The sequence below is a fragment of the Achromobacter sp. DH1f genome, from assembly GCF_000633435.1.
GTDB classification, from domain to species: Bacteria; Pseudomonadota; Gammaproteobacteria; order Burkholderiales; family Burkholderiaceae_B; genus Achromobacter; species Achromobacter deleyi.
The window spans coordinates 1-57,671 of the sequence record NZ_AYMF01000038.1 but is presented as its reverse complement, the minus strand read 5'-3'; the positions used below and the strand labels follow the sequence as shown (position 1 = coordinate 57,671).

General features: G+C 69.1%; 46 protein-coding genes and 1 pseudogene (1 of these 47 running past the window's edge). 31 read left to right on the top strand and 16 right to left on the bottom strand.

Annotation, left to right across the window (positions count from 1 at the left end):
- Positions 1–2,221 carry the 5' end (the start) of an autotransporter-associated beta strand repeat-containing protein gene (locus U858_RS35455; protein ID WP_025140759.1) on the bottom strand. 10,700 nt of this gene lie to the left of the window's left edge, so the window shows 2,221 of its 12,921 coding nt (coding positions 1–2,221); its start codon is at positions 2,219–2,221; its stop codon lies beyond the left edge, outside the window.
- Between the two features lie 713 nt (positions 2,222–2,934).
- Positions 2,935–4,251 (bottom strand): ATP-binding protein, encoded by a 1,317-nt coding sequence (locus U858_RS0129745; RefSeq protein ID WP_025140758.1) that lies wholly within the window; start codon positions 4,249–4,251, stop codon positions 2,935–2,937.
- Positions 4,252–4,515: 264 nt separating this feature from the next.
- Here U858_RS0129745 and chrA point away from each other — a divergent pair, with 264 nt between their 5' ends.
- Complete coding sequence (chrA, locus tag U858_RS0129740) at positions 4,516–5,775, top strand: chromate efflux transporter (protein WP_025140757.1); 1,260 nt, start codon at positions 4,516–4,518, stop codon at positions 5,773–5,775.
- Between the two features lie 24 nt (positions 5,776–5,799).
- On the opposite strand, the gene U858_RS0129735 is transcribed toward chrA, so the two are convergent.
- Positions 5,800–6,606, bottom strand: coding sequence for an enoyl-CoA hydratase (locus U858_RS0129735; protein ID WP_025140756.1), 807 nt, complete (start codon positions 6,604–6,606; stop codon positions 5,800–5,802).
- 142 nt (positions 6,607–6,748) lie between these two features.
- Positions 6,749–7,672 (bottom strand): LysR family transcriptional regulator, encoded by a 924-nt coding sequence (locus tag U858_RS0129730; RefSeq protein WP_025140755.1) that lies wholly within the window; start codon positions 7,670–7,672, stop codon positions 6,749–6,751.
- A gap of 132 nt (positions 7,673–7,804) precedes the next feature.
- On the opposite strand from U858_RS0129730, the gene U858_RS0129725 reads away from it, so the two are divergent.
- Complete coding sequence (locus U858_RS0129725) at positions 7,805–8,749, top strand: aldo/keto reductase (protein ID WP_304413273.1); 945 nt, start codon at positions 7,805–7,807, stop codon at positions 8,747–8,749.
- 53 nt (positions 8,750–8,802) lie between these two features.
- On the opposite strand, the gene U858_RS0129720 is transcribed toward U858_RS0129725, so the two are convergent.
- The gene (locus U858_RS0129720) at positions 8,803–9,723 is read right to left on the bottom strand and encodes a LysR family transcriptional regulator (protein ID WP_029954514.1); all 921 of its coding nucleotides are present in this window, start codon (positions 9,721–9,723) and stop codon (positions 8,803–8,805) included.
- 92 nt (positions 9,724–9,815) lie between these two features.
- Here U858_RS0129720 and U858_RS0129715 point away from each other — a divergent pair, with 92 nt between their 5' ends.
- A complete protein-coding gene (locus U858_RS0129715) occupies positions 9,816–10,289 on the top strand; it encodes a DMT family transporter (protein WP_025140752.1) in 474 nt (157 codons plus the stop codon).
- Between the two features lie 86 nt (positions 10,290–10,375).
- On the opposite strand, the gene U858_RS0129710 is transcribed toward U858_RS0129715, so the two are convergent.
- Entirely contained in the window at positions 10,376–11,590 is a 1,215-nt protein-coding gene (locus tag U858_RS0129710) for a multidrug effflux MFS transporter (protein WP_025140751.1), read from the bottom strand.
- Positions 11,591–11,679: 89 nt separating this feature from the next.
- Here U858_RS0129710 and U858_RS0129705 point away from each other — a divergent pair, with 89 nt between their 5' ends.
- Positions 11,680–12,003 carry a SelT/SelW/SelH family protein gene (locus tag U858_RS0129705; RefSeq protein WP_025140750.1) on the top strand — a complete coding sequence of 108 codons (324 nt, stop codon included), beginning with the start codon at positions 11,680–11,682 and terminating at the stop codon, positions 12,001–12,003.
- A gap of 45 nt (positions 12,004–12,048) precedes the next feature.
- Here the strand turns inward: U858_RS0129705 and U858_RS0129700 are convergent, their stop codons facing one another.
- From U858_RS0129700 to U858_RS0129690, 3 genes are all read right to left on the bottom strand, one after another.
- Entirely contained in the window at positions 12,049–13,578 is a 1,530-nt protein-coding gene (locus U858_RS0129700; protein WP_025140749.1) for a tripartite tricarboxylate transporter permease, read from the bottom strand.
- 3 nt (positions 13,579–13,581) lie between these two features.
- Entirely contained in the window at positions 13,582–14,052 is a 471-nt protein-coding gene (locus tag U858_RS0129695) for a tripartite tricarboxylate transporter TctB family protein (protein WP_025140748.1), read from the bottom strand.
- Between the two features lie 188 nt (positions 14,053–14,240).
- Positions 14,241–15,407 (bottom strand): MFS transporter, encoded by a 1,167-nt coding sequence (locus U858_RS0129690; protein ID WP_369797754.1) that lies wholly within the window; start codon positions 15,405–15,407, stop codon positions 14,241–14,243.
- Positions 15,408–15,523: 116 nt separating this feature from the next.
- Here U858_RS0129690 and U858_RS0129685 point away from each other — a divergent pair, with 116 nt between their 5' ends.
- The 20 genes from U858_RS0129685 (at position 15,524) to U858_RS34480 (ending at position 44,140) form a co-directional block, all read left to right on the top strand.
- Positions 15,524–16,018, top strand: a complete 495-nt coding sequence (locus tag U858_RS0129685; RefSeq protein WP_025140746.1) for a MarR family winged helix-turn-helix transcriptional regulator — start codon at positions 15,524–15,526, stop codon at positions 16,016–16,018.
- Between the two features lie 195 nt (positions 16,019–16,213).
- Entirely contained in the window at positions 16,214–16,675 is a 462-nt protein-coding gene (gene gspG / locus U858_RS0129680) for a type II secretion system major pseudopilin GspG (protein ID WP_025140745.1), read from the top strand.
- Positions 16,647–17,630: a type II secretion system minor pseudopilin GspK gene (gene gspK / locus U858_RS0129675; protein ID WP_029954513.1), complete on the top strand. Its 984-nt coding sequence runs from the start codon at positions 16,647–16,649 to the stop codon at positions 17,628–17,630. Before gspG ends, gspK begins: the two co-directional genes overlap by 29 nt.
- Complete coding sequence (gspL, locus tag U858_RS0129670) at positions 17,630–18,844, top strand: type II secretion system protein GspL (protein ID WP_025140743.1); 1,215 nt, start codon at positions 17,630–17,632, stop codon at positions 18,842–18,844. The genes gspK and gspL overlap by 1 nt, the downstream gene beginning before the upstream one ends.
- Positions 18,841–19,530 (top strand): type II secretion system protein GspM, encoded by a 690-nt coding sequence (gspM, locus tag U858_RS0129665; protein ID WP_157838875.1) that lies wholly within the window; start codon positions 18,841–18,843, stop codon positions 19,528–19,530. Before gspL ends, gspM begins: the two co-directional genes overlap by 4 nt.
- A complete protein-coding gene (gspE, locus tag U858_RS0129660) occupies positions 19,527–20,975 on the top strand; it encodes a type II secretion system ATPase GspE (RefSeq protein WP_025140741.1) in 1,449 nt (482 codons plus the stop codon). Before gspM ends, gspE begins: the two co-directional genes overlap by 4 nt.
- Positions 20,976–20,983: 8 nt before the next feature.
- Positions 20,984–22,192 (top strand): type II secretion system inner membrane protein GspF, encoded by a 1,209-nt coding sequence (gene gspF, locus U858_RS0129655; RefSeq protein ID WP_025140740.1) that lies wholly within the window; start codon positions 20,984–20,986, stop codon positions 22,190–22,192.
- Positions 22,193–22,382: 190 nt separating this feature from the next.
- Entirely contained in the window at positions 22,383–23,609 is a 1,227-nt protein-coding gene (locus U858_RS0129650) for a substrate-binding domain-containing protein (protein ID WP_025140739.1), read from the top strand.
- A 131-nt stretch (positions 23,610–23,740) separates the two neighbouring features.
- A complete protein-coding gene (locus tag U858_RS0129645) occupies positions 23,741–24,958 on the top strand; it encodes a PstS family phosphate ABC transporter substrate-binding protein (RefSeq protein WP_025140738.1) in 1,218 nt (405 codons plus the stop codon).
- 190 nt (positions 24,959–25,148) lie between these two features.
- Entirely contained in the window at positions 25,149–37,382 is a 12,234-nt protein-coding gene (locus U858_RS0129640; protein WP_051593715.1) for a filamentous haemagglutinin family protein, read from the top strand.
- A gap of 176 nt (positions 37,383–37,558) precedes the next feature.
- Entirely contained in the window at positions 37,559–38,296 is a 738-nt protein-coding gene (locus U858_RS34000; protein WP_025140736.1) for a secretin and TonB N-terminal domain-containing protein, read from the top strand.
- A 37-nt stretch (positions 38,297–38,333) separates the two neighbouring features.
- Positions 38,334–38,849, top strand: coding sequence for an RNA polymerase sigma factor (locus U858_RS0129630; RefSeq protein WP_025140735.1), 516 nt, complete (start codon positions 38,334–38,336; stop codon positions 38,847–38,849).
- A 100-nt stretch (positions 38,850–38,949) separates the two neighbouring features.
- On the top strand, positions 38,950–39,948 hold the full coding sequence (locus U858_RS0129625; protein WP_025140734.1) for a FecR domain-containing protein: 999 nt from the start codon (positions 38,950–38,952) through the stop codon (positions 39,946–39,948).
- A gap of 210 nt (positions 39,949–40,158) precedes the next feature.
- On the top strand, positions 40,159–40,746 hold the full coding sequence (locus tag U858_RS0129620) for a transposase (protein ID WP_025140733.1): 588 nt from the start codon (positions 40,159–40,161) through the stop codon (positions 40,744–40,746).
- Between the two features lie 176 nt (positions 40,747–40,922).
- Positions 40,923–41,546: a transposase gene (locus tag U858_RS34485; protein ID WP_025140732.1), complete on the top strand. Its 624-nt coding sequence runs from the start codon at positions 40,923–40,925 to the stop codon at positions 41,544–41,546.
- On the top strand, positions 41,530–42,117 hold the full coding sequence (locus U858_RS0129610) for an RNA polymerase sigma factor (protein WP_081821767.1): 588 nt from the start codon (positions 41,530–41,532) through the stop codon (positions 42,115–42,117). The genes U858_RS34485 and U858_RS0129610 overlap by 17 nt, the downstream gene beginning before the upstream one ends.
- Entirely contained in the window at positions 42,114–42,596 is a 483-nt protein-coding gene (gene gspH / locus U858_RS0129605; protein ID WP_025140730.1) for a type II secretion system minor pseudopilin GspH, read from the top strand. Before U858_RS0129610 ends, gspH begins: the two co-directional genes overlap by 4 nt.
- A 7-nt stretch (positions 42,597–42,603) precedes the next feature.
- On the top strand, positions 42,604–42,969 hold the full coding sequence (gene gspI / locus U858_RS0129600) for a type II secretion system minor pseudopilin GspI (RefSeq protein ID WP_029954508.1): 366 nt from the start codon (positions 42,604–42,606) through the stop codon (positions 42,967–42,969).
- 11 nt (positions 42,970–42,980) lie between these two features.
- Positions 42,981–43,667, top strand: coding sequence for a type II secretion system protein J (locus U858_RS0129595; RefSeq protein WP_025140729.1), 687 nt, complete (start codon positions 42,981–42,983; stop codon positions 43,665–43,667).
- A 14-nt stretch (positions 43,668–43,681) separates the two neighbouring features.
- Entirely contained in the window at positions 43,682–44,140 is a 459-nt protein-coding gene (locus U858_RS34480) for a hypothetical protein (RefSeq protein ID WP_025140728.1), read from the top strand.
- Between the two features lie 17 nt (positions 44,141–44,157).
- Here the strand turns inward: U858_RS34480 and U858_RS0129585 are convergent, their stop codons facing one another.
- The 3 genes from U858_RS0129585 to U858_RS0129575 form a co-directional block, all read right to left on the bottom strand.
- On the bottom strand, positions 44,158–44,637 hold the full coding sequence (locus U858_RS0129585) for a nuclear transport factor 2 family protein (RefSeq protein ID WP_025140727.1): 480 nt from the start codon (positions 44,635–44,637) through the stop codon (positions 44,158–44,160).
- A 53-nt stretch (positions 44,638–44,690) separates the two neighbouring features.
- Positions 44,691–45,338, bottom strand: a complete 648-nt coding sequence (locus U858_RS0129580; RefSeq protein ID WP_025140726.1) for a TetR/AcrR family transcriptional regulator — start codon at positions 45,336–45,338, stop codon at positions 44,691–44,693.
- 68 nt (positions 45,339–45,406) lie between these two features.
- Positions 45,407–45,847 carry a lysozyme inhibitor LprI family protein gene (locus U858_RS0129575; RefSeq protein ID WP_029954503.1) on the bottom strand — a complete coding sequence of 147 codons (441 nt, stop codon included), beginning with the start codon at positions 45,845–45,847 and terminating at the stop codon, positions 45,407–45,409.
- Between the two features lie 438 nt (positions 45,848–46,285).
- Here U858_RS0129575 and U858_RS36030 point away from each other — a divergent pair, with 438 nt between their 5' ends.
- Positions 46,286–46,435: a hypothetical protein gene (locus tag U858_RS36030; protein ID WP_175193042.1), complete on the top strand. Its 150-nt coding sequence runs from the start codon at positions 46,286–46,288 to the stop codon at positions 46,433–46,435.
- A gap of 119 nt (positions 46,436–46,554) precedes the next feature.
- On the opposite strand, the gene U858_RS0129565 is transcribed toward U858_RS36030, so the two are convergent.
- From U858_RS0129565 to soxR, 3 genes are all read right to left on the bottom strand, one after another.
- Complete coding sequence (locus tag U858_RS0129565) at positions 46,555–47,595, bottom strand: porin (protein ID WP_025140724.1); 1,041 nt, start codon at positions 47,593–47,595, stop codon at positions 46,555–46,557.
- A gap of 225 nt (positions 47,596–47,820) precedes the next feature.
- Positions 47,821–49,584 carry a diguanylate cyclase gene (locus U858_RS0129560; protein WP_025140723.1) on the bottom strand — a complete coding sequence of 588 codons (1,764 nt, stop codon included), beginning with the start codon at positions 49,582–49,584 and terminating at the stop codon, positions 47,821–47,823.
- Positions 49,585–49,812: 228 nt separating this feature from the next.
- A complete protein-coding gene (gene soxR / locus U858_RS0129555; RefSeq protein ID WP_025140722.1) occupies positions 49,813–50,277 on the bottom strand; it encodes a redox-sensitive transcriptional activator SoxR in 465 nt (154 codons plus the stop codon).
- Between the two features lie 108 nt (positions 50,278–50,385).
- On the opposite strand from soxR, the gene U858_RS0129550 reads away from it, so the two are divergent.
- A complete protein-coding gene (locus U858_RS0129550) occupies positions 50,386–50,817 on the top strand; it encodes a DoxX family protein (protein WP_042885780.1) in 432 nt (143 codons plus the stop codon).
- A gap of 91 nt (positions 50,818–50,908) precedes the next feature.
- On the opposite strand, the gene U858_RS0129545 is transcribed toward U858_RS0129550, so the two are convergent.
- Positions 50,909–52,462, bottom strand: coding sequence for a diguanylate cyclase (locus tag U858_RS0129545; protein WP_025140720.1), 1,554 nt, complete (start codon positions 52,460–52,462; stop codon positions 50,909–50,911).
- 312 nt (positions 52,463–52,774) lie between these two features.
- Between U858_RS0129545 and U858_RS0129540 the strand changes: the two genes are divergently transcribed.
- The 5 genes and pseudogenes from U858_RS0129540 to U858_RS0129520 form a co-directional block, all read left to right on the top strand.
- A complete protein-coding gene (locus tag U858_RS0129540) occupies positions 52,775–54,112 on the top strand; it encodes a MotA/TolQ/ExbB proton channel family protein (RefSeq protein WP_025140719.1) in 1,338 nt (445 codons plus the stop codon).
- A gap of 4 nt (positions 54,113–54,116) precedes the next feature.
- A complete protein-coding gene (locus tag U858_RS0129535) occupies positions 54,117–55,562 on the top strand; it encodes a TolC family protein (protein ID WP_025140718.1) in 1,446 nt (481 codons plus the stop codon).
- Positions 55,559–56,050: a hypothetical protein gene (locus U858_RS0129530; RefSeq protein WP_025140717.1), complete on the top strand. Its 492-nt coding sequence runs from the start codon at positions 55,559–55,561 to the stop codon at positions 56,048–56,050. Before U858_RS0129535 ends, U858_RS0129530 begins: the two co-directional genes overlap by 4 nt.
- Complete coding sequence (locus tag U858_RS0129525; protein ID WP_025140716.1) at positions 56,047–57,387, top strand: HlyD family type I secretion periplasmic adaptor subunit; 1,341 nt, start codon at positions 56,047–56,049, stop codon at positions 57,385–57,387. The genes U858_RS0129530 and U858_RS0129525 overlap by 4 nt, the downstream gene beginning before the upstream one ends.
- Before the next feature lie 36 nt (positions 57,388–57,423).
- Positions 57,424–57,671, top strand: a pseudogene (locus tag U858_RS0129520) (hypothetical protein); the annotation flags it as partial.

Here is a 57,671-nt window from a genome sequence, read left to right as displayed (position 1 = left end):
CCAGCGTCAGGGCCTGGGTGCCCAGCACCGACAGGCTGTTGTTCAGCACGAACTGGTTGGCCAGGCTGACGGCCGCGCCGGCGTCCAGCGCGGTGGCGCCTTGCACGGTGACCGAGCCGGTGCCCAGGGCGTTGTTGGCGCCCGCGACCACGGTGCCGCCGTTCAGCGTGGCGCCGCCCATCGAGTTGGTGGCGTTCAGCGTCAGGGTGCCCGTGCCGGTCTTGACCAGCGTGCCGCCCGCGCCCGACAGCGCGCCGTTCAGTGTCAGGTTGCTGGCCCCGCCCACCGTCAGCGCGTTGCTCAGCGCAAAGGCGTTGGACAGCGCCACGTTGTTCGACAGGCTGGCCAGGGTGACCGCGCCGTTCACGGTCACGTTGCCCGTGCCCAGCGCGGTATTGCTGCCCACGTTGACCGTGCCGCCGCTGAGCGTGGCGCCGCCGCCGAAGGTATTGGCGCCGGTCAGCGTCAGCGCGCCCGCGCCGCTCTTGACCAGCGTGCCGGTCGCGCCGCTCAGGGTGCCGTTCAGGGTCAGGTCGTTGGCGCCGTTCAGCGTCAGCGCGTTGTTCAGGACGATGGCGTTCTGCAGCGCCACGGCGCTGGACGAGGCCAGCGTGGCCGCGCCATTCACCGTCAACGCGCCATTGCCCAGCGCGTTGTTGTTGCCCACGATCAGGCCGCCAGCGCTGATCTGCGTGGCGGCGTGGGTGTTGGCGCCGTTCAGGGTCAGGATGCCCGCGCCGGACTTGGACAGCGTGCCGGCGCCCGACAGCACGCCGCCCAGCGTCAACGAACCGCTGTTGCCCAACGCCAGGTTGGCGTTCAGCGTGATGTTGTTGGCCACGTTGGTGGCCGCGGTGGCCTGCAGCGTGGCTGCGCCGTAGACCACCAGGTCGCCCAGGCCCAGCGCGGTGTTGGTGCCCAGCGCCAGCGTGCCGTTGCCCAGCCGCACACCGCCGGTGTGGGTGTTGGCGCCGTTCAGCGCCAGGGTGCCGCTGCCGGACATGTCCAGGGCGCCGGCCCCGCTCACCACGCCGCCCAGCGTGAGGCCGTTCGTGCCTTGCACCGACAGGCCGCCCGCGCCCAGCGACACGGCGTTGTTCACGGTCAGGCTGCTGGCGGTGCTGAGCGCGCCGCCATTGGCGGTCAGCGTGCCCGAGCCGAAGGCCGCGCCATTGTCGATGTTGACCAGGCCGCCGTTCAACGACGCCTGTGCGCTGACGAGCGCGCCGTTGACGGTCCAGCTGCCGCTGTTGATGACCAGGTTGTTGAAGTTGATGTAGGTGGCCGAACTGGCGATGTCCTTGCCGTTGGGACCGATGGCGCCCGCGCTTTGCAGCACCAGGGTGTTGTTGCCTCCCTGGCCGCCGTCGACCACGCCCAGCGTGGAGAAGTTGAGCGCGATGCTGGCGTTCAGGCCGTCCAGCCCGATGCTCACGCCCAGGTCCGTAGCGCCGCCGTTGGTGACGCTGGACCCCGTGACGGCGGTGAACGTATTGGTGCTGTTCACCCCCATGTTGACGCCGCCGTTGATCGTGCCGGCGTTGATGAAGGTGTTGCCGGTGGCGGACCGGCCCAGGCCGACGCGGCCGTTGATGACGCCGCCGGCAGCGTTGGTGACGGCAATGGGGGCGCCGCCGTAGGCCGCGATGGCGGGGGTGCTGTAGATCGCGGTCGGGCCGCTCAGCAGGCCGGGGCGGATGCCGATGGTGCCGGTGTTGTTGACAGTGATGCTGCCGTTCGCATCGCCCTGCAGAATCAGCGAGGCGCCGTTGAGCGTGGACAACAATGGCAGGCCCAGCACGGACAGGCCCGTGCCCAGCAGCGTGCCGCTGTTGGTGACCGAGACGGTGCCGCTGTTGGTCAGGTTGCCCATCGCTGCGCCGGTGGCGCCCAGGCTGACAAGCGCGCCCAGGCCGAGGCCGGGATCGACGGTGCCCTGGTTGGTCAGGCTGGTGTTGCGGCCGGTGAGGGTGATGGACGGGCCTACCAAGGCGGACGAGGACTGGCCCGAACTGGTCACCAGCACCGACACGCCATTGGCGTTGCTGGTGACGGTGTTGGTATGCGGTGGCAAGAGCGTCACCGCGTCATTGCACAGGATCGAGGAACCGCTGGTGGTGCAGGCCAGCGCTGCGGGCACGGGCGCCATCAGCAGAATCAGGACGCGCCAGATGTAATTGAGGGGGATTGGGGTATTGCCGTGCCGGCGGCCAGGGTTCATCTCAGCTCCAAAGTCAGAAAGAGCTTTTCCCCAGCCTGGCCATCGATCATCCGGAACCGGAAAAAAGCGATTGCTGCAAATCAGGAAGCGCGCACGGCACCGTATGGTTTTTATGTCTGCCGTTTAAACCTGGAGTCAGTTTGAAAGGAACGTGGCGGCATATCCATCAAGAGTTTTGCGTAAATAGTAACTAGTAGTTTCTGATATGACAGCAATGCTCTCACATTGCAACGTTCAAATGGATACTAAAGTTACTATTAGATATATATTTTGAGCAACAGTGGGAAAGGAAGCGAATGCAGGGGTTTTGGTGGGGTTCTGAAAAATATCCGAGGGTCGACTCTGATCGGAATTTATTGTCTAACTATTTGATAATCAACAATAAAAAACGATATTCACGCGGCATTCAAACGATGTTTTTACGATGATAAGAATTATCGTTTGAGTGAATTCACGGCAAACGGGAATGATTTTTGCTGATTAATTATTCGCGAGTAGGGTGGAGTGGCGGGAAAAATTCTTAAATATGCGAATAATCGACCCTATATTGGGGTCGGATACAGGACGGGCCGGCGGGCGCAATAAAGCGACAGCAATGCAACTATTGCATCGCAACATGAAAGCAGCCGTAAATACCCCGGCAGCATGCCGGCATGCGGCGTTGAGATAACCGGAGAATCAGGGGCGCCGTGGATTGGCGGGCAAGACGCGAATTATTCCGCGACGCCGTTCGGCGACATCCAGCGCAGCACGAAACGCGCACCGCCCAAGGGGCTTTCGCGCACTTCGATGGTTCCCTTGTGGCTGGCCGCCACGCGCTTGACGATGGCCAGCCCCAGGCCGGCGCCGCCCGTGCCGCGGTCGCGGCTTTCATCCAGGCGGATGAAGGGTTCGAAGATGCGTTCGCGGTCGGCCGGCGCCACGCCGGGGCCGTCGTCGTCGACGATCAGCTCGAAGCCGCCGGCCGGGCAGCCGGCCAGCGAGATCTCGATGCGCGCGTTGGCGTAGCGCACGGCGTTCTGCACCAGGTTGAGCAGGGCCCGGCTCATGTAGCGCGGGTGCAGCTGCACGTGGGCCGGCAGGCCGTCGTCGCGCACGTGGCAACGCACGCCGCGCGAGTCGGCCTGGTGCGCCACCTGCGCCAGCGCTTCGCCCAGCCAGTCGCGCACGTCCACCGTTTCCTGCTTGACGATGTCTTCGGTCGGGCGTTCCAGGCGTGCGTACACCAGCAGTTCACCGACCATGGTTTCCAGTTCGGCGATGTCGGTGCGCATGTCATGCAGGATCTGGTCGCGCCTGGCCTGGAATTTTTCCTGGCCCAGCATGTCGACCTCGAACGACAGGCGGGCCAGCGGCGTGCGCAGTTCGTGCGACACGGCGTTGGTCAGGCTGCGCTGGTTCTCAACCAGCGCGGCGATGCGTTCGGCCATCTGGTTGAAGCTTTCGCCCACGTAGCGGATGCCGGAAAAATGCGACAGCCGGGCGCGCACGCCCAGGTCGCCCTGGCCCATGCGCAGGGTGGCGTTGCGCAGCGAATCCAGGTCGCGCCAGACCGGCAGCGCCCACAGCAGCAACAGCACGGCGGCCAGCACCACGCTGAGCGCCAGCCAGGCGCCCCAGGTGATCCATTTTTCCAGCGTGGGTTCGCCGGGCAGGCGCATTTCCAGCCATTGGCGCGGCTCGCCGGGCAGGGGCGCCAGGTAGGTGTTGTATTCGTCGCGCATGATGAAGCCGCGCGTGGCCAGGTCGTGCTTTTCCTGTTCGGTGGCTTCGACCCGCTCGGGCGTGACCAGCTTGAGTTCCAGCCCATAGTGGGGCCGCAGGGTATCGCGGATGAAGGCGGCGCGGGATTCCGGCTCGATGGGGTCCAGTTCCTTGTGCAGCGCGTACATCTGGCCGCGCACGGCCTGGTACGAAAGATCCGCGCTGACCGAATCCAGCAGGTACCCCAGGCTGCGGTTCACTAACTGCGACGCAGCGATGTAGGCAATGGCGGCGACCACGAAGATGCGGATCGTGAACTTGAGCATGGTGTGTCAGAACTCCTGTGGGCGCCGCGGCCGCGCGTCATCCTTTTCGGACGCGTCAATGGTCGCGGGCTGCGGAATGGTACAGGGTCGCGGCAGGGTAATCCGCCGCCGTTTGTGTGGGAATTGTGAATATTCATGAAGTCATTTGCCCGGGCGTGCGGCAACACCCATGGCAATGGCGGATTGAAACGGCGGCGCGGGCCGGCTATAAGCAGGGTTCAGGGGGCCGCAACCCGGGGCCCGCCGTGCAGAGGGCAACGACCCATGTCGCCGCAGCCGCCTTTCCACGATGAACGCGTCGCCAGCAAACCGGCGGCGCGCGAGGCCACGCCGGCCGAATCGGGTTCCTGTATTGAAGTCTTCCTGGCGTTCCTGCGGCTGGGCCTGACCGCCTTTGGCGGGCCGGTAGCCCACCTGGCTTACTTTCGCGAAGAATTCGTCGACCGACGCCGTTGGCTGGACGACTACGCCTTTTCAGACCTGGTGGCGCTGTGCCAATTCCTGCCGGGCCCGGCCAGCAGCCAGGTCGGCATGGCGCTGGGCCTGAAGCGGGCGGGGTGGGCCGGCATGCTGGCCGCCTGGCTGGCGTTCACGCTGCCGGCGGCGCTGGCCATGCTGGGGTTGGGACTGGGGCTGACGCGGATCGGCGGTGTTTCCGGCATGGCGGTGGTGCATGGCCTGAAGGTGGCGGCCGTGGCCGTCGTGGCGCAGGCGGTGTGGGGCATGGGGCGCTCGCTTTGCCCGGACCGCCCGCGCGCCGGCCTGGCGGTGGGCGCAGCGTTGATTGCGGTGGTCTTGCCGACCACACTGGGACAAGTCGGCGCGATCGTGCTGGGCGCGGTGGCAGGTGCAGTGCTGCTGCAGGCGCCGCCCCGACCCATCCTGGCCAGTCGCACGCAGGGTGTATCGCGGCGGGCGGGGTACGTGTGCCTGGCGGTGTTCGTGGGGCTGCTGGCCGCCTTGCCGGCATGGGCGGCCTGGTCGGACGCGCCGCTGGCCGCGCAACTGGCCGGCTTTTACCGGGCGGGCGCGCTGGTCTTCGGCGGCGGCCACGTGGTGCTGCCTTTGCTGGAAACGGCGGCCGTCGGCGGCGGCATGGTGTCCAACGCGGATTTCCTGGCGGGCTACGGCATGGCGCAGGCCATGCCGGGGCCGTTGTTCACGTTTGCCGCGTTTCTGGGCGCGGCGTCTTCGGGGCCGCTGTCCGGTTGGCTGGGCGGGGCGCTGTTGCTGGTGACGATATTCCTGCCCGGCGCGCTGATCCTGGCGGCGGCGCTGCCGTTCTGGGAAAGCCTGCGCCGCCGTCCGGGCGTGCGCAACATGGTGGCGGGCGTGAATGCCGCAGTGGTGGGCATCCTGCTGGCGGCCCTGTATGACCCGGTGTGGCTGGGCGCCATCCTGACCAAGGCCGACTTCGGCCTGGCGCTGTCGCTGTTTGGCCTGCTGGTCTATGCGCGCTGGTCGCCCGTGTGGGTGGTGCTGGCGGCCGCGGCGGGCGGTTGGGCGCTGGCCTGGCTGGCGTAGCGCGCCGGGTGGGGGTGCCCGGCGTCAGCCGCGCCATTGCGGCGCGCGTTTCTGCAGAAAGGCGTCGATGCCTTCGGCCGCGTCTTCTTCCATCATGTTGCGCGCCATGACCTCGGCGGCGTAGTCGTAGGCTTCGGCCTGCGGCATCTGGCGCTGCGCGTAGAACATGCGCTTGCCGTAGCGGATCGCGCTGGGGCTCTTGGCGGCAATGACGTCGGCCAGGGCCTGCACCCGCGCATCCAGGTCGGCATCAGGCGCGACATCGTTCAAGAGGCCCCAATCGCAGGCCTGGGCGGCGCTGATGAAGCGGGCGGTGACCAGCATTTCGAAGGCGCGCTTGGTGGACACGTTGCGGCTGAGCGCCACGGCCGGCGTCGAGCAGAACAGGCCGGCGTTGATGCCGGACACGGCAAAGGTGGCCGTGTCGGCCGCCACGGCCAGGTCGCAGCTGGCCACCAGCTGGCAGCCCGCGGCGGTGGCGATGCCGCGCACCTTGGCAATGACGGGCACCGGCAGCGCCTGCAGGCCCTGCATGACGCGGCTGCATTGGCGAAACAGCGCCAGGTAGTAGTCGAACGACGGCTGGCTGCGCATTTCGCGCAGGTCGTGGCCGGCGCAGAAGGCGCGGCCGACCGATTCCAGCACCACGCAGCGCAGCGCGGGGTCGCGCGCCAGGGCGTCGAGTTCCACGCGCAGCGCCTCTAGCAACCCTTCGGACAGCGCATTGAATTGCGCCGGCCGGTTCAGCTGCAAGGTGGCGATGCCGTCTTGCGTCGTGCGCAGCAGCAGCGGGGCGGGGGCGTCGGTGCGGGTCGGGGAATCGGGGGCCATGATGTCTCCAGGAATCGGGCGGCGCCTGTGATCGGCGCCTGCCATCGTTGCCTGCCATAGTAGGCCAGTTGCGGGCGCTGTTCGCAGGCCCGCCGCTGTCGCCATGCCTCTGGGCCCGTCAACGCGGCAAGGTGCTTGAGCCCTAGCCGCCGATCGCGTCCGGCAGCCCGTTGGCCGCGCGGATGGCCTGGATCAGGCGACTGAGCGCGGGCGCCAGTTGCCGTCGGCTGGGGTAGTACATGACCAGCGGCGCGCCGGCCGGCGCCCAGTCGTCCAGCACGCGGCGCAGGCGGCCGGCGCGCAGGTGCGGTTCGGCGTAGCGTTCCAGGCAATAGGCCAGGCCCAGCCCGTCCAGCGCAGCGTCCACGGCCATGTCGGTGTCGTTCACGATGAGGGCGCCCGGCACGTCGATTTCGCAGGCGCGCGGGCCCTGGCCCAGCTCCCACCGGTACAGGGTCTGGTCACCCAGGCGCAGGCGGATGCAGGCGTGGCGCAGCAGGTCGTCGGGCGTCTTGGGCGTGCCGTGGCGGCCCAGGTAGGCGGGCGCGGCCACCACCACCCACCTGAGCGGCGGCGTCAGCGGCATGCAGACCATGTCCTGCGGCACCGTGTCGCCAAAGCGGATGCCGGCGTCAAAGCCCGTCTTGACGATGTCGACCATATTGTTGTCGACCACCACTTCGATCTTCACGCCGGGGTAGTCGTGCAGGTAGCGCGCCAGCACGGGGCTGAGCAGCAGGCGTGCGGCATCGCGCGGCACGTTGATGCGCAGGCCACCCAGCGGCCCGGCGCGGTATTGGCCGAGTTCGGACAGGGCTTCGCCGATTTCGCCGAAGCTTTGGTCCAGTTGCGCGGCCAGCTTGCTGCCGGCTTCGGTGGGGGCGACCGACCGGGTGGTGCGGTTGAGCAGCTTGACGCCCAGTCGGCCTTCCAGGTTGCGCAGGGCGTGGCTGAGCGCCGAGGTGGATACGCCCAGTTCACTGGCCGCCAGGCGGAAGCTGCCGCGGCGGCAGATGGCCGCGAAGGCGCTGAGATCGGCCAGGTCGTGGCGGCTGTAGGAAGGCATGGGGCGCTGCGGCGAAGTGAATAGATCGTTGAGTCTGATTCAATAATACCTGACCTACACTCATCAAACTTTTTTGCAGGAGTGGTAAGCATGCTGGTCGAGACCATGCGTATTGAAGGAATCCCTGCGCCTGTGTCCAGAATCGGCCTGGGCACGTGGGCGATTGGCGGCTGGATGTGGGGCGGGGCCGATGACGCCGCGTCGGTGGCGACGCTGCGCGGCGCGATCGAGCGCGGCATCAACCTGATCGACACCGCACCGGTATACGGTTTTGGCCACGCCGAGGAAATGGTGGGGCAGGCTTTGCAGGGCATCCGCGACCAGGCCGTGATTGCCACCAAGGCGGGCCTGGAATGGGCGGGCGAGGGCGTGCGGCGCAATTCCAGCCCGGCGCGCATCCGCCGCGAGGTCGAAGATTCGCTGCGCCGCCTGCGCACCGACCGCATCGACCTGTACCAGATTCATTGGCCCGATCCGCAGGTGCCGATCGAGGACACCGCGCGCACGCTGCAGGACCTGCAGCGTGAAGGCAAGATCCTGGCGGTCGGCGTCAGCAATTATTCGCCCGAGCAGATGGACCAGTTTCGCGCCGTGCTGCCGCTGGCGTCGGTACAACCGCCGTACAACCTGTTCGAACGCGCCATCGAAGCGGACGTGCTGCCGTATGCCCGCGAGCACCAGCTGGCCGTGCTGGCCTATGGCGCGCTGTGCCGTGGCCTGCTGTCGGGCCGCATGACGGTGGACACCACCTTCGGGTCCGACGACTTGCGGTCGAACGACCCGAAGTTCCGTCGGCCGCGGTTTGACCAGTACGTGCGCGCCACCAAGGAATTGGAGGCCTTTGCGCGCATTCGCCACGACAAGTCGGTGCTGGCGCTGGCGATACGGTGGGTGCTGGACAGCGGCCCGACCATTGCGCTGTGGGGCGCGCGCCGGCCGGACCAGTTGAACGGCGTGGACGATGCGTTTGGCTGGCATCTGACCGACACCGAGATGGCCGAGATCAACGAGCTGCTGGACAAGAACATCCTGGACCCCGTGGGGCCGGAATTCATGGCGCCGCGGGCGCGCGACTGACGTCGTGGCCAAGGCCGCCGATGCCGGTGGCCTTTTTCATGGGCGCCTGGCCATCAGCCCATCAACGCGGCCAGCGATTCGCGCAGCCAGCGCAGCCCGGCGTCGCCATCCGTACGCTCATGCCAGATCATCTCGAACCCCAGGGGGGCGATCGGAAATGGCACCGGCTGCACCGCCAGCCCCGGCGGTGTCGGCATCACCGTGCGTTGCGCCACCGTCAGCACCAGGTCGGTGCCGGCCACGACGGCGGGGGCCGCCGTCCAGTGCGGCAGCCGCAGGGCCACGCGGCGGGCCCGGCCCAGGCGGGCCAGGGCCGCGTCCACTTCCCCTGAGCGCTGGTCCTGGCTGGCGGCCACCAGCACGTGGGGCCGCGCCAGATAGGCGTCCAGCGTCAATGGGTCAGCCGAGCTGGCCGCATCCATCACACAGACAAACGGTTCCTGGAACAGCACCGCGCGACGGATGTCGGCCGGCGTTTCGCCGAATACGGCCAGCGCCAGGTCGAGCTGGCCATCGGCCACGCCCGCGATCATGCCGCCGCGGCTGGTGTAGCTGATTTCCAGGTCGATGCCGGGGGCCTGGGCGCGCAGGCGCCGCACCAGCGGCGGCAGCACCACGCTGGCGCCGTAGTCGGACATGGCCAGGCGAAACGTGCGCCTGCTGGCCGCGGGGTCGAATACCGCGCCGGCCAGCAGGCGGCGCACTTGCGCCAGCACGTCGCGCAGCGGCGCTTCCAGCGCCAGGGCGTGCGGCGTGGGCCGCAGGCCGCCGCGGGTGCGGTGAAACAAGGGGTCGCCCAGCAGCGTGCGCAGGCGGGCCAGGGCATGGCTGACGGCCGGCTGGCTCATCGGCAACCGGGCGGCGGCGCGGGTCAGGTGGCGTTCGTGCAGCAGGGCGTCCAGCACCACCAGCAGGTTCAGGTCCACCGCGCGCAGGTTGTGGGCGAGGGCGGATGGGGCGTCTGGATTATTCATTTGGTGCATATTCGATAGCTAAATATCGAATTGGATTCTGAGCTTGGTGAATAAGAGAATAACGCCAATCCCTCTTGAATCGGAGCCTCGCCATGAACGGCACTTCTCTTTTCGCCATCCCCGCGGCCATCCTGGCCGGCGCCCTTGTTCCCTTCCAGGCTGGCGCGAATGCCACGTTGGGCCGTCACCTGGGCCACCCGCTATGGGCCACGATGGCGTCTCTGGCCATCAGCGCGATGGCGGCCATGGCGGTGATGGCGCTGATGCGGGTGCCGGCACCCAGCTTTTCGGAAATCGGCCGCCTGCCGTGGTGGGGCTGGACGGGCGGCCTGTCGGGTGTGTTCTACATCACGGCCGCCTTGATGCTGGCGCCGCGGCTGGGCGCCGGGGCGTTCCTGGCCGCGGTGATCGCAGGGCAGATGCTGGCGGCGCTGCTGCTGGACCGCTACGCGCTGGTGGGCTTTGCCGCCAATGCCCTGAACCCGGGCCGGCTGCTGGGCGCGGTGTTGATCGCGGGCGGCGCGTTGCTGATGCACCTGTCGAACGGGCCGCGCGCGGCGGGGTGATGGGCGGGCCGGCGTTTGCGACCGCGCCCGAGGGCGGGTCGCGTTGCCGTCAGGCGTGGCCGGGCCGCTCCAGGTGCGTTGCAGGGTCAGGCCTGCGCCGGCCGTTTGGCCGCCAGGCGCCGCGCCATGACGCCGGACAGGCACAGCAGCGGCGCCACGATCCCCACGCCGATCAGCCCCATGGCCGCCTGCGGGGCCACGCCGCCGTCCAGCAGCAGGGTGGCGATGACGGCGGACCCGCTCATCTGGAACAGGCCGAAGACCGCTGCGGCAGTGCCGGCGCGGTCGCCGAAGGGTTCCAGCGCCAGGCTCAGCGCCGACCCCAGCGCCAGCGAGAAGCCCACGGTCAGCACGGCCACCGGCAGCATGAAGATCCACGCGGCGGCCGGCGCCCAGCGCCAGGCGGCCAGGTGCATCAGCGCGGCCAGCAGCAGTGAAGCCATGCCGACGCGCAGCATGGGGTAGCGGCCGAAGCGTGCGATGAATACGGGCGCCAGGAAGAAGGCCGCGATGTTGATGGCCGCGTTGCCCCCGAACCAGGCGGAAAAGCCCAGTTCGGAATAGCCCAGCTGCTGCACCAGCACCACGGGCGCGGCCGACACGAACACCAGGATCATGGCCATGCCGGCCATGGCGTAGACCGCGAAATACAGGAAGCGGCCGCTGGTGATGATGGGCGCATAGCGCCGCAGGCTGTAGAGCGGAGCGCCCGCTGCGGGCGGCGCGGCGCGCGTTTCTTCGAAACGGCGCGCCAGCAGCGCGGCCAGGGCCAGCGCGAACAGCGCCATGAATACGAAGGTGCTGCGCCAGCCGGCGTGCACGGCCAGCGCGCCGCCCAACATCGGCGCCAGCGCGGGCACGGTGCACAGCGCGCCGTTCAGGTAGCTGTACACGCGGGCGCCGACCGCGGGGCTGAAGCAGTCGCGCACCGCGGCAAAGGCCACCAGCGATGCCGAGCACGCGCCCAGGCCCTGGATCACGCGGGCGGTATAGAACAGGTCCAGCGACGAGGCCGCCGCGCCCAGCGCGGACCCGGCCAGGTAGGCGATGGCGCCGCCCAGCGCCACGGGCCGGCGGCCGTAGCGGTCGGCCAGCGGGCCGATCAGGATCTGGCCCACGCCCACCGCGAAAATGAAAAGGGTGATGCTGGCCTGCAGCGCACTGACGGGGTGGCCAAAGCCAACCGCCATGGCAGGCAGGGACGGCAGGTAGATGTCGATGCCCATCGGCGTGAGCGTGACCAGGCCCATCAAGAGGCCGATCAACCAGCGTTGGCCACGGGGCGATAATGCAGACTTCATGCGTAAGACTCTGGGCGCATTGCACGCCCGGGAAAACCTGACATTATCCACGACAACGGCGTGCCCGCGCCAATGCGATTGCCCTCACCATGACATCCGCCCACGATCCCGCCACGCCCGCGCCCCGCATCGTCATCCTGTATTGCACGCAGTGCCAGTGGCTGTTGCGCGCCGGCTGGATGGCGCAGGAACTGCTGTCGACCTTTTCCACCGACCTGGGCGAAGTGGTGCTGCAGCCCGGCACCGGAGGCGTATTTCAGATCACCTACGACGGCGAGCTGATCTGGGACCGTAAGCGGGACGGTGGATTTCCCGAGGCCAAGGTGCTCAAGCAGCGCGTGCGCGACCGGCTGGATCCGGGCCGGCCGCTGGGGCACATCGATGGGCACCGGGCCGAGCCTGACGCCACATAGAAAAACAGCCGCCCGAAGGCGGCTGTTTGCATTGGCCTGGATGTATCAGGCCGTCGAGTTGGACGTCTCCATGGCCAGGCGCACCTTGTTGCGTTGGCGCACCGCCGATACCAGCAGCAGCGCGATCAGCAGCACGCAAGCCAGCACGAAGCCCAGGCTGATCGGACGCGTCACGAAGATGGCGAGGTCGCCGCGCGACAGCAGCAGGGCGCGGCGGAAGTTCTCTTCCACCATCGGCCCCAGCACGAAGCCCAGGAGCAACGGCGCCGGTTCGAAGCGCAGGCGGATCAGCGCGTAGCCCGCGGCGCCGAACAGCGTCACCATGCCCACGTCGAACAGGTTGTTGTTGGTGCTGTAGACCCCGACGCAGACAAAGAACAGCGCGGCCGGGAACAGGTAGCGGAACGGTACCGTCAACAGGCGCACCCACATGCCGATCAGCGGCAGGTTCAGCAGCAACAGCAGCACGTTGCCGACCCAGAAGCTGGCGATCAGCCCCCAGAACATGTCGGCGTGTTCGACCATCATCTGCGGACCCGGCTGGATGCCGTGGATGATCAACGCGCCCAGCATCAGCGCCATCACCGGGTCGCCGGGGATGCCCAGGCTCATGGTGGGGATGAAGCTGGTCTGCGTCGATGCGCTGGTGGCGGCCTCGGGGCCGGCGATGCCTTCGATGGCGCCGCGGCCGAAGCGGCGCGGTTCGCGCGCCACTTTCTTTTCCACCGCGTACGAGATGAAGGACGCAATGGTCGGGCCGGTGCCCGGCAGGATGCCGAAGGCCGCGCCGATGGCGGTGCCGCGCACCAGGGCGCCGCGCGACTGCTTGATGTCGCCGGCTTCAGGACGCATGGACTTCATGCTGATCTTGCCGCTGGTGACCTTGGTGTCGCCGCCGATCTGGTTGATGTTCTTCAGGAAGTCGGCCACGCCGAACAGGCCCATCGCCAGCGCCACGATCTGCAGCCCGTCGCTCAGCTCGAGGATGCCGAAGTGAAAGCGCATGGTGCCGGTGTTGACGTCGGTGCCCACCACGCCCAGCAGCAGGCCCACGACCACCATCGCCACGCCCTTGATGGCCGAACCCTTGGCCAGCGTGGCGCCGGCCAGCAGGCCCAGCATCATCATCGAGAAGTACTCGGCCGGACCGAACTTGAAGGCCACGTCCACCAGCAGCGGCGAGAACAGGATCATTGCCAGGATGCCGACCGACGCGCCGCAGAACGACGAGAACATCAGCATGAACAGCGCCGAGCCGGCCTTGCCGTTGCGCGCCAGCGGATTGCCGTCCAGGCAGGCCACCGCATGCGAGGCGGTGCCCGGCAGGTTCAGCATGATCGAGGTGATCCCGCCGCCGTATTGCGAACCGTAGTAGATGCCGGACAGCATCACCAGCGCCGCGGTGGGCGTCATGGTGTAGGTCAGCGGCAGCAGGATCGAGATGGCGGCCAGCACACCCATGCCCGGCAGCACGCCGATCAGGTTGCCCATGAAGACGCCGAACACGGCCCACAGCAGGTTGTCCAGCGCGAACGCGACGGAGAACCCGTGCATCAGGTTATTGAAGATTTCCATCGATCAGCCCCAGCGAAACAGCGGAAACTGCAGCTGCAGCGCCCAGGAGAAAACGGCGACGCCCAGAATGGTCACGCCCACGGCCAGCACGGCGGCGCTGCGCAGCGTGTGCTCGCGGTCGCCCAGGGCCGAAATGAAGACCAGCGCGAAGGTGGCGGGAATCAGGCCGCCGAACTTGCCGAACAGGATGAACGCCAGCAGGCCGCCGATGATGCAGCCCCAGCCGCGCCATTGCGGCGGCGGGACCTCTTCGGTGTCTTCTTCGGTGGTGAGCGGCGAATACGCCATGCGGGCGATGATCAGGCCCAACAGGACCAGAAGCACGCCGAGGATGGCTGGAAACAGGCCCGGCCCCATGCGCGCCAGGCTGCCTAACGTGTAGGTGGATGCCTGCGCGATGGCCCCCAGGCCCAGCACGATCATCGTGCCGGCGGCCCAGAGCTCGCGCTTGATGGCGCTGCGTTTTGACTGCATTGGATCATTCCTCCCTTTGTTGTTGCTTTTCTTAGACCTGACTGCGGTCTGAAAAATAGCTGACAGTCCAATGAATGCGGGAGTCTAAAAACTCAAACTTCCGTTCACCTTTCAGGGATGAAAAAAAATTTCAGCGCAGGGCGGGAACGCAGGAATGATCGAGGGAAATCCCTAGGGAACAAAGGGGATCAATGGCGCGCCGCCGGCCGCAAGCACGCGGCCATGGCGAACAGCGCCAGGCAGATGAACATCATCGCGATCCAGGCGGGCGCGAGGTCAGCCAGATGCTGGCGCACCAGGCCCGCGGCAAACGGGAACAGCGCCGCGATCAGGTAGCCGGCGCCTTGCACCAGGGACGCCAGGCGGCCGGCTTCGGCGGGCGTGGCGGCATGGTCCATCGTGACGATCAGCGACAGCGGGAACAGCGCGCCGATGCCCAGGCCGGCAAGGATCGCGGCAGGCCAGGCCAGCGCATCGGGCGCGACGACCAGGCCGGCCAATCCGGCCAGCAAGGCGGCCACGGCCGCATACAGCGCCGGCCGCCGGTCGGGCAGGCGGCCGATGCCCACCGATACCGCAAGGCCCGCCACGATCTCGGCGACGGTGACCGCACCCAGCAGTTGCCCGGCCGCCAGCGGCGTCCAGCCGCGCGCGGTGTAGTAGGGCGACAGCCACGCCAGCACCAGCGTGTAGGCGCCGGTGCCCAGGCCGAAGAAGGCAGCCAGCAAGGCCACGCGGCTGCGCGGGGCGCGGGCGGTGGCGGTGCGGGCGGCGGCCGTGGCCGGTGTGGGCGCGCGCCGCGCCACCGCCAGCCAGCACAGCAGCGCCAGCCCGGCGGGCACGGCCCACAGCGCCAGTGCGTCGGGCCAGGCACCGCCTTGCGCGGCCAGGGGCGCGGCCACGCTGGCGATCGCCGCGCCGCCCATGATGGCGGTGGAATACAGCCCCATGATGCGGCTGGCTTGCGCGGGCAGGCGCGTCTTGATGTAGATCGGCAGCAGGGCCTGCGTGATGGCGATGCCCAGCCCGGCCGTCAGGCCCGTGGCCAGCATGACGTGGGGCAGGCCGGCCCAGTGGCGGCCGGCGGTGGCGGCGGCGATCAGCACGAGGCCGAGCGCCACGCCTTGCTGTTCGTTGACCACGCGGCGCAGCGGCGCCGCGGCCAGGGCACCCAGGCCCATGATGAAGACGGGCAGGGCGGTCAGCAGCCCGGCGGCTGAATCAGAGAGGCGGGTGGCGGCCTGCACCAGGTCCAGCAGCGGCGGCACCGAGGCCAGCACAGGGCGCAGGTTCAGGCCCACCAGGATGATGGCGACGATGCGCCAGGCGTTGTTGAGGCGAAAGACAGACACGATGGCTCCGGCGCGGACGGCGGGGGCGGCATGCCCGGTGCGTTCCGCTAAAATATCTCGACGTCAAGATAGATGGCATTTATCTTGACGTCAAGATAACCAGGGAGGCCAGCAGGGCTATGGATCGAGCAGAACGCGCCGTGGCGCAATGGAACCGCGAACGTCCGGATCTGGACGTGTCGACGATGCAGGTGCTGGGCCGGCTGGCCGAGTGCGCGCTGGTGCTGTCGCGCGACCGCATCAACCCGCTGTTTGCGCGCTTCGGCCTGCAGCCGGGGGAATTCGATGTGCTGGCGACGCTGCGGCGTAGCGGCAAGCCCTATGCGCTGACGCCCACGGCGCTGTACGAAGACGCCATGATCTCGTCGGGCAGCATGACCAACCGCATCGACCGACTGGAAGCGGCGGGGCTGGTCAAGCGCAGCGCCGATCCCACCGATGGCCGCGCCACGCGGGTGATGCTGACGCGCCAGGGCGTCAAGCTGATCGACGAGGCCGTCGGCGCACACGTGCAGAACCAGGCCGAGGTCTTGGCGGCGCTGGACGCGAAAGAGCAGGCGCAGTTGAGCGCGCTGCTGGCCAAGCTCTTGCAGGCGAATCGAAAGCAGGGCTGATCCGGCACGGGCCGCCCCGGCAAGGGCCGCCCCGGCACGGGCCGACCCCGTAGCTTTCAATCCTCCACACAACGGGTCAACTGCGTGACATCCGCGCTGGCCACACTGTGCGGACCCGAAAGGCGACCCGGCGGCACAGGCTGCCGGCGGCGCCGTCTGCGGGTCCCTGTGTGATTGCCTCGGAGTTCAAGCGCGATGAAAGCAGGCCGGTCAACGACGGATAGGCTGTACCCGCCCGGGCGCCGGCAGCGTGGGTTCACGCTGATCGAGATCATGGTGGTGATCGTCATCATGGGCATCCTGGCCGCGCTGATCGTGCCGCGGCTGCTGGATCGGCCCGACCAGGCCCGCGCCGTGGCGGCGCGCCAGGACATCAGCGCGTTGATGCAGGCGCTGAAACTCTACCGGCTGGATAACGGCAGCTACCCCAGCACCGAGGAGGGCCTGCGCGCGCTGGTGGATCGGCCGGCGTCTGGCCCGGGTGCCTCGAACAACTGGCGCGCCTACCTGGACCGCCTGCCCAACGACCCGTGGGGCCATCCGTACCAATACCTCAACCCCGGCACGCGTGGCGAGATCGACGTGTTTTCGCTGGGCGCGGACGGCAAACCGGATGGGGAAGCGGGCAATGCCGACATCGGTTCGTGGCAGCTTTGAGCGCCAGCGCGGCATGGCCGTGATCAGCGCGCTGCTGGTGGTGGCGGCGGTGACCATGATCGTCGCGTCGCTGTTGCAGCGCCAGGACACGTTCTTGCGCACTGTGCAGGCGGCGCAGACGCGCGCCCAGGCCCAGGTGATGCTGGAAGCCGGGCTGGGCCTGGCGCGCCAATTGCTGCGCGACGATGGCCAGCGCAATGCGGCGACCCGCGCGGATGGCGATTGGGCGGCGCCCATCGTCGATACCCGCCTGCAACGGCCGGGGCGCGAGGCTGCGTTCGTCGGCCGGCTGGAAGACGAACAAGGCAAATTCAACCTGCGCAACCTGGTGTTCGAAGGCCGCCTGTACCCGGACAGCGTCGATGAGTTGCTGCGGCTGTGCGCCCTGGTGGGCGTGGCGCCGCAGGCGGGCCAGGCCATTGCGCAGCGCATGCTGGCCTCACAGCCGGGGCCGAACGGCCGGCAATTGCCGTTGCCGCGCAACGTGGATGAACTGGCCGGCGTGGCGGGCGTGGACGCTGCGGTGCTGGCCCGGCTGCGGCCTTACGTGACGGTGCTGCCGCGCGTGACGCTGGTGAATGTGAACACGGCGCGCGCCGAGGTCATCGCGGCGCGGGTGCCGGGCATGTCGCTGGACCAGGCCAGGGCCATGGTTGCGCAGCGCGATGCGGGGCAGTGGTTCATCAACAGCGGCGATTTCGCCAATCGTCTCGAGGGCGCCCAGGGCGCGGTGGCCGATACGCCGCGGGACAGCGACGCGTCCGGCACGCGCGCCGCGACGTCTCGCCAGACGCCGGTGGCACGCGCCGAAGCGCCGCGCGTGGCGGTGGTCAGCGCCTGGTTCAGTTTGACCGGCGCCGCCAGGCTGGGCGGCGTGACCTTGCCGTTGAAGGCGCTGCTGGCACGCACCGGCGCAGGCAAGGCCGAGATCGTCTGGCTGCGGGAAGGCGCGTGATGGCCTCGATCCGCGTGCTGTTGCCGCCCCTGCGCGCGCTGGCCGCCGATACGCCGCTTCCGGTGGCCGTGGGCGAGAAGGCGTCGTGGCGTCGGGGGCCGTCGCTGACCCTGGCCGAGCTGGGCCGCCGCTGGCCGGGGGCCCGGGTGACCGCCTTCCTGCATCCCGAAGACATCACGCTGACGGCGGTGGCGCTGCCGCCGTTGCCGCGTGCGCGCCTGTGCATTGCCGTGCAAGGCGCCATCGAGCCGCTGGCGCTGGGTGAACCCGACACGCTGCTGATCGGCCACGGCGTGCGCGGCACCGATGGGCGCGTGCCCGTGGCCTGGCTGGACGCCGACGTGGCGCAGGCGGTGCAGACGCAGACCCGCGCCTGCGGCCTGGCGCTTGCGGCGCTGGCGCCCGCCACGCTGTGGCTGCCCGAGACCGACGGCGGCTGGACGCTGTGGCAGCACGATGGGTATCTGGTGGTACGCCAGGCCGAGGGCGCAGGCGTCCTGACCGCCTGGGAGGAAGGCGACGGCATGGCGCCGTCGACGATGCAGCAGGCGCTGGGCGGCGAGGCGCCGGGCGGGTGGGGCGCATGCCGCTGGGTTGGCGGGGCGCCGCCCGGTATCGCGGGAGGCGACACCCTGCCTGACGCGGCCTGCGGCGTCATGGCGTCGGTGCCGTGGTTCATCGCCGCCGATCGCGCGCCGGGCGAGGGCGGCGGGGCCCGCTGGCGCCCCGCCGTCGTGCTGGTCTTGGCCGCGGCCCTGGTGTGGCTGGCGGGATTGTGTTTGTACGCCTGGCGGCTGGACGAGGCCGCACACGAGGCGCGCGAGCAACTGGCGCAGTCGGTGCGCAAGGCGTTCCCGTCGGTGGGCGCGGTGGTCGATCCCGTGGGCCAGGCCCGGCGCCAGTTGGCGGCGCGCCAGGGCGGCCGCGACGAGTGGGCCGAACTGGGCACGCTGCTGCGCGCGGCCAGCGGACACATGGCGTTCGCCGCGGGCGACATGCAGGCCTGGCGCTACGCGGCGGGCGTGCTGGAGATCGACCTGCCGCCCGCCGCGCGGCGCCGGCCCGTGCAGGCCGCCGAGGGCACGCAGACCGAGGCGGCGTCCTGGGTGCTGGCCCTGCGCCAGGCCGGGATCGAAGCGCAGGCGACCGACACCGGATGGCGCTTGCGGCGCGCGCCGCCGGCCGCGGGCGGCCAGACGGCGGGTCGATCATGACGCTGGCGCCGCCGCCGGGATCGCTGGGCCTGGCCACCGTCTGGCGCGGCCGATGGCGTGCGCGTTGGCGCGGCCAGGTCGATCGGGGCGTGGCGGCCTGGTCGCGGCTGGCGGCCAACGAACGGCGCCTGTTGGTGTTGTGCGCGCTGGTGGTGGCCGGCGCGGGCAGCTGGCTCGCGGTGATCGAACCCGCGCTGGGACGTATTGAACGCAGCCGCGAAGAATTGCGGCGGCTGGAACGTGCGGGACGCGAGCTTCAGGACGTGCTGCGCCAGGCGGGTCCGGCGCTTGCCGTAGTGGCCAATACAGTGGCCAACACGGCGGCCAACGCATCCTCCACCGCACCGTCCACAGCGCCGCCCGCCGCCGTATCCGCGGATGCGCTGGATCGCTGGCTGGCCGCGGCGGGCCTGGCGGGACGCTATCACGTGGCGCTGGAGGACGGCGCCTGGCGCGTGACCTTCCGGCGCGCGCCGGCCGGGGCGGTGGCCGCCTGGCTGCTGGCCGGCCCCGCGCCGCTGCCGTTGGGGCTGGCGCAGGTGGCCTTGCAGCGCCAGGACGAAGCCGAAGCCGCCGACCCCGGCGCGGCGCCGGGCGAAGGCCTGGCGGGCAGCGTATTGCTGCGACCGCTTCTGCAAGCCCATCCGCAAACCGATTCGCCCTCCGCCCTGCGAGCCGCCCCATGAACGCCCGCGACCCCAACGCCCCGCAGCCCAAGCTGCCCTATGCCTGGGCCCGCCAGCATCGGGCGCTGCTGCACTGGCTGGGCGACGGTCTGGGCGAGCTGGTCATTACCCACCAGACCCCCGCCTGGGCCGTGACCGAAGTGCGGCGCCGCCACGGCCCGTTGCCGCTGCGCCGCGTGCAGGACGCCGAACTGGACGGCCTGCTGGCCAGCGCCTACGCCGATTCGGGCGATGCCGCATCGGTGGTGGGCGCGGCCGAAAACGAGGTCGACCTGGACCGCCTGCTGCACGAGATGCCCGAGGTCACCGACCTGCTCGATGCGCAGGACGACGCGCCCGTCATCCGCATGATCAACGCGCTGTTCACCCAGGCCGCGCGCGACGGCGCCAGCGACATCCACATCGAACCCTACGAAACCCATTCGGTGGTGCGCTATCGCGTGGACGGCGGTCTGCGCGACGTGGTCAGTCCGCGCAAGGCGCTGCACGCGGCGCTGATCTCGCGCATCAAGATCATGGCGCACCTGGACATTGCCGAAAAGCGCCTGCCGCAGGACGGCCGCATTGCGCTGCGGGTGGGCGGGCGGCCCATCGACATCCGCGTGTCCACCGTGCCCACCGGCCATGGCGAACGCGCGGTGCTGCGCCTGCTGGACAAGGAAGCCGGCCGGCTGCGCCTGGAAAAGCTGGGCATGGCGCCCGGCGTGCTGCACGAGCTGGACCGCCTGGTGCACCAGCCCCACGGCATCGTGCTGGTGACCGGCCCCACCGGCAGCGGCAAGACCACCACGCTGTATGCGGCGCTGGGGCAGATCGACGCGGCCACGTCCAATGTGCTGACCGTGGAAGACCCGGTGGAATACGACCTGCCGGGCATCAGCCAGATCCAGGTCAACGCCAAGATCGACATGAGCTTCGCGGTGGCGCTGCGGGCCATTTTGCGGCAGGACCCGGACGTCATCATGATCGGCGAGATCCGCGACCTGGAAACCGCCCAGATCGCGGTGCAGGCGTCGCTGACGGGCCACCTGGTGCTGGCCACGCTGCACACCAACGATGCGGTGTCGGCGTTGACGCGCCTGACCGACATGGGCGTCGAACGCTTTCTGCTGGCCTCGTCGTTGCTGGGCGTGTTGGCGCAGCGCCTGGTGCGGCGGCTGTGCCCGGATTGCCGCCGGCCGTCGGCGCAGGAACCCGGCCTGTTCGAGGCCGCGGGCTGCCCGGCCTGCAACCACACCGGCTATCGCGGCCGCACCGGCATCCACGAGCTTTACATCGTGGACGACGCGCAGCGCGGCCTGATTCACGAAGGCGCCGGTGAACAGCAGCTGCGCGTGGCCGCGCAGCGGGCCGGCATGAAGCTGATGCGCGAAGACGGCGAACGCTGGGTGCAGGGCGGCCAGACCTCGCGCGAGGAAATCATCCGCGTCACGCGGGACGGGTAGGGCGCACGATGCCGGACTTTCGCTTTGAAGCCGCGGATGCCGCGGGCAAGATCCAGCGCGGCGTGCTGACGGCCGACACGCCCCGCGCGGCGCGGGCGCAGTTGCGCGCACAAGGCCTGACCGCGCTGGCCGTGACGATGGCGGCGGCGCGCGGCGCCGGGTCGATCGAACTGTTTGCCGCCAAGCTGTCCGACAGCGACCTGGCGTGGGCCACGCGCCAGCTGGCCAGCCTGCTGGCCGCGGGCCTGCCGCTGGAAGGCGCGCTATCGGCCACCGTCGAGCAGGCTGAAAAAAAACACATCGCCGACACGTTCTCCGGCGTGCGCGCCGACGTGCGCAGCGGCCAGCGCTTTTCCGATGCGCTGTCGGCGCGGCCGCGCGACTTTCCGCCGATCTACCGCGCGCTGATCAAGGCTGGCGAAGATTCCGGCGACCTGGCGCGCATCATGGAACGGCTGGCCGATTACATCGAAGAACGCAACGCGCTGCGCGCCAAGGTGCTGACGGCCTTCATCTACCCGGCCATCGTCGGCGTGGTGTCGATCTGCATCGTGGTGTTCCTGCTGGCCTATGTGGTGCCGCAGGTCGTCAGCGCGTTTTCGCAGGCGCGCCAGGAACTGCCGTGGATCACCCGCGCCATGCTGGCCGCCAGCGAGTACGTGCGGACCTGGGGCGGCCTGAATGCGCTGGCCGCGGCGCTGCTGTTCGGGCTGTGGCGGCTGTCGCAACGCGCGCCTGCCGCGCGGCTCGCGTGGCACGCGCGCATCCTGCGCCTGCCGATGATCGGCCGCTTTGCGCTGGGCGTGAACACCGCGCGCTTTGCTGCCACGCTGGCCATTCTGTCGGATGCCGGCGTGCCGCTCTTGCGTGCGCTGGAAGCCGCCCGCCAGACGCTGGCCAACGACTGCCTGCGGCGCGCGGTGCAGGATGCCACCGAACGCATCGAAGGCGGCTCGGGCCTGGGCGCGGCGCTGCGCCAGCAGAAGGTGTTTCCGCCGCTGCTGTGCCACCTGGTGGCCAGCGGCGAGAAGACCGGCACGCTGTCGCGCATGCTGGACCGCGCCGCGCAGACCTTGTCGGCCGACATCGAACGGCGCGCCATGGCGATGACCGCGATGCTCGAGCCGCTGATGATTCTGATCATGGGCGGGGTGGTGCTGACGATCGTGCTGGCGGTGATGCTGCCGATCATGGAAATCAACCAGATGGTGGGTTGAAGACTCCGCACATCTCCGCACATTCTTACCCGACTCCACACCTTTTTTCCCTGCGCTGTCACCTCGTTTATTCAACATGTCTTCAACGCATCAGGCAGGTCTTTGCAGAGTGCCGCCGGATGCGTTCTCGGGTCCATCTGTTCTTTTCTCCACAAGCAGTTCTCTCCTAAACGAGTGCAAGGAGCAAGACATGTTCAATCGTAATTCCCTGGTCGCCGCGTTGTCGGCGGTCGGCATGCTGTCCCTGTCGGGCGCTGCCCTGGCGCAACAGGTCGTGGTCTCGGGCGGCGCCACGCTGCCCCTGCCGCTGTATCAGGACGAAATCACCAACTTCCCGGCCCCCACGTTCTATTCGTACGTCGGCACCGGCAGCGGCACGGGCAAGACGGCCTTCCTGGGCAACACCCCGGCGTCCTTCGGCCGCACCGGCGCCGTGCACTGGATCGGCAGCGATTCCATCCTGACCGCCGCCCAGATCTCCGACTACCTGACGACCGGCCTGGGCAAGGTCGGCAACCCGACCGGCCACGGTCCGCTGATCCAGATCCCGTCGGTGGGCACGCCCGTCACGATTTCGTACAAGGGCCCCGCCGGTGACGTCACGCTGACCAAGGCGCAACTGTGCGGCGTGCTGTCGGGTTCGATCTCGACGTGGAGCGCCCTGGGCGTTGCTTCGGGCTCCGCCCCGAACGACTTCAAGGTGATCTACCGTTCGGAAAGCAGCGGCACCAGCGAACTGCTGACCCGCCACCTGCAAGCCGTGTGCGGCAGCGACTCGGCCATCGCGTTCTCGGGCAAGAGCACGTTCGCCCAGGAATTCCCGTCCAGCACGCCGCCGGCCAACTTCATCGCCGCCACCGGCAGCGCTGGCGTGGCTTCCGCGGTCAACGCCCAAGCCTCGGCCATCACCTACCTGAGCCCGGATCCCGCCTTCACCGTCCAGCTCAAGCAGGCTTCGCTGGTCAACCGCAACGACAGCGCCACGTACGCACCGACCTCGGAAAACGTCAGCGCCGCCCTGGGCAGCACCCAGGCGCTGCCGCCGGCCAACGGCCCGATCGAACGCAACCCCACCGGCGCCAACTGGGGCAACGTCAACAACCAGGCCAACCCGTTCAACTGGGTTCGTCAATCGGTTGACCCCGCCGCCGGCTACCCGATCGTGGGCTACACCAACTTCGTGCTGAGCCAGTGCTACACGGACGCGGCCGTTGCCAACGCCATCAAGAGCTTCCTGACGACCCACTACTCGGTGGCCAACTCGGCGCCGGATACGGGTGAAGTCGACAAGCACAAGCTGGTGCCGCTGACCCCGGTGAACCGCAATCGCGTGCTGGCTGCCTTCGTGACCGGCACCACCGCCAACCTGAACATCAACAACGCTACCACTTGCGGCAGCTACGCCGGTCGCGGTTGATCGCCAGGGCAGTGCAGTAAGCGATTGACGCAAGGCAGGGCGGAGCAACCCGTGCAGTCGGGCGCTCCGCCCTTTTTTGTCGACGGTCGCCGCGCGACGCGCCGGCCTGGCCTGACTTCGAGGAGCGTGCAATGCGTACAAGCCTTATCCGCATGGCAAGCGCGGGCGCGTGTGCCGCCGCGTTGGGGTGGTGCGGGGCCGTGGCCGCGCAAAACGTGGTGTCCGGGGGCGCCTGGCTGCCCTTGCCGCTGTACCGGGAAGCCATCGACGCCGCCGCGACGCCCGCGATGCTGCCGTACGTGGGCGCGGGCAGCACGCTGGGGCTGCGCGCTTTCCTGACCAACGATGCCACGCCCTTCGAACGGGTGGGGCCGGTGCATTGGGTGGGCAGCGATGCGGTGCTGACGCAGGGGCAGGTAGATCATTACCTGACACTCGGCCCGGGCCGGCTCGGCGATCCGGCCGGGCATGGCCCGTTGATCCAGATGCCGGCGGCCTACGTGCCCGTCACGCTGTCGTACAAGGGGCCGGCCGGGCCGGTCACGCTGACCCGCACGCAGCTGTGCGCCGTGCTGTCGGGCCTGATCGACCGATGGAGCCAGCTGGGCGTGACGGTGGCGCCAGCGCTGGATGCGTTCAAGGTCGTGGTTCGCGCCGATGGCAGCGGCACGACCGAGCTGCTGACCCGGCATCTGGGCGCGGCCTGCGGCGGGCAACCGTATGCCGCGTTTCACGGCCAGGCGGTGTTTGCCGACGCCTTCCAGCCAGGCCCGCTGCCGCCGCATTTCGTGGCGGCGCAGGGCGAAGGCGGCGTAGCCGTGGCCATGGCGGGGCAGGTGTCGGCGCTGGCCTACATGGGGCCCGACGCCGTGTTCACGGAAGGGCTGAAGCAGGCCTGGCTGGTCAACCCGCATGATGGCGTGGCGTATCTGCCCACCGCGGCCAACGTGGTGGCGGCCATGGAGTCCTACGGTTATCCGGGCCTGCCGACCGGGGCCACGGTCGCGCGCCGACCGGGCGATGCCACGTGGTCACGGCCCGACAACCCCGGCAACCCCTTGAACTGGGTGCGCGTCCTGGCGGATCCGCTGCAGGGCTATCCGATCGTGGGATCGACCAATTTCGTGCTCAGCCAATGCTATGCCGATCCGGCGGCCGCCGCGGCCATCCGCCTGTTCCTCAAGCGCCATTACGACGACACCGCGCGCGTCGCCGATCACCAGCTGGTGCCGCTGCCCGCCATGGTGCGGGCCCGTCTGCTGGCCACGTTCGTCAACCCCGCCGGCGCCGGCGGCGGCTTGACGATCGGCCACGGCGCCGTCTGCGGCGATATTGCCGGCCGCGGTTGACCTGTTACGCCACTCCACACCTTTTTTCCCGCCGCTGTCATCTCTCGGACACATCATGGCTGCAGCGTTGGCCGCGTGCCACGCACACATCCAGGATCAGAGAGTGGGCATGAATCAGCAAGCAGGCAAGACAACCCGACACCGCAATCGCAAACCGCGTGATCGCGCGGCGTTCAGGCTGTCTCCAGCCATGCATGCCCTGGTGCTGGCCTTGACGGCCACGCCGGCCGTGGCGGCCGGCCCGGCGTTCGGACCCGGCTGGTTTTCCGACAAGCGCGCCACGCAGGCGCAGACCGCCGCCACGGGGCGCCTGCCTGGCGGCGGGCTGGCCGGCATTCCGTCGACGCTGCGCGACCAGCAACGCGCCAACGAGCAGCTGCAGCGTTCGCTGGCCAACCTGAACCGTGGCGCGGCGGCCATTGCCGCCCAGCAGGCCGCGCAGGCCGCGGCGCGCCAGGCGGCGCTGAACGCGCCGGGCGCCGTGCCGGACGGACTGGCCGAAGGCGGCCTGAAGGTCGATGCCAACCCCTTGACCGCCGGCTGGCTGAACGCGCGGCCGCTGCATGCGGGGTCGCAGACGGTGGCGGGCGGGCGCCGCGTCGTCACGGTCGAGCAGACGGCGGACAAGGCCATCCTGAACTGGGAAACGTTCAACGTCGGCCGCAACACCACGGTGGCGTTCCAGCAGCAGGGCACGGCCTGGTCGGTGCTGAACCGCGTCAACGATCCGCAAGCCCGGCCCAGCCAGATCCAGGGGCAGATCCAGGCGCCGGGCACGGTGATGCTGGTCAACCGCAACGGCGTGGTGTTCACGGGCAGCAGCCAGGTCAACACGCGCAACCTGGTGGCCGCCGCGGTCGGCATGAGCGATGACCAGTTCAAGGCGGGCCTGTACAGCCGCAAGGTCGGCGACGGCGCCGCCGAGCGCTTTACGCCCAGCTTCGGCAACGACCTGACGGGCGAGGGCGACGCGGCGCGCGCCGGCAATGCCACGGGCGACGTGCGCGTCGAGGCCGGCGCCCGCCTGCAGACGGTGGCCCCGAGCGGCGTGACCCAGGGCGGCGGCTACGTGCTGTTGCTGGGCCGGCAAACGCACAATGCCGGCCAGATTTCCACACCCGCCGGCCAGACGGTGCTGGCGGCGGGCGATACCTTCATCATCCGCCGTGGCTTGGGGTCGGACGCCAATACCTTGTCCACCACCCGCGGCAATGAAGTGTCGGCGCGCCGCAATGCCGCCAGCCAGGCCGGTGTGGCCGCCAACACGGGCCTGATCCAGGCGCCGCTGGGCGACATCACCCTGACCGGGCACGAGGTGCGCCAGCAGGGCGTGGTGGTATCGAGTACGTCGGTGACCACGCGCGGCACGGTGCATCTGCTCAATTCCGCGACCGATGGCGGCGGCAGCGTCGTGCTGGGCCAGGATTCGACCACGCTGGTCCTGGTGCAGGACGACGGCGCCACTGCGCTGGACGCGCAGCGCGACGCGCTGGCGGGCTTGCCCGCCGACCAGGCCGACCCCTACCGGCAGGCCGGCCAGGCTTTCGACCACCTGGGCGCCTTGCCTGATCGCCGCGACCAGTCGCGCATCGAAGTCACCAGCGGCGCCATGGTCGAGGTGCAGGCCGGCGCGCTGGCGCTGGCGACGGGCGGCCAGATCGCGATTGCGGCCAGCCGGCGCACCCTGCTGGCCGATGGCGCGCAGCTGGACGTGGCGGGCGCGGTGGGCGTGAAAGTGACGATGGAATCGAACAACCTCAAGGTCAACATCCAGGGCAATGAACTGCGCGACGCGCCGGTCAACCGCGAAGGCAAGACCTTGAACAACAGCGACATCTGGGTCGACCGCCGCGGGCTGGTACAGGTGGCCAAGGGCGTCAACGGCTATGAACGTGAGCGCTGGTACACCCGCGGCGGCCTGATCGAGGTGGGCGGCTACCTGGGCACCACCGGCCACGGCATCGGCGAATGGGCCGCGCTGGGCGGCACGGTCACGGTGGAAGGCGGCGAGCTGGTCACGCGCCAGGGTTCGGTCATCAATATCTCGGGCGGCACGCTGGACGTGGCCGGCGGTCTGATCAAGCAGAGCTGGGTGCGGGGTGAGGACGGGCGCCTGTACGAGATATCGCGGGCGCCGGGCGACCTACTCTACAAGGGCCTGTACCGGGGCTTCGAGGATACCCATGCGCGCTGGGGCCAGAATGCGACGCGCTATTTCTACAACGCCTTGCTGGCGCCGCGGGAACGCTACGAAGACGGCTACACCGCCGGCCGCGATGCTGGCCGGCTGGTCATCGGCACGCGTGCGGCGGTGGTCGAGGGCGGCATCGTCGGCGAGGCCTTCCAGGGCGAACGCCAATCCCAGGCGCGCCAGGCGGTGGACACGGGGCTGCGGCAGCAGATCGGCTATCAGCAGTCGCAACTGGCCCGGGCGCAGGCCGGCCAGCTGATCGTGGGCCGCTTCGTGCCGAACCAGGTTGCCAATGGCGCCACGCTGAACTGGGGCTACGACCTGGCGGCCGCGGCCCGCCAGGTGTTGCTCACCGGCGGGGTGGCGCCGTTGGCGGGTGCGCTGGGCATGAACGACGCCTTGCCGGCCGAGCGCCGCGACACGGTGCGGCTGGACGCGGCCGGGCTGAGCGGGCTGGGGCTGGCCCAGATCACCGTGGCGGCCTCGGACAAGGTGACGGTCGAGCAGGGCCTGCGGGTCGCCGCCGGCGGCCTGATCGAGCTGTACGCGCCCAACGTCTCCATTCAGGGCGACCTGGCCGCGCGCGGCGGCCGGGTGGCCGCTGGCAACGTGGTGGCCGGCGTGGCGCGGGAAGGGTGGCTGGCGCCCGCGTCCACGGCGTCCGCCCGGGTGGAGGTTGCGCCCGGGGTGACGGTCGACGTCAGCGGGCTGTGGGCCGATCTGCGGCAGACCCCCCAAGACACCGAGGCCCTGGCCTGGCGCAACGGCGGCCAGATTGCGCTGCGCGGCACCGGGGCGGTGGTGGTGGCCGCGGGGGCGTTGCTGGATGCGCGGTCCGGCGCGGTGCTGGACGTCAAGGGCAAGCTGGTCGGCGGCAAGGGCGGCGACGTCACGCTGGAAATGGCGCGCGTGGACAGCAGCGTGCCGGGCCCGGGGCCGGTGGGCGTGACGCTGGACGGCGCCGTGCGCGGCTACGGCGTGGCCGGTGGCGGCACCTTGCGTATCGGCGCGGCCCGCGTGCTGGTGTCCGATACGGCCGAGGCCGGCGCCGGCCCGGACGCGCTGGTGCTGCGCGGCAACCTGTTCCAACGCGGCTTTGCCCGCTATGACATCAACGGCACGCAGGAACTGACGGTGGCCGACGGCATGCGGCTGGCGGTCGAGATGCCGGTGTACCGCCTGACGTCCGACAGGCCGGATACGCCTGCGGCCACGCTGGACGAGGCGCTGACGCTCTGGACGCCGCCGCTGTTCCAGGAAAACCCCGCCACGGCCAAATGGGTCCAGCGCCTGGGCGCGAGCCTGTCGCTGTCGTCGTTCGTGGCGTCGGCGCCCGCGCAGGCGGGCACGCTGCGCATCGGCGAAGGCGCCGTGGTGCAGGTGGATCCCGGCCAATCCATCCGCCTGCAGTCGCGCGGCCTGATGCGGATCCAGGGCACGCTGCGCGCTCCGGGCGGGCAGATTGTGGTGGCGCGTGGCGCCGATGACCTGGGCACCAATGCCCAGCAAGGCGGTCTGCCCAATTCCGTCTGGGTCGAGTCCGGCGCGCGCCTGGACGTCGCGGGCGTGGCGGTCACGGCAGTGGACGCACGGGGCCGGCGGTACGGCAAGCAGTGGGACGGCGGCCGCATTGCCATCGATGGCGAGTTCGTGGTGATCCGGCCGGGCGCAATGCTGGACGCGTCCGGCGACGCCATGACTGTCGACATCCTGCAAGACGACGGTGCCGGCGCGGGCGCCAGAACGGTCGGTGGCAAGGGCGGCGAAATCGCCCTGGCGGCCATGGCGGGCCTGGCCCTGGATGGCACGATGCGCGCCGTGGGCGGCGCCCCGAATGCGGCGGGCGGCGCCTTGTCGCTGAAACTGGAAACCCCGCTATATGCCACCGGCACGCCCGCGGCCCTGATACGCCCGCGTGAACTGGTCATCGCCCAGACCGCGGGCGCGAGCCTGCTGCCGGCCGACGCCACGCCGGCCACCGCGGCCTTGGCCTACGGCCTGGGCCGCATCGGCGCGGACCAGATTGCCGCAGGCGGCTTCGGCGATGTGTCGCTGTACGCCCGCGATCTGCTGACGTTCGACGGCGACGTGACGTTGCAGGCGCGCCAGTCCATCAGCCTGTATCAGGGGGCGTTGGGCAATACGCAAGCCGGCGCCACTGTGCGCATCGTGGCGCCCTATGTGCTGCTGAGCGGCCGCACCAATCTTTCGCCGGGCATCGCGCAGCAGGTGGACGCCACGCTCAATGCGTGGAAGCCGTCCGTGCTGCCGGCCGCCGCGCGCTTGCAGGTCGAGGCCGATCACATCGATATCCGCAATCGCGTCAACACCGGCATGCAGGGCGCGGTGCTGCTGGGCGGCGGCAGCCAGATGGCGATCGCGCGCCGCGGCTACGACCAGCTGGCCTTGCGCAGCACGGGCGACCTGCGTTTCCTGTCCGCCCAGCCGGGATCGGAAATGCCGATGAGCGGACAGCCGGACACCAGCGCGGTGCTCACCGCGGGCGACCTGCTGCTGGCCGCGCAGCGCATCTATCCGGCCACCGACGCCAAGGGCCTGGCGGTGGCGGGGTGGGGCGGGTCCGGGTTGCCCTACGACGCCAGCCGGCGCCTGCGCATAGAAGGCGTGGCGGGTGCGTCGGTGCCGGTGACGCCGTTGTCGGTATTCGGGTCGCTGACCCTCAGCGCGCCCGCCGTCGAACAGGGCGGCAACCTTTACGCGCCGCTGGGCCGCATTGTGCTGGGCATTGGCGTCGATGGCGTGAACCGGCAAGTGCGGTTGCTGCCGGGTAGCCTGACATCCGTCAGCGCCGCCGGCCTGACCGTGCCTTATGGCGGGACGGTCGACGGACTGAGCTATCTGTATCAAGGCGCCGCGGTGCAGGCCAAGGGCGTGGGGGGAATGGACTTGTTCCAGCTGGCGCGCGGGGTGTCGCTGCTGGGCGGCGCCATCGCGGTGGAGCCCGGCGCGGTCATCGACCTGTCGGGCGGCGGCACCCTGGCGGGCGCGGGCTTCATCAGCGGACGCGGCGGCTCGACCGATCCGCTGTTCCATCCCTTGCCGCGCTTCGATGCGGCCACGGGCGGGTTCGACCTGCCCACGCTGGCCGAGCGGCCGGTGTACGCCATCGTGCCCGGACTGGCGGATGGCTATGCGCCGGCGGCGCCGCGCGACGAGGCGGCCGCTTATGCCGGATCGCGGCCGCGCCCCGGGCAGACCATCACGCTGGCCGCAGGGGTGCCCGGCCTGCCGGCGGGCACTTACACCTTGCTGCCGTCGTACTACGCCTTGCTGCCCGGCGCCTTCCGCGTGGAATTGGGGCAGGGCGCGGTGGCGGGGGCCGCCAGTTCGCTGCGTGGCGGCTCGTGGTCGGTGGCGGCGATGCGCGGGCTGGCCAACACCGGCACCACGGACGGCATGCCCAGGCAGGCCCTGGTCACCCCCGGCGACGTGCTGCGCCGGCACGCCCAGTACAACGAAATGGACTATCGGGCCTTCGTGCTGGCGCAGGCTACGCGCAGCGGCCTGCCGCGTCCCATGCTGCCCGCGGACGCGGCCACGCTGGAGTTCTACTACCGCAACGTCCCCGTCTCTGGCGACGCGCCAGCCTTGCGCTTTGACGGCCAGGCCCGCTTCGGGCGCGGTGAAGGCGGCTTTGGCGGCCAATTGGTGGTGCGGGCCAATGGCCTGGCGCTCGATATCGCCCATGGGACGCTGCCTGCCAGTCCGGCAAGCGTGGCGTTGCGCGACCAGGACCTGAACGCGGTGGGGGCCAGCCGGCTGTCGTTGGGCGGCTGGACCTACCAGCCGGTATCGGGATCCGACCCGCGGCTGGCGGTCGCGTCCGGCAACGGCGGCGACGTGATCCTGCGCACCGGCGCGCAATTGCGCGCGCCGGAAGTCATGTTGATCGCGCCGCAACTGAAGGCGATTTCGGTCGAGCAGGGCGCAGCCATCAATACGCTGGGCCTGGGCGCCGCGCCGTATGACGCGCGCCAGGGCTACCAGTATGGCGGCAGCGGCACGGGCGGCAACAGTATCCTGGCGGTCTCCAACGGCTGGCTGGATTTCACCAACGGCGTTGATGCGCAGTCTGGAAGAATCGAGCTGGGCGGCTGCGCCCTGGCGCCCTGCGGCGGCGCGGCGCAGCTGTATTCGGACGGGACGGTGGTGTTCGGCAGCAACAACCTGGTGCTGCACGACACCTTGCGGTATGGCACCCGTAACCTGGTGGTCGCGGCCAGCAGCCTGAACGCGGGCGGCGATGCCGCGCTGGCCGATGCGCAGGCGCGCGGCGTGCTGCCGGGCGGGCTGCGCCTGTCGCAAGACCTGCTGCGGCGTTTGCTCGATGGCGACACCCGCATCGGCGCGCCTGCGTTGGAACGCGTGATCTTCTCGCTGCGCGATTCCGTCAACTTCTTCGGTTCCGTCAACTTGAGCACGCTGGACGCCGCCACCGGCAAATCCAGCCTGGCCCAGCTGGTGCTGAACACGCCGGCCATCTATGGCTACGGCACCGCGGCCGACGTGGCGACCCTGTCGACCGACACGTTGGTGTGGAACGGCGTGGCCAACGTCGAACCCGTTGCCATCGTGGCGGGCGGCGCGGGCACCGGCGCCGGCACCCTGAACCTGAGCGCGCGCCGCATTGTGCTGGGCGACGCCAATGGAACCCTGCAGATTCCGCACCAGCCAATGCGGCGCCAGGCGGTGGGGTTCGCTGCGGTGCAGATGCAGGCCACCGAGCGCATTGCCGCGGGCGGCGAAGGCAGCCTGGAGGTCTATCAGTCGCGCGGCGCGTTCGTTGACGGAAAGTTCCAGCACCAGGGCGGCGCGTTGCTGTTGCAGACCCCGATGCTCACCGGCTCGGAAGGCGCCGTGCTGCGCATGGCGACAGGCGGCCTGCTGCGCTTGACGGGCAGCGCGGCGCTGCCGGCCGACACGTCGGCGCCGTGGGGCGCGACCTTGACACTGCAAGGCCGCCAGGTGGAATTGGACAGCGTCATCGTGCTGCCCAGTGGCAAATTGACCGTGCAGGCCGAACAGGGCCTGACGCTGGGCGAGGGCGCCCGCCTGGACCTGGCCGGACGCGCGGTCGCGTTGATGGACCAGACGCGTTATGGCTGGGGCGGCGACGTGGAACTGGAGAGCCGCCAGGGCGACATCCGCCAGGCGCCCGGGTCGGTGATCGACCTGTCGGCGCGCTACAACCAGGCGGGCAAGCTCACGGCCACCGCGCTGGACGCGGGCGCGGGCCTGATCGACCTGCGCGGCACGCTCAAGGGGCAAGCCAGCGGCGACTACGACGCGGGCGGCACGCGGGTGCCTTTCGAGGCCGGCGGCATCGCCTTGCGGGCGCAGGCCATTGCCGATTTCAGCGGCTTGAACCAGCGGCTGAACGACGGCGGCGTGACGGGTTCGCGCGCGTTCCAGCTCAAGCGAGGCGACCTGGTCATCGACAACGAGGTCAGGGCGCGGCGGGTCAACATCGCCACCGATGGCGGCAGTTTGACGGTGAACGGCACCATCGACGCCAGTGGCGTGCAGGTCGGCAGCATCCGGTTGTCGGCCATGCGCGACCTGATCATGAACGGCACGCTGGACGCGCACGGCACGGGGCTGCGCGTGGACAGCCTGGGCGGCATCATCGACAGCCCCAATCGCGCGGTGGTCGAGTTGAGCGCCACGCAGGGCCGGCTGGTATTGGGCAGCGGCGCGGCGATCGACCTGCGCGCCGGCACCGGCGTGGCCACCGGCACGGGCGCCGGTTTGAACGACGGCCGCGCCCGCGGCACGCTGGATCTGAACGCGCCGCGCGTGGGGGCGAACGACGTGGCGCTGGATATCGCCGGCGCCCCAGTGGTGCGCGGCGCCGAAAGGGTGTCGGTCAATGCCTTCCGGCGCTATGACGATGCGCCGCTGGCGTCCACGCCCGACATCACGGGCCGCACACCGCAGGTCATTACGCAAGCTTACCTGGACCGCATCGACGCCGACAGCGTGGCCTACATGAACGCCGCGCTGGCCAACGGCGCGCTGCGCGCGCGGCTGGGCGGTTACGCCTTGCGGCCGGGCGTGGAGATCGTCAGCCGCGGCGCCGACGGCGACCTGCGCATCCAGGGCGACCTGGACCTGTCCAACTACCGCTACGGCCCCAATGCCGATCGCAATGATCCGGCCAGGCGCGGCGTTGGCGAAGCGGGCGTGTTGCTGGTGCGGGCCAAAGGCGACCTGAACGTATACGGCAGCATCACCGACGGTTTCGCGCCGCCGCTGGCGACCGACGACGACGCGCGCGCCTGGCGTCTGGTGGGGCGTGTCGGCATGGACAATTCCAACGGCGTGGATGTGGCCGGCCAGAGCCTGATCCTGCCGCGCGCGGTCACGCTGCGCGGCGGCACCACTCGCGGCACGGTGTTTCCCGCGGCGGACAACGAAACCTTGAATTTCGACCTGCCGATCAACGCCAACTCCATCAAGGCCAACTCGCGCCTGCCGGTGCAGGTGGTGCTGACGCAGCCTGTCACCCTGGCCGCCGGCACCGTGCTGGCCGCCGATGTGCGCGCGGCCGACGGTACGCTTTACGCCAAGGGCAGCCTGCTGCCCCAGGCCGTCACGCTCACCGCCGGCGCGCGGCTCGACGCCGGCCTGATGCTGCCGCAGGCGATTTCAGTGCAGGCGCTGACCGTGCCCAGGGGCACGCCCCTGTCGATATTCGGCGCTCCGCTGGCGCTCTCGCGCGACCTGCCGCTGGCGGCCGGCGCGTATGTGCCGGTCGGCACGGACCTGCGCTTTAACGGCACCAACGTCGATTTGCGGGCGCTGGACGGCGACGGCATACAGGGCCGCATCTGGGCCGTCGCGCCCATGCTGGCTGCCGGCACGTCTTCCTGGAGCCTCAGGCTGGCGGGCGGCGCCGACCTGGATTCGGCCGATACGCGGGCCCTGCGGCCGGCCTCGCAATTGGGCGACCGGGGGCACGTCAAGCTCGCGGACCTGCATTACTTGCAAGACACCAGCTTCGGCGTGCTGGGCGAGTCGCCGATCTTCAGCGTCATCCGCACCGGCCGGGGCGACCTGGACATCCTCGCGGGCGGCAACTTCCAGCAGGGCTCGTATTACGGCATCTACACTGCCGGCACGCCGTCGGACCCGGCGCGCGACCGGCAAGGCAACCCGATCCTGGATGCGCTGGGCCGTCCGGCGTACAACCTGCCGCGGGCCTACGACGACCTGCTGATGCAGAGCGAGGGCTACGGCTCGGTGCTGGGCTCGGGCGCCGCCAGCTATGAACCGCTGGTGACGGACGGCCAGTACGCGGCCTGGTATCCGGAACGCGGCGGCAATGTGCTGGTGGACGTGCAAGGCGACATGCGAGGCGCCACCCGCGGCCAGCCCACCCGCTATGACGCGAGCGATCCGCGCGCCGCCACGCCCGCGCCGTCGAGCTACCCGGCGTATTGGCTCTGGCGCCAGGGCGGCGCCGGCATCGGCCAGCAAAGCGCCTGGTGGATCAACTTCGGCACCTACATGCTGTCGCCGTTCTACGGTTTCTCGGGCATGAGCGGGATTTCGGTGGAAGGCTTCACCGGCATCGGTACGCTGGGCGGCGGCAACCTGGCGGTGAATGTGGGCGGTGATGCCGGCGTGCTGGCCCCTGCCGGCCGGCTCGTGGCGCTGGGCATGTATTCATCCAGCCAGGCCCTGACCCTGGCGGTTGGCAGCACCGGGCGCATCCTGCCGGACGGCAGCCGGCTGTCCACCGGGGGCGGCGACCTGAGCTTGCAGGTCGGCGGCGCGCTGAACCCGCTGCGCACGGCGCGCAGCGGCGGGCAAGTGGCGGTGTCCGGCTCGCCCAGCGACATGAACGGGGTGCTGACCAACCTGCGGGGCAATATCACCGTCGCCGCGCGCAGCATCGGCCGGGTGGACCCGCTGTACGGCGTGGTCGACCCCTCTGACGCCCAGGGCATGGATCCGCTGCGCCCCACGCTGGCCGCGCCTTCGGGCGGCATGGCCATCGTGGCGGGCGACGCCACCGTCAGGCTGGGCGGACGCGGCGACGTGGTGCTGGGCGGCGTCGGCGATGCCGGCATGATGTATGCACTGTCGGCCACGCCGTTCATCCAGGCGGGCGCCGACCAGCCTGGCGGCGCCAACAGCTGGTTCTCGCTCTGGACGGACCGCACCGCGGTCGACCTGTTCGCCGCCGGCGGCTCGATCACGCCATTTGCCGCCGCGCACTATGACGGCACCGCCAGCAAGAATGCCTTCCAATACACCGCCAGCGCCTATTCGGGCAAGTTCGCCTACCCGGCGCGCTTTGGCGCCGTGGCGGCCTCGGGCAGCATCTACTATCACAGCTCGGTGGCCTCGACGACGACCGAATGGGTCTTCGCGCCGGGGGCGCAAGGCCGGGTCGAGATGCTGGCCATGGGCGGGTTGTATGGCGGCGGCCTGGCTACGGGCATGTCCGGCGCCGAGCCGGCACGCGTGCCTACGCCGGAAAGACCGGCCTATGTGGCGGTCTGGAACAATGGCCAGATCAACCTGACCAACGCCACGGGGGCTGAGGGCGACCTGTTCGCTTTTGGCGCGAACACGGCCGGCGGCCGCGGGCCCGTCGCCAACGCGGGCATTGCAAGGTTCTATGCCGGCGGCGACATCGTCGGCCTGCAGACCGGCAGCACGCCCGCGTTTGCGGCCGGCCCGGAATACCGCGCCGCGCGTCCCGTCAGCATCCAGGCGGGCGGCGACATCGTCAATCTCAAGGCCCTGGTGTTGAACCAGCAGGCCACCGACGTGTCGCGCGTCGTTGCCGGCCGCGACATTCTCTACGCCAACGTGGACATCGCCGGCCCCGGCTGGCTGGAAGTCGCCGCCGGCCGCAACCTGACCCAGGAGAACAAGGGCCGGCTGACCAGCCTGGGCCTGCTCGACGGCGGACCCGCCACCGGCAAGGGCGGCGCCGGCATCGTGGCCAGCGCAGGCGGCCAGGGCGATTACACGGCGCTGGCGCGGCGCTACCTGGACCCGGCCAACCGCGCCGATCCCGGCCAGCCGCTGGCCGGCCAGGCCGGCAAGACCGTCAAGACCTACGAAGGCGAACTGGCCGACTGGCTGCGCACGCTGCATGGCTACAGCGGCCCGGCGGACGGGGCGCGGGCATATTTCGACGCGCTGCCGGCCGAACAGCAACGCGTCTTCCTGCGCCAGGTCTACTACGCTGAACTCACGGCCGGCGGCCGCGAATACAACGACACGGCCGGGCCGCGCGCCGGCAGCTACGCTCGTGGCCGGCAGGCCATCGCCACGCTGTATCCCGATGCCGACGCCCAGGGCCGGCCGATCCGCTATCAGGGCGACATCACCCTGTTCGGCGGCTCGGGCATCCAGACGCTGTTCGGCGGCGCGATTCACCTGATGGCGCCGGGCGGGCAGATGGTCTTCGGCGTCGAAGGCGCCGCGCCGCCGTCCACCGCCGGCATCGTCACCCAGGGCGCGGGCGACATCCAGATGTACGCCAAGGGCAGCATCCTGCTCGGCCAGAGCCGGGTCATGACGACCTTCGGCGGCAACATCCTGGGCTGGTCGGCCGAAGGCGACATCAACAGCGGCCGGGGTTCCAAGAGCACGGTGGTGTACACGCCGCAGCGGCGCCTGTACGACGATGTGGGCAACGTGACACTGGCGTCCACCGTGCCCAGCACCGGCGCCGGCATCGCCACGCTCAACCCCATTCCGGAAGTGCCGCGCGGCGACGTCGACCTGGTGGCGCCGCTGGGCACCATCGACGCGGGCGAGGCCGGCATCCGCTTCTCGGGCAACGTCAATTTGGCGGCATTGCAGGTGGTGAATGCAGCCAACGTGGTGGGGCAGGGCAAGGCCACGGGCGTGCCAGCCCTGGCGGCCGTCAACGTCGCGGCGCTGACCAGCGCCAGCGCCGCCGCGGCGGGCGCGACCCAGGGTGCGCAGGACACCACGCGCCAGCAGCAGGCCGCGGCGCGCCGCAATCTGCCGTCCATCATCAACGTGCAGATCCTGGGCTATGGCGACGAGGCGGTGCCCGGGGCGGGGGGCGCAGGCGGCGCCGGCCCGCGGCCATCCGCGCCACCACCGCCGCAAGGCTACGACCCCCGCAGCATCTTCCAGATGCTGGGCAACGGCGAACTGGACGCGGCCCAGAAGGCGCGCCTGACCGAACCGGAGCAGCGCGGGCTGTCCGGGGGCTAGGGGCGGGATTGCCGATGGCGGGCCGCCGGCATGGCGGCCCGTTTGCACCCGTGCGCAAAGCTGACGATTCGCTGTCACGCCGCAGTCACAAGCGCGCCCTACATTGCCCATTCACCGATTAGCACGACGTATTGCGGCGCGCCCCGTCAGCCGCCGCAACGCGACAAGGGCGGGGCATGCATCAGGAGCCGATCAGGGCGGGCAAGGGGCTGGCGGGCAAGGGGCTGGCCGGCGGCTACTGGCGCGGATGGACAGGCTGCTGCTGGACCCTGCTGTGGCTGTGCGCCGCGCTGTGCTGGCGTCCGGCGGGCGCGCAGGAACCGGTGCTGCGCCTGTTCGATTTCGACATCCCCGCGCAGCCGCTGCAATCGGCGCTTGAACACTACAGCAACGTCACCGGCAGCTCGGTGGTGTATCGCGCCGCGTTGGCGGTGGGGCGGCGTTCGGCCGCCGTCAAGGGAATCTACACGCCGGAGGCGGCTTTGCGCATGCTGATCGAAGGGACGGGGCTGGTCGCGGAATACACCGCGGCCAACGCATTCATCTTGCAATCCGACGCGCGCCAGGCGCACGGCGGATCGGTCGCCCGCCGCGCCGACCCGCCGCGTGGCGCGTTCTACCGCAGCTATTACGGCGTGGTGCAGGCCGGCGTGCGCGACGCTTTGTGCCGCAACGCCGTCACCCGCGCGGGGGGCTACCGCGCCGCCGTCAGCTTCGAGGTCTCGCCGATGGGCCGTGTGGAAGGCGCGCGGGTGCTCGATTCCACCGGCGACGCCGGCAAGGACGAGGCGATTGCGCGTGCGCTGGACGAGATCGTGCTGGACAAGGCGCCGCCGCGGGACCTGGAACAGCCTTTCGTGATGCTGATCATGCCGCAGTCGGCCGAACACGACCAAGGCTGCCCGGCGCATTGAACCGACCGCCTCGACCTTTCTGTCCCGACACAGATTCATGATGCCCTCCAGCCTGTCCGTCCTGCGTGATTTCATGCTGCAACGGTACGACGACCTGAAGGCCCGCCTGACGCGGCGCCTGGGTTGCCCGGACCTGGCCAGCGACGCGCTGCAGGACACCTGGCTGCGACTCGAAGCCAAGGAAGACCTGGGGCCGGTCGACAGCCCCGGGCCTTACCTGATGCGCATGGCCGTCAACGTGGCCGTCGACCAGCAACGCGTCGAAAACCGCCGCCTGACCGTGGCCGAGGCCGAGGTGCTGTTGAACGTGCCCGACCCCGCGCCGGGCCCGGACCGCATCGCCGAGGGCCGCGCCGAACTGGATGCGCTGACCCGGGCCATGGGCGAGCTGCCCGCGCGTCAACGCGTCATCCTGCTGGCCGTGCGGCTGGAAGGCCTGCCGCAGAACGACATTGCCGAACGGCTGGGCGTGTCGCTGCGCACCGTCGAACGCGAACTGCGCAACGCCCATGAGTACTGTGCGCGGCGAACACGTAAATTATTGTCACCATAAGGCGGGTTCCGGCTGCGAGAGTCGTCCTATGGATGTCAAGGGGAAAAACGGCGCGCCATCGCCCGCAAGTGGCGGCGCGGCGGCATCGAGAGAGTATGCAATGAACACCGCAAGCCAGCCCGCCGATCGCAGACAGGCGGACATCGAACGCCAGGCGCGCGCCTGGATCCGCCTGATCGCGTCCGGGCAGGCCACGCTGCGCGATGCCGACGCCTTCAAGCAGTGGTGCGCCGCCAGCGCGCAGCACGCGCGGGCCTACGCCGCCGAACAACGCCTGTGGGGGCAGATGGCGCCGGCCGGGCAAGCCGTGTTGCGCCAGCAGCGCGAGCAGGCCGCTTCCCGCTCGGGCCGCGCCGGCTGGGGCCGCCGCGCCTTCCTGGGCACGGCGCTGGGCGGCGCGGGTGCTGCCGCGGTGGCCGCCGTCGTAGCCCCGCCGTTCCGGCTCTGGCCGGCGTGGGACGAATGGACCGCCGACTACCGCACCGACACCGGCGACCGGCGTCAGTTCGGCCTGGGCGAGCGCGTGCAGGTCGACATGAACACGCAGACCAGCATCGCCCTGCGCGCCGAACAGCCGGGCGCGGTGCGGGTGGAATTGATCTCGGGCGAAGCCGCCTTCGACGGCCAGGCCTCGCCCACCGCGGTCACGGTGATGGCCGGGGCGGGCAGCGGCGCCGGCAGCGTCCAGGCGCGCGGCGCGCGCTTTGAATTGCGGCATCTGGACGGCACGGTCTGCGTCACCTGCCTGGCCGGTTCGGTGCGGGTGGCGCTGGGCCGCGGCGCCACCGTGCTGGGGCCGAACCAGCGGCTGCTCTACGACAAGCATGGCCTGGGCGCCGTGCAGCAGATCGATCCGGCCGAAACCTCGGCCTGGCGCCAGGGTTCTCTGGTGTTCCGCCAGGCGCCGCTGGCCGACGTGGTGGCCGAGATCAACCGCTACCGCCGCGGCCGCGTGGTGCTGCTGGACGCGCCGAGACAGGCCAGCGCGCTCTCTGGCCGGTTTGAAATCCGCGACATGGACAAGGTGCTGGTGCAGATCGAAAAAGCCTTCGGCCTGACCGCCACGCGTCTGCCGGGCAACGTGGTGCTGCTGGGCTGAAATCGCTGCTGTGGGTCTGGCTCTCGGTCTGGCTGACGTTCTGGCCGTCGGCCCGGCCTTCGTCCGCTTTCCGGTTCCGCCCCGCACGGCCCCGCAAGCCGCGCCGCGTGGCGGGTTTGCCGCGCCAGACTCGTCATACCCATATAGAGAGGCAGGCCGCGCCGATCCGCCATCCTGGGGGCAGGGCGCGCCCGCGCGATGGGGAGCAGCGTGTCGCGTAAACCGAATATCGGCATCCGGGAACTGAAGGAGAATCTGTCGGCCGTGGTGGACTCGGCGTGGGAACATCCCGTGTCGGTGCATCGCTACGGCTCGCCATGGGTCTGGATCGTGTCGCACGAGGTTTGGTCCCGCAATACCCGGCGGGTGGAATTCAACCCGGCCGGCCATCCGCTGGCCGCCTTGCGCGACCACGTCGATCGGGCCTTTTCGGCCAGCCAGCCGCGCCTGCATGCCGCCGCCATCCGCGCCATGCTGCGCATCGAGGCGCAGTCGCTGTTGCGGGCCTTGGTGATCCAGCTGGTCTACGGCCTGGATACCGAGGCCGGCCTGCATGAGCAGGTCTCGTGCAACCTGCTGTTTCGCTGGTTCGTCGGCTTGTCGCTGGATCAGGAAATCTGGAGCCCGCAGGAATTCGGCCACGCCGTCGAGCGCACGCTGGCCAGCGCGGACCTGGTCGACATCCTGGCGCAGGCATTGCACGGCGCGCCGGTCGCGCCGATCGAGCAGGCCACCGGCATTGCGGTGAATCGGCAACTGCTGCAGACCTGGCGTGCGCGGGCCAGCCGTCCTGAATAAGGGGGCCGGCTGACCGATGCCCGTCCGCCGTCCGCCGGTGATCCGTCCGCGAATAAAAAGATGGCGGGTTCGCGTCGGCCAAGTCGTCTTAGGGGTACAGGACGCGCCTTACGCAGCGCGGCCAAAACCGGACCAGGGCCTACCCGGCCCCAGGGCACTACCCTAAGGAGCGCACCGTGTCGGCCACCGTCAACGTAGGCATGCTCGAGCTGGACCGCAAACTTTCCAAGGTGCTGGACTGCGCGCGGCAGCAGCCCGTGTCGGTGTCGCGCTACGGCTCGCCCTGGGTCTGGGTGGTCTCGCATGAAACCTGGATCGGCCAGATCCAGCTGACCCGCTACGTGCCGCCGCGCCATCCGCTGGTGGCGCTGCGCGAGCATGTCGACGACACCCTGCGGGCCCACGCCGACCTGCTGCGCCAGGCCAGCGCCGAATGCGGCCTGACGGTGGACCCGGCCATCCTGTGCCGCACCTATCTGCTGCAACTGCTGTATCCCGCCGGCAGCAAACCGTACTTTCACGAGCAGATTGCCTACAACCTGCTGTTTCGCTGGTTCGCCGGCCTGTCCGAAGGCAATGGCTGCGAATGCGCGCCCGGGTTCGACCGCGAACTGGACGCGATCTCCCGCCACGAAGCCCTGGCGGCGCTGCTGCACCAGGCGCTGGACGACGGCTTGCTGACGCCGGCCAATTGGGCAATGCGCAAGCGGGCTGCCCAGCGTCCGGCCGGCACCGGACGGCGCCCGCTTGCGCCCGGGGGCAGGGCCGTCAGCGGGGGCTGCCATGTCGCTATGCCTTGAACCGGCGCCGCCTGCGCGGCGGCGTCGCGACGACTTCGCCCCGGGCAGCGCCCAGGCGCCGCTATGGCGCGGCGCTGCGTTGGGCGACTTCATTGCCGCCCACTATGGGCGGCTGCTGAATACGTTGCGCGCCCACCTGGGGTGTGCCGAGCTGGCTGCGGACAGCCTGCATGACACCTGGCTGCGGTTGGTCGACGGCGGCCTGGACACCGGCCCGGTCGCCAACCCCGGCGCCTACGTGTTCCGCATGGCCTGCAACATCGCCATCGACCGGTTGCGGGCCGACCGGCCGCTGCGTGGCGCCTGTGGCGACATCGACCTGCAAGACGTCGAAGATACGGCGCCCGGGCCGCACCACATCGCTCAGGCGCGATCGTCCCTGCGCGACCTGCTGCGCCTGATCGATGCGCTGCCGCGCCAGCAGCGCGAAATCTTCATCGGCGTACGCATCGAAGGCATGCTGCAAAGCGAAGCCGCGGCGCGCTACGGGGTGTCCGGCCGCATCGTCAGGCGGCACCTGCGCGACGTGCACCGGCACGTCGACAGCCAGGCGGCGCGGTTGCTGGCATGAACCCGCGGCAAGCGTGCGCGCAGCGTGGCTTCACGCTGATCGAACTGATGGTGGTGCTGGTCATCGTCGGCATTGCCACGGCGGCGCTGGGCCTGTCGATCCGGTCCGACCCGCTGCGTGTCTTGCGCGACGATGCCCAGCGTCTGGCCGAACGCTTCGCCGTGGCGCAAAGCGAAGTCCGCGGTGACGGCCGCAGCATCGCCTGGCAGGCCGACGCCGACGGCTACCGCTTCGTGCGCGGCGCCTGGGCGGATGACGGTGGCGTTCCGGTGGTGGACCCGTTTCACGTCGAAGACTTTCGCCGCGATGCCGCGCTGCGGCCGCAGCGCTGGCAGGCTGGCCCGGTGCGCGTGGCTTCGGGCGCGGCGGTGGTGTTGACCCCGGAATGGTTCGGCCAGCCTTGGCGGCTGGTGCTGTCCAGCGCCGCGGGCCAGGTCGAAGTGCGCCGCGACGCCAGCGGCCGCTTCAAGGTGGAATAGGGTGCCGATGTCCAAGCGCGAACAGGGCTTCACGTTGCTTGAGATCTTGATCGCCCTGGCCATCGTCAGCGTGGCCCTGGCCGCCGTCATGCGTACCACCGGCATGCTGACCACCAACAACGGCATCCTGCGCGAACGCGCATTGGCGCTGCTGTCGGCGCAGAACCGCCTGATCGAAGTGCAATTGGCGCCGCCGGCCCTGACCCTGAGCCGCGACCGCGTGGCCTGCCCCCAGGGCGCGCTGAACCTGGTGTGCGAAAGCCGCTACAGCGATGCGCGAGCAGGCGCTCGCGAGGTCACCGTCGAGGTCTACCTGGACCAGCGCCCCACGCCTCGCCTGGCCACGCTGGCCGGCATCGTCGATGTGCGGTAGCCGACACTGCCATGACCGCCCGCCAGCAAGGATTCACGTTGATCGAAGTCATCATCGCCATCATGATCATGGCCATCATCAGCCTCATTTCCTGGCGCGCCATCGACAGCGTGGCGTTGACCAGCCGCAAGCTCGACCAGCACACCGACGAGGCCATGGCGCTGCACCGCGCCTTCGACCAGTTCGAACGCGACATCGGTGCGCGCAGCGCGGCCGACGCTGCGCTGCAGGCGCCGCCACCGCCCGCCGCATCGACCGCGCCGCCGCAAACCCCGGCATCGGGCGCGCAGGCCGCCGAAGACACCGAACCGCCCGTCGTCCTGCCGCAGTTGCTGCCCGACGCCATCGTCGTTTCCGGCATGAAGACCCCGGCCCCGCGTATCGATATCCTGCGCAACGCCCCGGGCCAGCCCGACGCCCGCCAACGGGTGGTCTGGGAACGTCGCGGCAATGCCTTGCTGCGCGTCGCCGGCCCGCCCACCGAGGCCTATCCCATCGCCGCGCCGTCGCCGGATGCGGGCACCCTCGTGTTGGACAACCTGCTGGATATCGGCCTGCGGGCCTGGGCGCCCGGCCGAGGCTGGGTCACGCTGCCCGGCCAGGGCGAGCAGCCCGCCACGGCGCTGGAACTGGTGATCTCGCGCGGCGTGCTGGGGCAGACGCCGCTGCGCTATCGGCGGGTGTTCTTGCTGCATTGAAGGAACAGGGAGAAATGATGATGAACGTCCGCTTTGACCGTAGCGCCCAACCGTCGTGGCCACGCCTTGTCAGCCTGGTGGGCGCCCTGGCGCTGGTGTCGGGGTTGGGCTGGTGGGGCTGGCGCCTGAGCGAGCCCGTCCTGCCGGCGCCGGCCGCACCCGTGGCGACCCGAGCGCCGGACGACCCGGGCACGGCCAGCGTGGCCGCGTGGTTGTCCCCCGGCCCGGCCAAGCTGGATGTGCAGGTGGCGGGCGCCTTGGCGGGCGGCGGGCAGGGCGCCGCCGTGCTGTCGGTCAATGGCGGCCCGCCGCAGGCCTATGCCATCGGCGACCGCCTGACCCGCTCGGCTCGCCTCATCGGCATCGATGGCCAGGCGTTGATTGTCGAGCACGGCGGCCGCCAGGTCAGGTTGCCCCTGCCGGTACCGGCAGGCGGCGACGGCGAAGGCATCAAGTGGGTGCCCGCGCCGTAATGCGCGGGCGTTGGCCCTTACAGGCCCAGCGCCGACAGGCCAGGATGGTCATCCGGCCGGCGGCCCAGCGACCAACGGAACTTGCGGTCGGCCTCTTTGATGGGCAGGTCATTGATGCACGCGTAGCGCTGAATCATCAGCCCGTCTTCGCCGAATTCCCAGTTCTCGTTGCCGTACGACCGGAACCAGTTGCCGGAATCGTCGTGCCATTCGTAGGCGTAGCGCACCGCAATGCGGTTGTCGGTGAACGCCCACAGTTCCTTGATCAGGCGGTAATCCAGTTCCTTGGCCCATTTGCGGGCCAGGAAGGCGCGCGCCTCCTCGCGGTTCTTGACGAATTCTGCGCGGTTGCGCCACTGCGTATCCAGGCTGTAGGCCAGCGCGACCTTGTCCGGATCGCGGCTGTTCCAGCCGTCTTCGGCCAGGCGCACTTTCTGGATCGCGCTGTCGCGGGTAAAGGGAGGAAGCGGGGGACGGTTGGCGGAAACGGATGTCATCGCAGTGACCTCATGGGTGGGGGGCAGGGAAGAGGAAGCCGGGCGGCCGGCCATCAGCTTGGGGGATGGGCGTCATCGACATGCCCGCCGGACGCCTTCAACACGGCCTGGGCCGCGCGCCGCGCGTTGTCGGCAATGGACGGATCGCGCGACACCAGCGCCACCGCGATGGCGCCGTCCAGCAGCACCAACCATTGCAAGGCCGTGTCGTCGGGGGCCGGCAGCGCCGCCGCGTGCGTCAGGTCGCGCACATAGGCCAGCAAGCGCGCCTTGTGTTCACGCGATACCGCCAGGATCGGGCTGGCGTCGTCACCGATCTCGCCCGCGGCGTTCAAGAAAGCGCAGCCCCGAAAGCCGTCAGAGGCAAACCACTCGCGCAAGGCATCGAACATGGACAGCAGCCGCGCATGCGGCGTGGGCGCGGTCGACGTCGCGTCGATGAACCATTGCATCCAGCGCGCATCGCGCGCTTCCAGCGCCGCCGCCACCAACGCATCCTTGTTCGGATACAGCTGGTACAGGCTCTTGCGCGCCACGCCGGAGGTCTTGACGATCAGGTCGATGCCGGTGGCGTGGATGCCGCCCGAATACACCAGGTATTCGGTGGCTTGCAGCAGGCGCTGGCGGGTGTCTGCCGGGGGCAGCGATGCAGCGGCCAGGGCAGGGGAGCGAGAGGCGCGTGAGGAAGCGGGGCGAGCCATGGAGAATGATCGTTCTGCAAAGGATGGTGCAGAGTAGAACGGTCATTCTCCGCTGTCAATCTCTGTCGTCAATCCGCCAGCGCTTCCGCCCAGTTCTTCTTCATGGCAGCGATGCGGTCCACGTAGGCGGATTTCAAGCAGGCGGCGTCCGGGCAACGGTCGCGCACGGTGGTGCGCCATTGCGTCTGCTCTTTCGCGACAGGATCGCGCCATTCGCCGGTTTCACCGTCACGGCCAGCGGTTTCGGCTTGAATCCGGTCGTAGAGGTCCTTGACCTGATCGTCCAGCTTGGACAGCGAGGGTTCGCCGCAGATCAACTGTTCGACATGGGTTTTCGCGGCCTTGCAGTCGAAACCGGCGGCATGGGCGGATTCGATCTGCAGGAAAGGCGCGCTGGCGAGGACCGCGCAAACGACACCATGCAGGATCGCGTGTTTGCCTTTGGCGCTTTGCCGGCCCCGGCCTTTCATGATGCCGGTCGGTATTGCCGCGAGAACGGGGTTGCGCACGTCGTTCACTCCTATAGTCTGCCGCCACGGACAGCGCGGCCCAAGGTGGCGATTTTCCCGTTTGTCGACAGCTCGTGCAACTTTTCGCTCGGGTATGTCTTGGACTGGCTGTGTGGGCAACTCGTGACCATTTTCTGGCTTTTTCTTTTAATTTGTAGTAAACTACTTTGATCTCGTAGTTATCGGTGGTGATTGAAAGTCTGGTGCTTGCAAGTCTTCTGGCAAGTCTCCAGGCAACCCCAAACAATCGCCTTCGGGCCGCTGTTTCCAAGCCGCCGAAGACACCGCACGCATTTCCGCTACGAGTGCAGTCCCCAGGGCCACGCCCTGGCGCCCGTTCCTGATGCCCCTCTGCATCCCTACGCATCCCGGGCGCGCTGGATACCCGTGTTGTGTGCCTGCGCAGGGCAGGCCGACACCGCAAACAGGAGTACGCACATGTCCCAATTGATCAGCAAGAAATCGCGCATCGAGATTCCGCCGCTGAACTGGAAGGCGCCTGATACGCGCCCGGACCCTGAAATCATCCCCCGCCCGGCCGACACCGAGCCGTCCGAAGACAAGCGCGCTGCCCACGCGCCTGCGTAATCCGATCGCGGTCAAGCGCAGCCGTACCCCGCTTCGACCGACCCTACCGACCGCCGCCCGCATGCCATCATGCCGGCGGCGGTTTTCATTTCAGCGGCGCGCGCATTGCACGCCGCCGCTCAAAACGCGTGCTTGATGCCCGCCATGGTCTGCAGCAGGTGGCTATCGCGGCGGTCGATGCGGTCGACCAGCGCATACAGATTGGTGCGCTTGGACAGATCGTGTTGATAGCCCATGGCCCAGCCCTGGATGCTCGACCGCGTGGCGCGCTGGTACGAGGCCAATACCTTGCCACGGCCGGACACGGGCACGCCGACGCCGCCCAGATACGTCTGCACGCGGCCGTAGCCCGCCGACGGCCCGACATTGGGGTGCCGCAGCAACCCGTAGCCACCGTGCACCGTGACCCATTCCAGCTCATACGCGGCAACCACCTGCATGTTGCTGGCATTGCGCTTGCGCGGCGCGTTGGCCGACGAAGCGTTGGCCTGAGGGGTGATGCCGGGGCCGGCATTGAGCCGTTCGTAGGTCAAGGCGGCGGCCAGCGGCCCGTGTTGATAGCGGATGCCGCTGGTCAGGACGCGGTCGTGCCTGGCCGTGGCAAATTGGGCGCTGTCGTGCGCCTCGAAGCTGTAGCCCACGCCGGCCTGCCAGCCGTTCACGGTGGGCGACAGGTACATCACGGTGTTGTTGCTGCGACCGGCCGCGCCGAAATCGCCATCGTTGTAGCCCAGCGTGGTGGCGCCGGCTGCGCCGCTCCAGCTGTTGCCGAACGGCGTGCCCTTGTTGCCCCAGCTGTTGCCCAGCGTCCAGAGGCGGCCCAGCCGTAGTTCGCCGATGGGCCCGGCTACGCCCAGGTAGGCCCAGCGACCGAAAGGCCGTTCTTGCATCTGCGATCCGTCGGTGCCGTGAAAGCCGCTTTCCAGCTGGAAGAACGCCCGGTAGCCGTTGCCCAGGTCTTCGGCGCCGCGCAGCCCCCAGTAAGACAGCGTCTGGCCGCCGCTGCGCTGGGCCAGGCGCGATTGTCCATCCAGGCGTTCGTAGGCGATGCCCAGGTCGATGATGCCGTACAGGGTGAGATCGCTGGACGCGCCGTGGGCGGCGCCGGCCAGGCACAGCGCGACCAGCGCAAGAACCGGCTTGGTGCGAAGCGGGAGCAAAGCAGGGCAAAGGGGCATGGTGTCCTGGGAAGGTTGCGTTGCGTCAGGCAAAAGGAGTCCCTGGCGGCATGTCTGGCAGGCCGCCGCGATAAGGCAAGGCGATGAGAAGAGCGAAAAGCGAAGCGCGGTGAAAACGCGCGGTGAAAGAAAGCCGTGAACCGACGAAAACAAAAGAAAAGGCAATGACTGGATTGTAGGAAGCGCAGGCGTTCCTGCCATCCGGAATCAGTCTGATTCGCCCGGCACCACGCGGTTCTTGCCCGCCATCTTGGCGCGGTACAGCAGTTCGTCGGCATGGCGGAACAGCGAATCGGCCGCGCCGGCATTGCCCCACGAGGCATACGCCACGCCGAAACTGGCAGTCAGCGCAAAGGTCGTGCCGTTCTCGGCCGGCACCCGAGCGGCGGCGATGCGCGTGCGCATGCGTTCGGCGGCCTGCACCGCCTGGTCCGCCGTACCGGTATGACAGAGCACCGCGAATTCTTCGCCGCCCACGCGCGCCACCACGTCTGTCTGGCGCCAGGTCTGGCGGCACAGGTCCGCGACGACCTTCAAGGCCTGGTCGCCGCTGGCATGGCCATAGGTATCGTTGATGCCCTTGAAATCGTCGATGTCGAACAGGATGAACGCCAGCACGGCATCCGAACCGCTCCAGCTGTCCAGCGCCTGTTCCAGGCGGCCCTCGAAGGCGCGGCGGTTCAGGAGACCGGTCAGGAAATCGGTTTCGGCCATGACGGCCAGGTCGACGATCAGCCGGTCGCGCTCGCGTTCCAGCCGCTGGCGTGCCGACGCGTTGTCCTCCAGCACGCGCAGCGCCTTGAACATGCCGTCGACCTCGCCGCGGTACTGGCCCACGGGAATGGACGACGTGGCGGCCCCGTTGGCGATGGCGCCGATGATGCGGGTGGCCTGCACGAACGGCCGGATCACGCGGCGCCGGAATTGCCCCAGCGACAGCATCAGCGCGGCGGCCAGCATGGTAGCCGCCACCAGCGTGATGGCCAGCAGGCGGATGGCCTCGCCGCGGTGCTGCTGCATGCTGCGCTCGATGCTGTCCAGCATCTGGTCGCGAAACTGCGTGATGGACGCCATCAGCGGCACGTAGGTGCGGGCCAGTTCGCCCGTGGTGATCTCGGCGCCGCCCGGCTGCAACGCCGCCGCGTCGCGGATTTCTTCCAGGTAGCGCATGCCTTCGCCGAAATACAGCCGCTGCATGTCCATGTAGGCCAGCGACGCGCGCAGGTCGGGGCGCGTGGCGATGCGCGCTTCGAGCAGCGCGTGCAGCTGGTCGATGCGCCCCAGCACCCGTTCCATGCGGTATTCGTCGGCCTCGGTCAGCTGGCGGTGCTTGGCCAGCGCGGGCGTGAAGGTCGATCCGAACAGGCCCGCCTGTTCGCGCAGCTCGCTGGCCAGCAACGCCAGGGCAAGCAGGCTGGGGGCGTCGGCTTCGTTCTGCATGACGACCCCCACGCTGTCGGCCATGGCGGCCTGCAGCTCGGGCACCAGCGCGACCATGCCATTGACCGCCATCAGGACGCTGTAGCCCGACACCGTGTCGCGCGGCGCGGCGATCAGGGCGTCGGCCTGCGCACGCGCCTGGATCAGGGCGTAGCGGATGCGCTGGACATTGGTGAATTCCTTGGCGCTGTTCGGGCTGAGCGGCGCGCGGTACAAGGCCAGCAGCCGGGCGATGCTGGCGTCGCTGCGGTCGCGGGCGGCCTGCAGCGAATCGAGCAGGGGCTGAGCCACGGGACAGGGGGCACCCAGCGCCGCATTCATCGGGCCGCGTTCGGCCGAGACCTTTTCCATGGCGCTCACCGTGGCGCGCACGATGCTGAAGGCGCGTTGCGCATCGCTCGTGGCGACATAAGCGGCGCGGCTCTGTAGCAGCAGAATCCCGGTCAACACCGACATCGGCAACACCACCCCCGCCGCCAGGATCAAGAAATAGCGTTCCAGGGACTTGATCGAAAATCTACTGCGCAACATATACGGGTGGGCCGGCCTGATGCGATGTTTCTCTGCGCGCAGGATACTGTAATTGCAGGGCCGGCAGGCCCGACTTGGCCGGACAATTGCGATTATCCCGAGCCGTCGCGCAACACTATGTCAATCGAATACAACCCGTTGCGCAAGGAATTGAAATCAATGCGGATCATTGCCGGAATGCGTCCCGGCGGGCCGGATCGTCGGTCGACCTCATGGCCGGCCGCGACCTCACGGCCGATCCAATATCCGCGCCCCAGGCCCGTCGCGGCCCAGCACGTCGTCGGGATTGCGCAGCGGACAGTCCTGCAGCGACAGGCAGCCGCAGCCGATGCAGCTGTCCAGCTCATCGCGCAGCCGGGTCAGCTTGCGGATGCGTTCGTCCAGGTTTTCGCGCCATTGCGACGACAGCTCGTTCCATTGCGCCGGGGTGAGCTTGTTGCCGTCTTGCGGAAAGCGGGCCATGGCCTCGCGGATTTCCTCCAGCGGAATGCCCGTGCGCTGCGCCACCTTGATGATGGCGATGTAGCGCAGCACGATGACCGGGTAGCGCCGCTGGTTGCCGCCGCTGCGGGTGCTCTGAATCAGGCCTTTGGATTCGTAGAAGTGCAGGGTGGACACCGCCACCCCGCTGCGCCGGGCCACTTCGCCCACCGTCATGAGTCGCGCCGTGTCGATCGGCTTGTCGCCTGCCATGGGTGTTGACCTCAAGTTAGCTTGAGGTCTTATAGTCCGTCGCGCCGAATTTGGCAAATCAGCCTCACCGCGCCGCCCGTCGGGCCGCGGCCCCCAGGATCAGGACTCATGCAGACCCCGTCGTTCATCGCGCAATACATCGATCCCCTTCTTCAAAGCAGCGGGCTCTGGTTCATCGCCCGGCTGTGCCTGGCGGTGGTGTTCATTGCTTCGGGCGCCGCCAAGGTGATCGATTTTCGGGGCGGGGTGGCAGAAATGCGCGCGGCCGGGCTCGAGCCGGCCATCCTCATCAACATCGCGGTGGCGGCGCTGATGCTGGCCGGGTCCGTGCTGATCCTGGCCGACCGCGCGCTGTGGCTGGCCGCGGCGGCGCTGGGCGTGTTCCTGCTGCTCACGATCGTGCTCGTGCACGCCTTCTGGCGCCTGCCCCCGCCGCAGGCCAAGCTGGCGCTGTTCTTCGCACTGGAACACGTGTCGGTCATCGGCGGCCTGCTCGCGGCGGCCATCGCCAGCCATTTCAGGGCATTGACCGGCCACTAGGGGCCGCGGGCGGCCTCGCGGAAAGCGCAGGCGACGGCACCCTTCAGGAAGGGGCCCACGGCATGCCTTATGGCGTCCCTTACGGCACGCCTCACGGCGTCCCGTGCAGCACCACCCGATTGCGCCCTTGCTGCTTGGCGGCATACAGCGCGGCGTCGGCCGCATGGAACGCCTGGGCCACGTCCGGCCCCGCCGCCGGCCACTGCGCCACGCCGGCCGACACCGTGATGCCGCCTACCTGGCTGATGTCGCGCGCCGCGATGCGGCCGCGCAGCCGCTCGGCCACGATGGCCGCTTCGGTCGGCGCCACCCCGGGCAGCAGGATCAGGAATTCCTCGCCGCCGTTGCGGCACAGGATGTCGCTGGGCCGCGAACAGTCCCGCATCAGTTGCGCGACGCCCTGGATCACCTGGTCGCCGATCGTGTGGCCGTAGGTGTCGTTGACCCGCTTGAAGTGGTCGATGTCCAGCGCCACCACCGCAAACGGCGTGGTCGACGCCTGCAGGTGGTCCACCGCGTCCTGCGTGCCGCGGCGGTTGCGCAGGCCGGTCAGCGGGTCGGTGATGCTGGCCAGGTTCAGCTTGCCGATCTTTTCCTGCAGGCTGGTGAAGCTCCAGATCACCGCGCGCTTCAAGCGTTCGGCCTCGAAATACCAGGCCTTCACCGATTTCACCCGTTGCATGGCCACGGCCACGTCGTGGTGTTCGACATTGGTGGCCAGCTGCGACAGCGGCAGCGAGATCTGCCGCGCACACCACCAGATCGCCATCAGGAACACCAGCGCCAGCGGCGCGGCATAGCCCACCAGGGCCCAGACCAGGTCGTGGATGGGTTCCAGCGTGGCTACGGCCGGGCGCTGCGCCACCACGCCCCAGCCGCTGGCGGGCACCGGCGCATAGCCGGCCAGCATGTCCACGCCCTTGGAATTGATGACCCGTTGCGCCCCGGCGTGGCCCGCCACGACGGCATCGATCACCGCGTTGCCGGTGACGCGCTCGCCGATCCGGTGGGGATCTGTGTGGTAGATCAAGCGGCCATCGGCATCCACGACATAGAGATAAGAGCCGTCGGTGTAGTGGTGCTTGCCCAGCAGGTCTTCCAGGGCGCTGTCCTTGCGCAGGTGCAGGGTACCGGCCAGGTAGCCCAGGTAGCGGCCGTCGACCGAGAACACCGGGTGCGACAGGTTGATCAGCAGGTTGCCGGCGATCGATACATAGGGCTTGCTGATCATCGGCTGGCGCGCGGCCAGCGCGGCCCGGCTGCCGGGGCTGTCTACGCGCGTGCCCAGGAAATTGCGGAAATTCTGCGTGGTGGCCAGGATCAGGCCATCGGCGCCCACCACGCCGACCGAGTTGAAGTTGTCGCTTTGTTCCTGCACCCGCAGCACTTCGGCCGCCAGCAGGTCGGGCGCATCCATATGCTCGGCAATCTGGCGGGCGCTGTAGGTCAACTGGCGTTGGGCCGCCTTCAGGAAATAGCCGGCGCTTTCGGCCAGCTTGGCGGCATACACCCGGTTCGACTCCAGGGTGTTGGCGATGAGCTGTTCGCGTTGCAGGCGGTAACTGGCATACAGGGCGTTGGCGGTGGCCGCAAGGGCGCTGAACACCGTAAGCGCGAGCACCAGGCCGCGCAGATTGATTCGCAGGGGGGACACGACAGGCTTGAACCTCGGGACAGGCACGGCGACGCCGCCGGCAGGCGCCATTGTATTCAAGCGGCCGTCGGGCTCGGGCGCCGCAGGCGTCGGACGAAAGCTCAACCCCTATAGGAATTTTCCTACAGTCGGGCCGCAGCGCCGTTGCTACTCTTGAAACCTCTCAGGTCGCGCCGCTGGCGCCGGCCATTCCACAGGCTCAACAGAGTGTGCTCTCCGTCATCGTGCCATGTCGCTGACCGGAGCGGACGAGCTATTGCCGATGGATACGTCTCGGCCAACATCCTAACCCTCTGACTCATCATGCGAATTCGTCGTCCCATCATCATCATGACCCTGCTGTTCGGCGCATCCGTCGGCTCGGCCATCTGGTTTTCGCAAGGCATCGCTGAAACCTGGCACCATAATCCGACAGCCAACAGCGCCATCATCGGCCTGTTCGCGGTGGGCTTGCTGTATACGCTGTATTGCGCCGTCGGTCTCTGGACGGGGCAGCGCCAATGGCTGCGCCTGGAATCCCAGCAGACGGCCTGGCACGACACGCAGCGGCTCAAAGGCGTCATGGCGTTCTTCAACGGCCGTCTCGAACACGAGCTGGGCAGCGACAACGTCCTGCGCCGCAATCACGTCATCCATTCCTTCGAGGAACTGCTGGGCTTGCGCGCGCGGCTGGCTGAATACCTGGCCGGCCTGCTCATCGGGCTGGGGCTGCTGGGCACTTTCATCGGCCTGATGGCCACCATGAGCAGCATCGGTGAAGTGCTCAAGTCGCTCAACGGTGATGGCGGCGTGCAGGCCATGCTCGAAAGCCTTTCGGTTCCGCTGTCGGGCATGGCATCGGCCTTTTCGGCCTCGCTGATGGGCCTGCTGGGCTCGCTGCTGATGGGCGCGGTGGCGCAGTTCATGGCCGATGCCAACGACAACCTGGTGCAGCGGATCAACGCCTGGTCGCAGCAGCGGGAAGCCAACGACCGCGATCCCGCACATACCGCGGACCTGCCGTCCCAACCCGACCACGGTGGCTCGGCCGGCGCGCCGCTGACGGTGCGCTGGAACGGCGCTGGCGAAGCCCTGGAAATCCTGCGTTCGATGCGCGACCAGGCGTTTGAGCGCGACCAGACGGTGCTCGAAGGTTTCTCAGTGCTCTGCGTGGCCGCCAAGGAACAAAGCGCGCATCAGGCCGATATGCTCAATACGGCGCGCGAGACTTCCCGCCACCTGCTCGAGCTGCGGACGCAACTCGGCATATTGGCATCCCAGGGCGAAACCCAGCTTCAGGCCCACGGCGGCATGAAAGACGCGTTGCGCAGCATGGCGGCGGGCATGGCCCGCGCGGCAGGCTCGTTGGACGAGAACCGTGTCGCGGTGGGCGGCGCCGTGCGCGGCCTGGCCCAGACGCTGGGCTCGCTGGCACAGTCCGCCGATGGCACGCAACGCAAGCTTGACGCCATCGACCAGGCCATCGGCCGCGGCGTCGCACAACTGGACCTGATGACCCAGAGCGTGGTGGCGCAGCAGGATGCGTCGCTGGAACTGGTGCGCCGTGTGTCGACGCTGGCGACGCAGCAGTCGATGGCCGAGCCGACCTCCGGCGATGCCGTGACGCTGCGTCAGACCGCCGTCCAGACGACGGAGGCCTGACGCCATGAAGGCTATTGTCCCGCTTTCGCTGGCACTGCCGTTGTGGCTGGGTGCAGTGCTGCCCGCACAGGGCGCCGGTCAAGCCGCACCGGCATCCGCTGCGCCGCCCGCCATCTCATTGACGCCCGCCGCGGCGTCCCCGGTGGCACCGCCGCCCACGCGGCCGTCCAGCGCCGCGGCCCCGGCCGGGCGCCCGGTGACCATCGCCGAGGCGCTGGCCCTGGCGCAGGGCTACTCGATGCGCCTGACCATGGCGTCGGCGCGGGTCGACGCCGCGCAGGCCGGCATCGCCTCGGCGCGGGCCGCCTACTACCCGAAACTGCAAGCGCTGGCCAAGACCGACGACGCCATCGACCGCCGCTATACGGGCTACCGGCGCACTAACGACGAATACGGGCAGGCGCAACTCAGCCTGCAATACACGGCGCTGGACTTCGGCCGCCGCGCCGCCGACCTGGCCCGCAACGAATTCGGCAAGCAAGGCAATGAATTCGCCTACCGCCAGGAAACCGCCGACCTGCAATTCGATACCGTGCGGGCCTACGTCGACAGCGAGCGCTATCGACGCATGCAGCGCATCGCCAACGAACACACCACTGAACTTCGGCGACTGGCGTCCCTGATGGAAGAACGGGTGCGCGGCGGTCTGTCGCCGCAGTCCGAGTTGATCCGCAGCCGGCTGGCACTGACCAACGCCCAGAACCGCCAGAAGACCATCATCAAGAATTTCGACCAGGCGCAGCAGTCGCTGCGCGCGCTGACCGGCGAAACCATCCAGAGCGAACCCCTGGCCCTGAAGCTGGACACGATCGACGTCGCCACCGATGTCCTGGCCGCGTCGGTCGAGGGTAACTATTCGCTGCAGTCGCTGCGGGCCCAGTTGCAGGGCGCCGACGCCGGCGTCGACCGCGCCCGCGCCGACCGCTACCCCAAGGTCGACCTGATCGCCTCGTACAAGAAGCCCTTCGAGGACCAGGCCCGTGGCCTGGGCACCAACGTCTACGCGCAGGTCACGCTGGATATCTTCGATGGCGGCCTGAAAAGCGCCCGCATCGACGAAGCCGGCGCCGCGCAGCGCGAAGCCCGCGCCAAGTTCGAATCCACCCGCCGCGAGCTGCGCGACGCCGCCGACCGGCTGGTGTTCGATGTCAACACCACCTACGAACAATGGCAGCTCAGCACCAGTGGCCAGGAAGAGGCCGCCCGCACCAGGTCGCTGTATCTCGAAGAATTCCGTCTGGGCAGCCGCAGCCTGAACGACCTGATCTCGGCCCAGAACGACTACTTCACGCAACGCGTGGACAACGTCGATGCCTATAGCAACCACATTCTTTCGGTGTTGGGCCTGTTCCATGTGGCGGGCCGCATGAGCGACGGCCTGGACACCCTGGGGCTGGTCGCCCAGACCACCCGATCCGGCTCCCCGCAACACCAGGACATCCAACCATGAGCAGTTCCAAATCCTCGGGCCATTTCTGGCCCGCCTATGTCGACCTGATGACTGTGCTGCTGATGGTCTTTCTGTTGCTGACGCTGCTGTTCCAGATGGTGGCCAGCATTGCCCGCATGCAGGAAGGCCTGAAAGTCAGCGTCGCGGCCTCCATGGCCAGCAAGACGGCAGTGCGCCCCGGCGGTTTGACGCTGACGTTCGCCACGGCCGATGCGCCCCTGCAGGCGGGCCAGACCAACGAGGCCCGCGCCTGGCTGCAGGCCAACCTGGCGGGCATTGCCGAGTCGGGGCTGTCGATCTCGGCGCGCATCCCGGCGGCCGAGGGCGATGTCAGCCGGCGCCTGTCCACCCAGTTCGCGCGGGTGCTGCAGATCAAGCAGGTGGCCACCGAGCTGCAAGTCGACGAGCACAAGCTGTTCATTGCCAACCAGCTGGATGCCGGCCTGCAGACCGCGGGCGAGATCCAGCTGTCGGTGGGGCGTCAATGAAACCCGATGCGCCTCGGCCCGCCACAGGCGGTCGCCTGCCGACGTCCGTGGGCCTGCGCCTGCGCCGTCTGCTGCCGCGCACGGTGACAGGCCTGGTCGCACTGGGCATGCTGGTCTTCCTGGTCTGGGCGGCCGCCTTTCCGCTGGAAGTCTACGTGCGCGGCAACGGCGTGGTACGGGTCGAACGGCACAACATCCTGATCCAGGCCCAAGAGGGCGGCGTCATCCGTCGCATGGCCGTCAAGGAAGGCGATATGGTGACCGCCGGCACGCTGCTGGCCGAAGTCGAAAATTCCAACGTGGACGAGGCCTACGCCAAGAGCGCCGTGACCCGCGCCGCGCTCCTGGCCAAGGAATACCGCCTGCAGCGCGAGGTAGCCGGCGAGCCGATGCCGTCGGCCGTGCCCGCCGACCTGGTCCCGGCGGCGGATGTCACCGCGGCGTCGCTCGGCGAGGCCTACGCCAGCGAACTGGAAACCCATCGGCTGCGCAATGCCGCGCAAGAACAGTCCGAATCCGTGCTGGCCGCGCAGATGTCGCAGCGCGAGGCCGAATCCCAGGAACTCAAGAGCCAGGCCGCCGATCTGCAAAAAGAAGCCGCATTGCAGGAACAGCAGGTACGCATGATCGAGCCCATGATCAAGTCAGGCGCTGCCGCCGAAGGCGTGCTGCTGCAAAAGCGCGCCGACCTGCAACGGATTCGCTCCTCGCTGAACCAGGCCCGCGCGCGTCTGCCGCGGGTGCAGGCCGAACGCCAGGAAGCCGAATCCCGGTTGGGTCAGGTGCGCGCCGACTTTCTGTCGCGTGCGCGCCAGGACTTGAACGAAGCGCAAATGCAACTGTCCCGCCTGGGCGCCGAGGCGCAGGCCAACACGGGGCGTAAAGACGCCGCCCGCATCCTGGCACCCGGCGATAGTCAGGTGCACCGTGTCATCGCGCCGCACGAAGGGATGGTGATCAAGCCCGGCGGTGAGCTGCTCGAACTGTCTCCCACCGATGTGCCGTTGATCGCCGAAATCCGGGTCAAGCCCGAAGACCGCGACCACATCTGGGTCGGTATGGCCGGCCGCGTGCGGATCAGTGCGCTGTCGGGCGCGGGCAGGGCGCTGCCCGCCCGTGTCACCGTGATCAGCCCCGACGCCATCAGCGAACCCAACGGCGACCGCTACTACGTGGTGTCGCTGTCGGTGGACGCTGGCCTGAACACGCAGCGCGTGCGCCCCGGCATGAGCGTGGAAGCCTTCCTCGAGGCCGGCCAGCGCACGCTGCTGGCCTATCTGGCCAAACCCCTCTACCAGGCGGCGGAAACCGCATTGTCCGAACCCGGCGGCCACTGAGCCGCGCCACTGTCAACTTTCTTTGCTGGAACCTTCATGACTACGCCCACTCCTGGCGCTACCCCGACCGAACCCGCAACCGTCGCACCGGCCCCGGCCGCTGCGGCCAATCCGGCCGTGGCCGTCGACACTGCGCCGGCGGCCACGGCCTCCACGGCGGTCCTGCCTGACCCCGGACAGACACCGGTATCGGCGGTGATCTACACCCGCGCCGAAAACCAGGTCAACATGAACGGCGCCTCGGTCAAGGTGCTGATCGATGGCGCCGACGTGGTGCTCAAGGG

Coding starts and splice junctions, on each gene's coding strand:
- U858_RS0129710 (WP_025140751.1), bottom strand. CDS start 11,590: ATGAAGTCTGCATTATCGCCCCGTGGCCAACGCTGGTTGATCGGCCTC.
- U858_RS36030 (WP_175193042.1), top strand. CDS start 46,286: ATGTCCCAATTGATCAGCAAGAAATCGCGCATCGAGATTCCGCCGCTG.
- U858_RS0129625 (WP_025140734.1), top strand. CDS start 38,950: ATGAACACCGCAAGCCAGCCCGCCGATCGCAGACAGGCGGACATCGAA.
- U858_RS0129695 (WP_025140748.1), bottom strand. CDS start 14,052: ATGCAGTCAAAACGCAGCGCCATCAAGCGCGAGCTCTGGGCCGCCGGC.
- gspL (WP_025140743.1), top strand. CDS start 17,630: ATGGCCTCGATCCGCGTGCTGTTGCCGCCCCTGCGCGCGCTGGCCGCC.
- U858_RS0129685 (WP_025140746.1), top strand. CDS start 15,524: ATGGATCGAGCAGAACGCGCCGTGGCGCAATGGAACCGCGAACGTCCG.
- U858_RS0129535 (WP_025140718.1), top strand. CDS start 54,117: ATGAAGGCTATTGTCCCGCTTTCGCTGGCACTGCCGTTGTGGCTGGGT.
- U858_RS0129530 (WP_025140717.1), top strand. CDS start 55,559: ATGAGCAGTTCCAAATCCTCGGGCCATTTCTGGCCCGCCTATGTCGAC.
- gspK (WP_029954513.1), top strand. CDS start 16,647: ATGCCGACATCGGTTCGTGGCAGCTTTGAGCGCCAGCGCGGCATGGCC.
- U858_RS0129595 (WP_025140729.1), top strand. CDS start 42,981: ATGACCGCCCGCCAGCAAGGATTCACGTTGATCGAAGTCATCATCGCC.
- gspH (WP_025140730.1), top strand. CDS start 42,114: ATGAACCCGCGGCAAGCGTGCGCGCAGCGTGGCTTCACGCTGATCGAA.
- U858_RS0129645 (WP_025140738.1), top strand. CDS start 23,741: ATGCGTACAAGCCTTATCCGCATGGCAAGCGCGGGCGCGTGTGCCGCC.
- gspF (WP_025140740.1), top strand. CDS start 20,984: ATGCCGGACTTTCGCTTTGAAGCCGCGGATGCCGCGGGCAAGATCCAG.
- U858_RS0129525 (WP_025140716.1), top strand. CDS start 56,047: ATGAAACCCGATGCGCCTCGGCCCGCCACAGGCGGTCGCCTGCCGACG.
- gspI (WP_029954508.1), top strand. CDS start 42,604: ATGTCCAAGCGCGAACAGGGCTTCACGTTGCTTGAGATCTTGATCGCC.
- U858_RS0129550 (WP_042885780.1), top strand. CDS start 50,386: ATGCAGACCCCGTCGTTCATCGCGCAATACATCGATCCCCTTCTTCAA.
- U858_RS0129700 (WP_025140749.1), bottom strand. CDS start 13,578: ATGGAAATCTTCAATAACCTGATGCACGGGTTCTCCGTCGCGTTCGCG.
- U858_RS0129630 (WP_025140735.1), top strand. CDS start 38,334: ATGATGCCCTCCAGCCTGTCCGTCCTGCGTGATTTCATGCTGCAACGG.
- chrA (WP_025140757.1), top strand. CDS start 4,516: ATGTCGCCGCAGCCGCCTTTCCACGATGAACGCGTCGCCAGCAAACCG.
- soxR (WP_025140722.1), bottom strand. CDS start 50,277: ATGGCAGGCGACAAGCCGATCGACACGGCGCGACTCATGACGGTGGGC.
- U858_RS0129745 (WP_025140758.1), bottom strand. CDS start 4,251: ATGCTCAAGTTCACGATCCGCATCTTCGTGGTCGCCGCCATTGCCTAC.
- U858_RS0129585 (WP_025140727.1), bottom strand. CDS start 44,637: ATGACATCCGTTTCCGCCAACCGTCCCCCGCTTCCTCCCTTTACCCGC.
- U858_RS0129715 (WP_025140752.1), top strand. CDS start 9,816: ATGAACGGCACTTCTCTTTTCGCCATCCCCGCGGCCATCCTGGCCGGC.
- U858_RS0129730 (WP_025140755.1), bottom strand. CDS start 7,672: ATGCCTTCCTACAGCCGCCACGACCTGGCCGATCTCAGCGCCTTCGCG.
- U858_RS0129720 (WP_029954514.1), bottom strand. CDS start 9,723: ATGAATAATCCAGACGCCCCATCCGCCCTCGCCCACAACCTGCGCGCG.
- U858_RS0129580 (WP_025140726.1), bottom strand. CDS start 45,338: ATGGCTCGCCCCGCTTCCTCACGCGCCTCTCGCTCCCCTGCCCTGGCC.
- gspM (WP_157838875.1), top strand. CDS start 18,841: ATGACGCTGGCGCCGCCGCCGGGATCGCTGGGCCTGGCCACCGTCTGG.
- U858_RS0129735 (WP_025140756.1), bottom strand. CDS start 6,606: ATGGCCCCCGATTCCCCGACCCGCACCGACGCCCCCGCCCCGCTGCTG.
- U858_RS34480 (WP_025140728.1), top strand. CDS start 43,682: ATGATGATGAACGTCCGCTTTGACCGTAGCGCCCAACCGTCGTGGCCA.
- U858_RS34000 (WP_025140736.1), top strand. CDS start 37,559: ATGCATCAGGAGCCGATCAGGGCGGGCAAGGGGCTGGCGGGCAAGGGG.
- U858_RS0129650 (WP_025140739.1), top strand. CDS start 22,383: ATGTTCAATCGTAATTCCCTGGTCGCCGCGTTGTCGGCGGTCGGCATG.
- U858_RS0129640 (WP_051593715.1), top strand. CDS start 25,149: ATGCATGCCCTGGTGCTGGCCTTGACGGCCACGCCGGCCGTGGCGGCC.
- U858_RS0129705 (WP_025140750.1), top strand. CDS start 11,680: ATGACATCCGCCCACGATCCCGCCACGCCCGCGCCCCGCATCGTCATC.
- U858_RS0129560 (WP_025140723.1), bottom strand. CDS start 49,584: ATGTTGCGCAGTAGATTTTCGATCAAGTCCCTGGAACGCTATTTCTTG.
- U858_RS0129610 (WP_081821767.1), top strand. CDS start 41,530: ATGTCGCTATGCCTTGAACCGGCGCCGCCTGCGCGGCGGCGTCGCGAC.
- U858_RS0129540 (WP_025140719.1), top strand. CDS start 52,775: ATGCGAATTCGTCGTCCCATCATCATCATGACCCTGCTGTTCGGCGCA.
- gspE (WP_025140741.1), top strand. CDS start 19,527: ATGAACGCCCGCGACCCCAACGCCCCGCAGCCCAAGCTGCCCTATGCC.
- gspG (WP_025140745.1), top strand. CDS start 16,214: ATGAAAGCAGGCCGGTCAACGACGGATAGGCTGTACCCGCCCGGGCGC.